Source organism: Massilibacillus massiliensis (assembly GCF_900086705.1).
Lineage (GTDB): Bacteria > Bacillota > Negativicutes > FLKF01 > FLKF01 > Massilibacillus > Massilibacillus massiliensis.
This window is the reverse complement of the sequence record NZ_LT575483.1, coordinates 693,224-750,894: the sequence shown is the minus strand read 5'-3', so window position 1 is coordinate 750,894 and position 57,671 is coordinate 693,224. Positions and strand designations below refer to the sequence as shown.

Genomic DNA, 57,671 nt, shown 5'->3' with positions numbered 1-57,671 from the left:
TGTGTACTAATCGGTATGATCATTTGGTTTTGTCCAATACCGGAAGGTGTGAAGCCAGAAGCTTGGCATTTGTTGGCAATATTCGTAGCGACGATTGCAGCTTTTATTTTACAACCTTTGTCGATTGGTGCAGTATCATTGATTTCATGTACAATGCTTGTATTTTTAAATGTATTAAAACCAAGTGAGGCATTGGCTGGTTTTAGTAACGGTACGATTTGGTTGATCGTTTCGGCATTTATGTTCGCGGAAGGTTTTATTAAAACTGGACTTGGAAAACGGATTGCTTTTGCTTTATTAAGTAAATTCGGTGGCAGCACATTAAGTGTCGCTTACGTACTTTCTGCAACAGATTTTATCGTTGCGCCTTTTACGCCATCCAATACAGCGCGTGGCGGCGGCATCGTTTATCCAATTGTTAGAAGCATTTGCTCTGCAATCGGTTCTGAACCTGGTTCAGCAAGAGAACGTACGGGTGCTTTTCTAATCTTTAGCTCTTACTGTGCAGTTATTACATCTGCTTGTATATTCTTAACAGGTGCGTCGAATAACGCGGTTGTTGTTACTTTAACTAAAGATATGTTTGGTTTAGAACTTACTTGGATGTCTTGGTTTATGGCTTGTATCGTTCCTGGAATTATTCTTTCAATCGCAACGCCTTGGTTGCTTTACAAATTGATCAATCCAGAGTTAAAAGAAACGCCAGAAACAAAAGAAATGGCAAATCGTGAATTAGCTGCAATGGGACCAATGAGTTTAGCAGAAAAAATCTTAAGTGTTATTTTCCTTGTTGCTTTAATTTTATGGGCAACAGGCAGTATTCATAAAATTGACTCGGCCTTTGTAGCATTGCTTGGTCTTTCTGCAATGCTCGTTACAAGAATTCTCGATTGGGAAGATGTTTTAAATCAAAAAGGTGCTTGGGATGTATTAGTATGGATGGGTGTTTTGGTCAATATGGCAGCATTTTTATCCAAACTTGAGTTGATGAGCTGGTTTGCGAAGCTGATTGGTGCGCAAATGGCTGGTTCTTCATGGTTGGTAATGCTCATTGTACTGTCTGTAGTGTATACTTATGTGCATTATGGATTGGCTAGTAATACAGCACATATTATGGCATTGTTCGCTGCTTTTGCATCAATTTTGGTTGCAGCAGGTGCACCTGCTTTAGGCGTGGCAATTCTTTATGGTACACTTGCTAACAGTTGTTCTATGTTGACACATTATGGCTGTGGTGTAACTCCAATCTTCTTTGGGGCAAATTATATGGCGCAAGGTGAATGGTGGAAAATTGGATTTATTGTTACAACGCTTCATCTAATTGTGTGGATGGTCGTTGGTCTTCCTTGGATGAGTGCACTTGGTTTCTTCTAAATTTGTAAATTTTCTAGTTGCATATGCGGGCAGTAATCTGATGCAGAAGATTGCTGCCTATAGAATCAAATGGTATTTAATAAAAATAACAAAGTTGTTTTATTGTAAATACAGTTATGAATGTATTGAGGAGGCGGGATATTTTGTTTAAAAGACAGATGATGATTGTTTTTACAGTTCTTTGTATGGTTTTACTTGGTGCACAAAGTGTGTTTGCGGCGGAAAAAAATAATTTACCGAACATCAAAATATTGGCTACTGGTGGGACGATTGCAGGGAGTGCAAGCTCTAACACACAAATGACTGGGTACAAAGCTGGTGCAATTGGAATTCAAACGTTAATTGATGCTGTGCCTCAGATGAAAGAGTATGCAAATGTTTCAGGGGAACAAGTTTGTAAGCTTGATAGTAAAGACATGTCAAATGATGTTTGGCTAACATTGAGCAAAAGAGTTAATGAAGTATTAGCTGATCGTGATGTTGATGGTATTGTTATTACACATGGTACAGACACTTTAGAAGAAACTGCATATTTTCTTAATTTAGTTGTAAAGAGTGATAAACCTGTTGTTCTTGTTGGTGCTATGCGCCCAGCGACAGCAATCAGTGCAGATGGTCCTTTGAATTTATTGAATGCTGTACGTGTAGCTAGCAGTAAAGAAGCAGTGGGTAAAGGTGTCCTAGTTACGATGAATGACGAAATCAATGGTGCGCGTGAGGTTACGAAAACAAATACGAACAATGTCGCTACATTTAAAGCGCCGGAACTTGGTTTCTTAGGCTATGTAAATGATGGAAAGCCTTATTTTTATCGTGAAAGTACACGGAAACATACTGCAAAAAGTGAATTTGATGTTACCAAGCTAAATGCATTGCCTTATGTAAAAGTAATTTATGGTCATGCGGATGATGATGGAATATTTGTTGATGCTGCAGTTGCTGCCGGAGCTAAAGGTATTATTTACGCAGGTACTGGGAATGGAAGCATACATAAAAATGCAGAAACAGCCTTAGCAAAAGCTGCGCAAAAAGGTGTTGTAATAGTGCGCAGTTCCCGTGTTGGTAATGGGACTGTGATTGATGCGGAACAATCTTATATTGATGCGCATTTTTTAAATGGTGATTCGTTAAATCCACAAAAAGCTAGAATTCTATTATCACTTGCGTTAACAAAAACAAATGATTTAAAAGAAATTCAAAGAATTTTCAACGAATACTAATAAATTTTTGATTTTGAAGCAAAATAAAATAGACAGATAAAAGAGGTAGCCAATTGGCTACCTCTTTTACAATCAAATATGATTTTTTTTAAGGTTTTTGATTTGCATCATAAGCTGCAGTCATGCTGTTAGGTTTTTTAGAAAAACTTTTGCTGCTAGTTTTATTCGATTTAGAATAATCTCCATTTGCATCTTGAAGAGCTGTCATAGAACCATACTGGTTCATACTATCCTGCGTCGAGCTCGTCGAGCTGCTCGATTGGGAATAGTCTCCGTTTGCATCTTGAAGAGCTGTCATAGAACCATATTGGTTCATGCTAGACTGTGTTGAGCTCGTTGCGCTGCTCGATTTAGAATAGTCTCCGTTTGCATCCTGAAGAGCTGTCATAGAACCGTATTGGTTCATACTGGACTGTGTTGAATTTGTTGAACTGCTTGATGTTGAAGCATAATCATTATTCGCATCTGCAGAAGCTGTTAATGAACCATATTTTCTTTTACTTTCTGCTGTTTTACTGTTTGTTGTTTTCATGAAGAAGCCTCCCTTTAATAATCTTTTTATTTGGGAACAGTAGTAGTATCTGATTTTTTTTCGACAAGAATACCTATTTTTTTATGGTAGGATTAGTTTTTCAAAGTTAAAAATAGAAAATAATAGTAATTTTATTTATTTTCAACTTGTATTTATCAATTTTCCATTCAAAATGAATACGGATTACAAAAAACAGTTGACAAAGTTAAAAAAAATTGCAATAATGTATACATATTTACAAGGTTACATATTGTGAATGTATACAGTATGTAGCGGAATATAAAAAAGGTTATGACTAGGTAAAGAGCTTTACATTTCCACTTCAGAGAGCCGATGGTTGCTGCAAATCGGTGTGGGGCTAATGCTTGACTTCGCCTACGAGCTTTTGTGTCGAGATGCATTGCATTTTAGGCATGAACGTCACGCTCAGCGTTAATGAGAAGCCTGTTTTAGGCGTATGAAGTATAATGTAGGGTGGTACCGCGGTAGTGATTGATCCGCCCCTACTGGCGAATTGAGTCAGTAGGGGCGGTTTTTATTTTATTCATTTATAGCAAGTAAGGAGATAAAAACCAATGAGACATGTTTTATCCGTTTTAGTGCAAAATCAACCTGGCGTATTGGTTCGGGTTGCCAGCATGTTTTCTCGCCGAGAGTTTAATATTGATAGTTTATCTGTTGGTGTTACAGAGTCACCGGAATATTCTCGAATGACGGTTGTTGTGCATGGCGATGAGGCGATTATTTCTCAGATGATAAAACAATTGGAAAAATTATTAGAAGTTGTTGCTGTGCAGCTATTAGATGCTGTTTCAGCTGTAAATAGAGGAATGACCTTGATTAAAGTAAAAGCAGAGGATGCCAATCGTTTAGAAATTTTAAAAGTTGCTGAAATTTTTAGAGCGAAGGTCATTGATGTGCAAGCGACGACTTTGATATTAGAGATTACCGGCGATGATGAAAAGGTAGATGCATTTACGCGTCTTTTATCACCGTATGGCATTCTTGAAACTATCCGTACAGGTTTAATTGGCTTGGAACGGGGAGATCATACAATTTATAAACAATGCGAGGAGAGAGAGTATTATGGCGAAAATTTATTATCAAGAAGATTGTAATTTATCCTTATTAGATGGAAAGACGATTGCGGTTATTGGCTACGGCAGTCAAGGGCATGCGCATGCACTCAATGCAAAAGAATCAGGTTGTAAGGTGATTGTTGGATTGTATGAAGGCAGCAAGTCTTGGGCAAAAGCAGAGGCGCAAGGGTTTGAAGTGTATACGGCAGCAGAGGCTACAAAACGTGCTGATATCATTATGATTCTTATTAATGATGAAAAGCAGGGCAATTTGTATAAAGAATCCATTGCACCGAATTTAAAATCTGGCAGCATGTTAATGTTTGCGCATGGTTTTGCAATTCATTTCGGACAAATCGTTCCACCAAAAGATGTCGATGTAACGATGATTGCACCGAAGGGGCCAGGTCATACAGTAAGAAGTGAATATCAGGAAGGAAAAGGCGTTCCATCTTTGGTTGCTGTTGAGCAAGATGCGACTGGCAATGCACTGGAACTTGCGCTTGCTTATTCTTTAGCAATTGGCGGTGCTAGAGCAGGTGTACTGGAAACTACATTTAAAACAGAAACAGAAACTGATTTATTTGGTGAGCAGGCAGTCCTCTGTGGTGGTGTTTGTGCACTTATGCAGGCTGGATTTGAAACTTTAGTTGAAGCTGGGTATGATCCAAGAAATGCATACTTTGAATGTATTCATGAAATGAAATTAATTGTAGATTTAATTTATCAAAGTGGTTTTGAAGGCATGCGATATTCTATCTCCAATACAGCTGAATATGGTGATTACATCACTGGTCCTAAGATTATAACAGAAGAAACAAAAAAAGCGATGAAAAAAGTTTTAACTGACATTCAAGATGGTACTTTTGCGAAAAACTGGATGCTTGAAAATCAAGTAGGTGCACCGCAATTTAATGCGATGAGAAAGAAAGCAATTACGCATCCTTCTGAAGAAATCGGGAAAGAACTTCGTAAATTGTATAGCTGGAGTGACGAAGATAAGCTGATTCATAACTAAGCATTTTTGCTATAGATGTGTTAGGAAAATGGGGGTGTTGCTGGGCAGCATCCTCATTTTTTTAAGAATAAAGTGTATTTAAAAGTTAGTGTATAGATGCAAAAATTGGGGAGGCTTTTGTATGGGAATGAATATGACTGAAAAAATCTTGGCGAAACATGCAGGCTTAGATTCTGTTGTGCCGGGACAATTGATTAATTGCAAATTAGATATGGTGCTTGCCAATGACATTACAGCTCCACCGGCAATTAAAGAATTTGAAAAAATCGGCAAGCCTGTCTTTGATCGCAGCAAAATTGCTTTGGTGCCGGATCATTTTACACCAAATAAAGATATAAAAACTGCTGCGATGACAAAAGCAGTGCGCGATTTTGCAAAACAATATGATATCGTAAATTATTTTGAAGTTGGACGCATGGGGATTGAACACGTAATTTTGCCGGAAAAGGGGCTGGTCGCACCTGGTTTGTTAACAATTGGTGCGGATTCACATACGTGTACGTATGGAGCACTTGGTGGATTTGCGACTGGTGTAGGGACAACTGATCTTGGGGTGGCCTTGGCAACCGGGGAATGCTGGTTTAAAGTGCCTGAAACGATAAAAGTAACGTTAACGGGTAAACTGCCTAAAGGCATCAATGGGAAAGATGTTATTTTAACTTTAATCGGTATGATTGGTGTGGATGGTGCAAGATATCAGGCTTTAGAATTTGCTGGTGAAGGCGTTGCATCTTTGACGATGACAGATCGTTTTACGATTGCCAATATGGCGATTGAAGCTGGTGGTAAAAATGGTATTTTTCCTGTAGATGAAAAAACAATCGAATATATCAAAGACCGTGTAACAACGGCGTATGAAATTGTGACACCGGACACAGATGCAAAGTACACAAGAGAAGTTGTTATCCATCTTTCAGATTTGAAACCGGTTGTTGCTTTTCCGCACCTGCCGGGAAATGTGAAACGTGTTTGTGATATTGAAGAAATAAAAATTGATCAAGTCGTTATTGGTTCTTGTACGAATGGTCGTTTAGAAGATTTAAAACATGCCGCGGAAATTTTAGCTGGTCATCAGGTGCATAAAGATGTGCGTTGCATTATTGTTCCGGGCAGTCAACAAGTATATTTGGATGCAATGAAAGCCGGATATATTGAAACACTGATCCATGCCGGAGCTGCGGTAAGTACACCTACTTGCGGGCCTTGCATGGGTGGGCATATGGGAATTTTGACGGCAGGCGAACGTTGTGTTTCCACGACGAACCGTAATTTTAGAGGCCGTATGGGGCATGTGGATAGTGAAGTCTATTTGGCTGGGCCTCATGTTGCGGCAGCAAGTGCGATTATGGGGAAAATTGCAGTTCCAGAGGAGGTAAAGTGATATGGCATTAGAAGGAAAAGTTTGGCGTTATGGTGATAATATTGATACCGATGTAATTATTCCGGCTCGTTATTTAAATTCTTTTGATCCAAAAGAATTGGCAGCTCATTGTATGGTAGACATTGATGAAACTTTTGCAGCAAATGTAGTGGAAGGCGATATCATGGTTGGCGGTAAAAATTTTGGTTGTGGTTCTTCGCGTGAACACGCACCGATAGCGATTAAAGCATCTGGTGTACCGGTGATCGTGGCGGCAAATTTTGCACGGATTTTTTATCGTAATGGAATTAATATTGGCTTGCCTCTTTTGGAAATTGGTGATGATGTAGAAAAAATTCAAGCTGGACATAAACTTCGCATAGATGTAAGTGCTGGAAAAATTGAAAACTTAACGACTGGTGATGTATTTTATGCACAACCTCTGCCAGGCTTTATACAAGATATTGCCAAAGCGGGTGGGTTGGTCAATTATGTGAAGGAGTCCAAGTGATATGGCAAAAAAAATTGTTGTAATTCCTGGTGATGGAATTGGCGAAGAAATAACGAATGCTGCAGTTGCTGTTATGAAAAAGGTTGCACAAAAACATCAGATAGAGCTGATGTTTGAAAAACATCATGCGGGTGGAACCGCTTACGATTTACACGGAACACCCTTGCCAGAGAGTACGATTCAGGCTGCAAAAAGTTCAGACGGCGTATTGTTCGGTGCCGTGGGCGGTGATAAATGGGACAGTGTTGACCCGGCGCTTCGTCCAGAAAAGGCAATTTTGGGTTTACGAAAAGCACTCGGGTTATATGCAAACTTGCGTCCGGTAAAAGTACCAGAAGCTTTGGCAGAATATTCACCGCTTAAAAAGGAAATTGTCAGTGGAATTGATATCGTAATTGTGCGTGAGTTAATCGGTGGTATTTATTTTGGGGAGAAGTGTGAATCAGAAATCATGGATGGTACGGAACGTGCATGGGATTTAGAAAATTACAGTGTTCCTGAAGTAGATCGTATTGTTCGCCTCGCTTGTGAAACTGCAAAGAATCGCAAAGGTAAAGTGGCATCTGTCGATAAGGCCAATGTATTAGCAACTTCTAGACTTTGGCGGAGAACTGCTGCAAAGGTAGCCGAGGAATACCAAGATGTAGAACTGTCTAATATGTATGTGGATAATTGTGCGATGCAGCTCGCGATTCATCCGAAAAATTTTGATGTTATTGTGACGGGAAATTTATTTGGTGATATTCTTAGTGATGAAGCAGCTGTGCTTGGCGGGTCTATTGGCATGATGCCATCTGCTAGTATCGGTGAATCGACGAGCCTTTATGAGCCGATTCATGGTTCCGCACCAGATATCACAGGTCTTGGTATTGCGAATCCGATCGGGACAATTTTATCAGCTGCGATGCTTTTCAGATATTCTTTACAGGAAGAAGAAGCCGCGGCAGATATTGAAAAAGCTGTAGAAAAAGCATTGCAAGATGGCTATCGTACGGCGGATTTATATCGAGCTGGTTTCAAAAAAGTGACAACAGAAGAAATGGCAGAGAAGATCGCCGAACGTATTTAAAAATATCGAAATGGAGGTAATCATCATGAAAATAACAGGTGCAAAGGCTGTCGTAAAATGTCTATTAGAACAGGGTGTTCATACCGTCTTTGGCTATCCTGGCGGAATGATATTACCCCTGTATAATGCTTTATACGATGAATCGAACATACAGCAGGTACTGACGTTTCATGAACAAGGTGCTGCACATGCCGCAGATGGTTATGCACGCGCGAGTGGAAAAGTTGGTGTTTGTATGGCTACTTCCGGGCCAGGTGCAACAAATTTGGTAACAGGTCTTGCAACTGCTTTTATGGATTCTGTGCCGGTTGTAGCAATCACAGGACAAGTGGAAACAGCTCTTTTGGGACGCGATGCATTTCAAGAGATTGATATTATGGGTGTGAGTATGCCAATCACAAAGCATAATTTTCAAGTCAAAGATGCGAGTAAGCTTTGCCAAACGATAAGATTGGCCTTTAAAGTAGCCACTTCCGGAAGACCTGGGCCGGTGCTTGTTGATATCCCGCGTGATATATTAAATGAAATCATAGAATTTGAAAGTAAAGTGACTGAAGTTTACCCCAAGATAAACCACAATGGAGAACTAGGAAATTTAATTCAAAAAGCTGCGAAGGTCATTCAGGATGCAAAAAAACCTGTTATTGTTGCAGGGGGCGGTGTAATTTCCGCCTGTGCAAGTGATGCGCTCATTTCTTTTGCAGAAAAATGTCATTTGCCAGTTGTAACGACCTTAATGGGAATTGGTGGCTTTCCCAGAACGCATAAGCAGTCCTTGGGGATGACTGGAATGCATGGCTTAAAAGTAGCCAATCATGCTGTCTTTGAAGCAGATGTTGTCATTGCTGTAGGCAGTCGTTTTGGTGATCGCTTAACAGGCAATCGTGATAAATATTCTAAAGATAAACATGTCATTCATATTGATATTGATCCAGCGGAAATCGATAAAAATGTGATGAGCAGTATCGGTCTTGCCGGAGATATGAAACTGATTTTACAGACCTTGATGCAGATGACCACAGCAGGGGAGATCACTGCATGGTGGAATACAATAGAAGCATGGGAAAAAACGTATGAACTAATATATAATGAAAGCTCTTTAAATGTGCCATGGGCAATGCAGTATGTTGCTGAGGTGATAAAAGAAGATGATATTGCTGTTGTTACAGATGTTGGGCAGCACCAGATGTGGGCTGCGCAGCACTTGAAGATGACAAAACCGCGTACCTGGATCACTTCAGGAGGACTTGGCACGATGGGGTTTGGTTTGCCGGCAGCAATGGGAGCACAGATTGCTGTTGCTGATCGCGGGAGAAGAATTCTTCACATTGCCGGTGATGGTGGTATTAAAATGACGGGAAATGAGTACTATACAATTGCAACACTTGGTTTACCGATTATTTCTATTATCGTTAACAACAATAGTTTAGGCATGATAAAACAATTGCAAAAGGTTTTCTATAAAGAACGCTATATTGCTTGTGAGTTACCAAAAAGTATGGATTTTGCGATGTATGCGATGAGTTTGGGCATTCATAGTGTGGCAGTCGATACACCAGAAACTTTTAAAAATGCTTTTCAGGCAGCACTTGCAAGTGATACACCACAAGTTATCGTGATGAATGTTGACGATGAATTTGTAAAACCTATGACAAAAGCTGGTGCAGAAATTAATGAATTTGTTGACTTATAGACGATAATAGAGTACAGTAGTGAATATTATTGTAGCAAATCGTGTGGTTGCTGCTTATGACGACTTGGAGCTGGGCGTAACGGTCTAGACCCTGGTCGAATAAAGTTTGTTCATCTATGGAGGTAGAAATTATGCAATTGTGGTGTACTGAAAATCAAACTGAACATTTGGGTTTAACAGCTCGCGTAAAGGAAACTTTATTTGCAGGCAAATCAGAATTTCAAGACATTGCGGTAGTGGATTCTTATCAATTTGGCAGAATGCTGGTATTAGACGGTGTATTTCAAACAAGCATCGCAGAAGAATTCGTTTATCATGAAATGATTAGTCATGTGCCGCTTTACATTCATCCAAATCCTAAGAAAGTTCTTGTTATTGGCGGCGGCGATGGTGGTGTTGTACGTGAAGTTGTTCGTCACGACAGTGTTGAAAAAGTAGAAATGGTTGAAATAGACGGGATGGTAGTAGAGGCCGCAAAAAAATATTTGCCGGAAATTAGTGTGGCAATGCGTGAAAATCATCCAAAACTTGATCTTAAAATTGGTGATGGTATCGCACATATGGCTGCAGCGGAAAATAAATATGACGTAATTATTGTAGATTGTTCTGACCCAATCGGTCCGGGAGAAGGTTTATTTACGCATGAGTTTTATAAAAATGTACATAAAGCTTTGAAAGAAGATGGTTTATTCGTTCAACAAACTGAATCACCATTTTATCATCAACCTTTAATCAAAAAGATTGCCAAAGATGTAAAGTCTATTTTCCCTATACATGATATGTATCTGGCATATATACCGATTTATCCGGGCGGTATGCATTGCTTTACGATTGGTTCTAAAAAATATAAACCAGAAGATGCAGATCTAACGAATCGTCAGAGATTAGAAATGCGATATCATACAGAAGCAGTGCAAAAAGCCTGTTTTGCATTACCTAATTTCGTAAAAGAACTAATTAAATAATCGTGAATATAAAAAGCCCTGCAATACATTCTGTAAAAATGTATTGCAGGGCTTTTATTGTATTTATTTTAAATTTTCAGGATTTAAACCTTGGAGTTCATCTAATACAAAACGACCGTCTTTTCGAATCAATACATCATCAAAATAAATTTCACCGCCGCCATAGTCTGGTCTTTGAATACAAACTAAATCCCAATGAATTGCGGAAACATTCCCGTTGTTTGCTTCTTTATAGGCCATACCTGGTGTGAAATGAAAACTTCCCTGAATCTTTTCATCAAATAAAGTATCTTTCATTGGGGTCGTGATATATGGATTTACACCAAGTGCAAATTCGCCAACATAGCGTGCTCCATCATCCGTATTAAAAACTTCATTAATTTTATCGGTGTGATTTGCTGTCGCATTAACGATTTTTCCATCTTCAAATGTTAAGCTGATATTCTCATAAGTGACACCTTGATATACGGCTGGGGTATTGTAAGAAAGTTTACCATGAATACTGGTTTTTACCGGAGATGTATAGACTTCTCCATCAGGAATATTGCGAAGTCCAGAACATTTTACTGCTGGAATATCTTTGATGGAAAAGTGTAAATCTGTACCTGGACCTATGATATGCACTTGATCTGTGCGATTCATGAGATCAACCAATGGAGTCATGGCCTGATCCATTTTAGCGTAATCTAAATTACATACATTGAAATAAAAATCTTCGAAAGCTTCTGTACTCATATTTGCAAGTTGTGCCATCGAACCATTTGGATACCGCATAACACACCATTTGGTCTTAGGTACGCGAATGTCACTATGCACAGGTTTTTGCCAATATTGTTGATAAAGCTTCATTTTTTCGGTTGGAACATCAGAGAGTTCACTCACATTTGCACTTGCGCGAATGCCTAAGTAAGCATCCATTTGTTTCATACGCGCTGCTTCATAATCGGCAATCAACGTTAATTGCTCTTGCGTCGCATTTTGAATTAAAGCACGTTGCAATTCATTGCTTTTTATGGTTATAAAAGGCTGTCCGCCGACTTTATATACTTCTTTAACAAGTGCTTTTGCAAGTGGATGTGCGTCATCAAATACTTCGATTAATATTTTTTCGCCTTTTTTTAAGCTTGTGGAATAGTGAATTAAATTTTTGGCAAGAGTTTCTATTCTTGAATCCATATCATGAACTCCTTTAGGATTTAAATTTAGCGTATATTGCTAGTATTAGGTAAAATTCGAAAAAAAAATCATAAAACCTGCAAAAATTTATAAAAATAAAAAAAATACTTGCTTTTTCATTTAACATAACATATAATAATAAATGTTCCTTCCTTGATAGCTCAGTTGGTAGAGCAATCGGCTGTTAACCGATCGGTCGTAGGTTCGAGTCCTACTCAAGGAGCCAAGTGGCCCGTTGGTCAAGCGGTTAAGACACCGCCCTTTCACGGCGGCTTCACGAGTTCGAATCTCGTACGGGTCACCAAAAAAAAGCAAAGAACCAAAATCAGAATTGATTTTATGTGATTCGCTTTGTTCCAAACGATAGTACGGAACTTCATTTTTCCCTATGTGGGCGATTAGCTCAGCTGGGAGAGCGCCTGCCTTACAAGCAGGATGTCGGCAGTTCGATCCTGTCATCGCCCACCATTAAGTAAATATTTGAATGTTTTAAGCGAGTATTTGGCTAGACCAAGTGCTCGCTTTGTTGTTTATATTGATGAATTTATAATAAAGAGGATTTGTGAATTTAATGGTAGAAAGCTATAAAAGAGTATAATGAAAATTATTTTTGTCATGGGGCAGCTGTTCAAAGCATCTGTAAATATATGATGTACATAATAGGATTATAAAATGAATGATTGAGTGGGGAGTTGTGTAAAATGAATACGAATGAACGGCGGGAAGTTTTACGAAAAAAACTTTCTGAAAGTAAAAGTCCGATCACAGGTACGGCTTTGGCACAGTTGCTAGGTGTAAGTCGCCAGGTGATTGTCGGAGATATTGGTATTTTAAGAGCTATGGGAACAGAAGTTTATGCAACACCGCAAGGTTACCTAATTCCAAATGAAAAAAGAACGAATCACGAAAGTGTGATTGCTACAATTGCTTGTTGTCATGAGAAAAAAGATACCGCGATGGAGTTAGAAATTGTGATTGATAATGGAGGAAAGATACGAGATATTATTGTTGAACATCCTCTATATGGTGAAATTAGAGCAGATTTGATGATTTCTTCAAGACGTGAGATCAGCAGTTTTTTAGAAAGACTAGAAAATTGCGGTGCAGGTTTGTTGTCGATCGTTACGGATGGTGTACATCTGCATACAATAGAAGTCCCCAATACGGAAATATTAAAAGAAATAGAAAAAGAGTTAATGAAAAAAAATATATTACATAAGTAGGCTGGTAAAAAAATCAGGCAACCTATCTTTGTACTGGTTTGTAAATGAAATAGATTTAGCTATTTTGATATATAGATATGATTTTTTTGTTTTGGCTACTGTTTGAAAGTTGATATAGCGCTATATCAACTTTATTTTTTTCTTGTCAATCTAAACGAACATAGGTATAATGAATAGGTGACAAAACTAGTGTAAAGACAGGTGTAAATATGGATATGATTCGTCGTTTAGAAAAAATTCCAGTATGTGCTTTTCATTATCGATTATTATGTATCACGGGGCTAGGTTGGATGTTTGATGCAATGGATACTGGTATTATTGCTTTTGTTTTACCGACATTAGCAAAAGCATGGGGATTGACTACAGCGCAGATGGGATATATCGGCAGTATTGGCTTAGTCGGTATGGCTCTTGGAGCAGTGTTGGCTGGTGAATTTGCAGACCGTTTTGGCAGAAAGAAAATGTTTGCTGCTACGTTAGTCATTTATAGTGTAGCAACAGGCCTTTGCAGTATTGCTTGGAATTTTGAAATGTTACTTATATTTCGATTTTTAGTTGGTTTTGGTTTGGGCGGCCAATTGCCCGTGGCAGTTACTTTAGTTACAGAGTTTTCACCACCGGCAAAGCGGGGGAAATTTATCGTGCTTTTGGAAAGTTTTTGGGGTGTTGGATGGTTAGTGGCGGCACTTATTTCTTATTTAGTGATTCCTAGATTTGGCTGGCATGTTGCCTTTATTATTGGAGCGCTTCCGGCGTTATATGTATTTTATATTTGGCGGGCTGTACCAGAATCTGTTCGTTACTTATTAAATAAAGGAAAAATAGAAGAAGCGGGCAAAATTATTTTAGAGATAGAAGCCTCTGCCGGATTAAAATCCGCTCCATTTACAAAAGAAAAACAGGAAGATAAAATAGTAGCAGCTAAAGTTTCTTTTCAAGAGATTTTGACTACTGCCTATAGAAAACGAACTTTGATGTTATGGTGTTTATGGTTTGGCATTGTATATTCGTATTATGGAATTTTTACTTGGCTGCCATCGTTGATGGTAACACAAGGGTTTACCGAAATTAAAACATTCGAGTATGTTTTGCTCATGACGCTTGCGCAATTACCGGGTTATTTTGCAGCTGCGTATTTAGTGGATCGGATTGGTAGAAAAGGAACCTTGGTAAGTTTTTTAAGTTGTTGTGCAATCTGTGCTTATTTCTTTGGTCGAGGAGAATCGACATCGGCTATATTGATTTGGGGAAGTTTAATGTCATTTTTCAATTTAGGTGCTTGGGGCGTTGTATACACCTATACGCCCGAAATGTATCCAACTCGCATACGAGCTTTGGGATCTGGATGGGCAGCGGCAATCGGGCGTATAGGTGGAATCTTAGCACCTACGATAGTTGGTGTTATGCTTGGTGTGCAGCAAGGATTCAAGGATATATTTTTAATGTTTACAAGTGTAATGTTAGCCGTCGCTGTAATTGTTGCGATTTTAGGTCCTGAAACAAAAGGCAAACCACTGGATGAGATCAGTGAGGAAGAGGATAAGCCAGAGTTTTCTATTCGTTAAAATTATGGTATACTTAGTAGAAATATTGTTGAGTTTTGCCTTTAGGAGGGTTTTATGGTTTCAATTATTCATATCATTGGTGCTTTGGTCGCAATCTGGGTATATAATGATGCTAAAAAATTTGGACATAGCATGGGGACGGCTTTGTTTTGGGCTGTTGGTAACATCGCTATGGTGGCAATATTTTTCCCTGCCTATTTAATTTTTGGACGAAAACAAGTTATGAAATCCAATAGAAATCAAAGTAATAAACTTGAAGAAGTTACGATTGAAGTAGATGCAGAATTTGTTGAAACAAAAATTGACTGCCCAATGTGCGGAAGAAAAGTAGAAGAAGATTATAAACTTTGTCCGTATTGTGGTTTTTCTTTAAAACCAACTTGCGCCGAATGTGGTATAGAGTTACAGCGTGATTGGAAATCTTGTCCTAATTGTCAAACGCCCACATCAGAGAAGTAAGATATAGCTTTATAGCCGTTTCAGGTGAAAATTTATCTGAAACGGCTTTTGTAGTTTTCTATGGTGTATTAAACTAGACAAGAGACACTTAATTATGATATAATATCCTTCGTAGCTGTTTAAAGCGCCTGTAGCCCAGTGGATAGAGCACTGGCCTCCGGAGCCAGGGGCGTAGGTTCGATTCCTACCAGGCGCACCATATGTATCGAAATAATTAATTTTAAATTCGATCACGATTTCTTCTTTATGAATTACAACTTTATTAATAAAATTACTAATTAGAGCGCGGATATTTTCCGCGCTTTTTGTTTTTATAGCGGAATGATAGCTGTCTATTACAGCTTCTAACTTGTTTAAAATTAGACTTTCTAGTTCGTTTAAATTAACGGCTTTATTTGCACAACCAGATTTACCTTTGCGGGACTGGGTGCCGCAAAGGTAATATTGATTCTCACGGTAATGTGGCGTATGACTTGTCGTTGTTTTGCCATGCATTGGTGCACCACATTCCCCACAATAAGCCAATCCGGATAATAAATATGCATGTCTGGCACGCAATTGTGCAGTTATACTTTCTCCACGTTGATTGTCGCTAGAATATCTAGCATATAAAACTGCGTTAATCATAAAAAATACAGTCCTTTTTATGTATACGAAAAGGACTGTATGGTATCATATAGTTGGATAAAGTTTTACAATCCTTTCGAGGGTAGCCGTTTGATACTGGTAACATCGAGCGGCTGTTTTTATTTTGAAAGTTTCAAAATGTCTGGTTTTACAAAAAGTTTAGTTTTTTGATATTCTTTGATAGGGGAGATGCGTCCTCGCTTAATACTCGCTTCGATATTTTGTCGTGAGCAAGAAAGAATTTCGGATGCTTCTTTAGTATTGACGACGTTATATTTAGTAAAACTAACAAAGTCGGAAAGGGAGAGGGGAATTTCAACGCCGTTTTCCCAAAGTTCACCTTCAGAACAATCTAAATCCTCATTCCATGAAACTCCATAACCACCAGTTTCGACGTTTACTAGATTAAACAAGTCAACATTCTTTAATGTTTCGAATTCCGGAAAGTCTTTTATGATAGGCTTTACATCGAATTTTTTAACAACACCATTCTCAAAGAAAACAAGAAGATACATATCCTTTAAAGGAACTACGCTCAATACTTTGATAGATAACATATATTTCACTCCTTTTGACAAGCCGCAAGCCAAAAACTTGCGGCTTATTTTTACATTAGTGGAGGTAACTTTTTAACTTGTTTAGTATCCCACATTTTTTGGAGTTCAATTTTATATTGCGCGCCCCATTCTTGAACGAGTTTAACGCCCTTGCTTGGCAAGTCGCCTTCAATCATTTCAAGAGTTGAGATATCGAAAACGCCATTATATTCGCCGTATACAGCGTGGATATGTGGGGGATTGTGTTCGTTGCGGAAAAAGATTTTAATAATGATTCCGTAGAATCTTGTTATTTCCGGCATTAGTATCACTTCCTATGTTTATATTATACTAATTTAATTGTCGTATGTCAACTGGATGTAGCTTAAAAGCAATAAAAGTAATATGTAATCTACCGTCCATGTTGGGCGGCTTTTTTTATGCCTTTTTTTGATTTTGAAAATTTTGTAAAGCTGATTGCCCTTTTTGTTCTGCAATAAGTTCGGCACGGTATGAAGCGAGTTCTTTGTCGTGGGTGATTTTTTACGTTTTGGGGCTTATTTTTGAAAAACAAATAGATTCTATCGTTAAAGCATATTCAAAAAGGAAGTTGCAAGGCAAAGCGTCTGCACGTTATTCTGAACGGATGATGTAAAAAGGGCATTCACGATTTTCAGCGTGAATGCCCTTTAAAAAAAATACTATCTTGCATGTCGCAAGATAGTAAAAATAGAAGAGTAATACCTTTGACTTCATAATAGCATGAAAATGTGCTGTAACAAATAGGTATAATGTCTTATTTGATAGATTTATTTATAAGAAAATAAAACTAATAAATTATAATTCTCTAAAAGAAAGTATTTCTCACATCCTCTTTGATTATTTTTCCTTTTTCCTAAACTGGATAGAAAAAAGAGGAAAAATATTTAATTGTCAAAAATTTTAATAATTTATATAATAGTTTTTAGTACAGGGATGATAAGATCAAATATAGTGCAAATCGTTAAAGGTCTCAGAGATCAGTGTTTATTTGGAAAGGTGATAGGGAGCATGCAAGGACAAAAATCTGTTCATATGTTAGCGAAACCAATTGGACCAAGGTGCAATCTGAATTGTACGTATTGTTTTTATACAGAAAAAACAGCGCTGTTTCCACAGACTGAGAATTATTGTATGTCGGATGAGGTTCTGGAGGTGTTTATTCGTAAATATATTCAGGCACAGCCAGCTATGGAGGTTGCATTTGTCTGGCAGGGCGGGGAACCAACGCTTTTAGGTTTAGAATTTTATCAAAGGGCGGTTGTTTTGCAGCAAAAATATGCCGGCGGAAAAAAGATCACGAATTCGCTGCAGACGAATGGGACGCTGTTGGATGATGCGTGGTGTGCTTTTTTAAAGGAGCATAATTTTTTGGTTGGGTTGAGTATGGATGGGCCGGATTTTATTCATGACCGCTATCGGCGCCAGAATGACGGCGCGCCATCCTTTCAACAGGTGATGAGAGGGCTGCGCTTGCTGCAAAAGCATCAGGTTGAGTACAATGTTTTATGCTGCATTACGAAGGAAGCGGCATATCGTCCGGATGATATCTATCGGTTCTTTAAGAATGCCGGTGTCAAATATATGCAATTTATTCCTATTGTGGAACGGAATCCGGATTGTGCGGCAGGGGAACTGGGCTTGCATTTGGCAGTACCGCCGGCAGTGCAGTCGGAAATCATGCAGGCTGATGTGACGGAGTGGACGGTTGAGCCGGAAGCATACGGAAATTTCCTGATTAAAGTTTTTGATCGATGGGTGCGTCAGGATGTAGGAAAGATTTATGTAATGAATTTTGAGTGGGCTTTGACTTCATGGATGGGATTGGCTTCCACGGTTTGCGTATTTGCTGAGCATTGCGGGGAATCTGTTGTTATGGAGCATGATGGTGGCGTGTATGCTTGTGATCATTATGTATATCCTGATTACTATTTGGGAAATATTTTGACTGCTGCGCCTGGGGAAATGGCTGTTGCAGATAAGCAACAGAAATTCGGATTGCAAAAAAGTGCAGGATTACCGGAGTATTGTCTGGAATGTGAGGCGAAATTCGCCTGTCAGGGTGAGTGCCCGAAACATAGATTTTTGACGACACCAACAGGGGAATCAGGCTTAAATTATCTGTGTGCGGGATATAAGAAGTATTTCCGTCATATTCATCCTTATATGAAAGTGATGCGGCAATTGATTGAAAACGGTCTTCCGGCATCCCGGGTAAAGGATGCGATAAAAGGGCCAATCGCGATAAAAAAAGCTGGGTATTAGGTCAAAATAGAATAAAAGAGCAGAATGATGCGATGGAATGTTTTATGGCATCATTCTGCTCTTTTTTTTTGATATTAGATGAGAAGCAGGATTTATATGTTTTGGCAGGTTTTTTTCAACAGTGGATTTTTTATGATACCGTAGGTTTTCCTAACCGGTGAGGAAATTTGTTGAATTGTTCGCATGATAGGGGGAGCGTACAATAAAAGAGTGAAAATTTAACGATGAGCTATCGTAGGATCATGGGGAGGAAAAGGTTTTGAATATTTTATTAGTTTGTGCGGCTGGCTTATCAACGAGCCTGCTGGTGAATAAGATGAAAGCGGCGTTAACAGAGGAGCAAAAGGACTGGCGGATTGAGGCGCATCCGATTTCGCAGACAGAGGATTTCATCAGGGAGTTTGATGTGGTGCTGCTTGGACCGCAGGTAGGACATAAACTGAATCATATAAAGCGGGATTTTGATTCGTATCATAAGCCGATTGCTGTGATTAATCCAATGGATTATGGTATGGGGCGAGGCAGGGAAGTCATTGATTATGCAGAGAAACTATATAAGGAGCAGGCGTAATCGATAAGGCGATTGACGGCAGAGGTGGAAAAAGATGAATGAAGAAACACTGATGATGATGATACTGGGAGCAGGCGAGGCAAATCGGTTGGCAATTTCTGCACTTGGGGAAGTAAGGAATAAGAATTTTGCTAAGGCGAGGGAACTGATCAAAGAGGCTTCGAAGAAATCTCTGGAAACGCATAAGATACAGACGGAATTGATCCAGAGGGAAGCAAGTAATGAAAAGATGGAATTGGGGTTGCTTACGGTACATGCCCAGGATCATTTGATGAATGCAATATTAGTGATTGATCTGGTAGAAGAGCTAATTGATGTATTTGAAGCGTATGCATAGCTGCGACATTGGTCTGATAAGGAGATGAAAGGGATGATAACCTCAGCAATGTTATTGTTGAGGTTATTGAATGAGGGCGATTTGAAGAAAATCTGCCAAATTTAAGTATGAGTAGGTTAGATTCATGGAAGTTAAAGAAAAAAAAGAGTGTTTTTTATTATGTATAGCGTTGTTTTGGAGTTTTTTTAAATTGTCACCGATTTCCTTTGGGGGCGGATTTGCGATGGTTCCTATACTGGAACGTGAGATTGTGGAAAAAAAGAAATGGATTGCAGGCGATAAAATCGTTGATATTTTTGCGTTGGCACAATCCGCACCGGGGGCGATTGCGACAAATTCTGCTATTTTCGTCGGTTATCAGGTTGCCGGTATTCCGGGCGCATTTGCAGCCATGCTGGGCATGGTCATTCCGACCTTTGCGATTGTGATTCTATTGGCAACTGCCTTTGTTTCTTTTCAGCATAATGTACATGTCCTGGCAGCGCTGGCGGGGATTCGTCCGGTTATTGTGGCATTGATTGCTTCGGCTGCTTATAAAATGTCGCATTCTGCTTTGATTGATAGAAGCAGCTGGCTGATTTGTCTGGTCAGTTTGGCCGTTTTGTTGTTTATTCCACAGATTAATATTATTTTTGTTATTCTGTCCGGCGCTTTTTTGGGCGTTTTTGTGTTTAACATGCAAGTGCTGAAAAACAAAAAGGAGCAGAAGATAAATGAAGAGAAAGCAGACTTGTGAATATGCATGAATATATGGAGATTTTTATTACTTTTTTTAAAATAGGGTTTATTGGTTTTGGCGGAGGCTATGCGATTATTCCGATCATTGAAAGCGAGGTAACGCGGCATCAATGGTTGGATGTGCGAGCACTTACCGATATTATTGCGGTAGCGGCTATGGCACCAGGGCCAATTGCTGCCAATAGCGGGTCTGTCATTGGGTTTAAGATGGCCGGCGTTATGGGCGCAGTGACTGCGTGTGTTGCTATTACGCTGCCGTCTTTATTTGTGATTTTAGTTCTGGGAAAATTATTTCTTAAATTTCAGCATCATCGGCTGCTCCAATCGGTATTTTATGGTTTACGGGCTACGATTATTGGCACAATTGTATATGCAGCGATTAAATTTGCCATTAGCAATGGAATTATCGGTGGTTCAGGAGGGATTGATATGAAAAGTACAATTCTTATGGTAATTAGTTTCTGGCTATTGATAAAAGGTTATGTGAATCCTATTCTCTTGTTGATTGGTGCAGGCATCATCGGTGAATTTATTTTTTGAGCAGTCTGCATAAACAGAAAATGATGTAAAGTTAAAATAAAACTGCGGTAAGGAGAGAAGGTTACATGAGATTTTTAAACAAAAAAGAATTTCCGGCAGAGTTTTTGTGGGGGGCATCGACTTCGGCTTATCAGGTTGAGGGCGGATGGGATGCCGAGGGTAAGGGTGTATCGGTCATGGATCGAGGTCATCATGCAGCGGATAAGAGTGATTTTAAAGTAGCAAGTGATCATTACCACCAGTATAAGGAAGATATTGCACTGATGGCTGAAATGGGATTGAAAGCGTATCGATTTTCTATTGCATGGACAAGGATTTTGCCGAATGGACGTGGTGTGGTAAATCCAGAGGGCATTGCGTTTTATCGGAATTTACTTGATGAATTGTGCAAGTATCATATTGAGCCTGTGGTTACGATGTATCATTTTGATCTGCCATATGCACTGCAGGAAAATGGCGGATGGGGTAATCGGGAAACAGTGGATGCATTTGTTGAGTACGCAAAAGTTCTGTTTGATCATTTTGGCGATAAAGTGAACTATTGGCTGACGATCAATGAGCAGAATATGATGATTCTTCATGGTGCAGCACTTGGATTATTTAAAGAGCAAGGGAAGAAAGACTTGTATCAGCAAAATCATCATATGCTGGTTGCGCAGGCAAAAGTAATGGAGCTTTGTCATACGATGTGTAAGCAGGCAAAGATTGGTCCGGCACCTAATATCAGTACCGTTTATCCGGCGACCTGCAAACCGGAAGATTATATAGCAGCACAGAATTGGTCGGCTATACGCAATTGGCTCTATTTGGATGCTGCCGTTTTTGGTCGTTATCATCGTCTGGTTTGGCGATATTTTGAAGAAAAAGGCTGTATGCCTGAGATTCTCGATGGCGACATGGAAATATTGCAAAAAGCAAAGCCTGATTTTATTGCATTTAATTACTATTCGACAGCAACGGTCGCAGGCAGCAGGAATAAGGCAAATACGAATGGCAAAGCAGATCAGCAGGTTGCAAAGGATGAAGACGGTGTGTATTATACCGAGGTTAATCCATATCTGGGTAAAACTAAGTTTGGCTGGACGATTGATCCTGTTGGCTTTAGGAATACAATGCGGGAATTGCAGGATCGATATCATTTACCTCTGTTGGTTACTGAAAATGGATTGGGGGCTTATGACAAAATTGAGGCCGATGGAACTGTTGATGATTCGTATCGAATTGATTTTTTGCGGCAGCACCTTGAACAGGCGCAACTGGCAATCACGGATGGGGTTGATTTGATGGGGTACTGTCCATGGTCTGCGATTGATTTGGTAAGTACGCACTCCGGATTTGGAAAACGGTATGGCTTTGTTTATGTAAATCGGGATGAATTTGATTTAAAAGATTTACGGAGAATCAAGAAAAAAAGTTTTTATTGGTATAAGAAATTGATTGCAAGTCGTGGATCAAGTATGCGTGAAGATTAAAAATAGAAAATTCTTAAAATTATTTTCGTACTGTATGGATTTTTATGAATTGTTTGCTTGGTTGTCATGTAGGATGAGAAACGATAAGAGGGGGAATTGGTATGCAACCAGTATTGAAAAAGGGACAGGTTAAGCGCTGGTCGGCTTTAGGCGTTGCTGTCGCTGTCAGTTTAAATGTAGTTGTGCCTTCGGTTCAGGCGGCTGTGATGAAGCAGGATATCTCGACACCGGTCTTTAACGGCGCTGGTAAAGAAAAAACAAATTTCATTTATATCGTTCTTGATGACATGGGATTTAGTGATTTTGGCGCGTATGGGTCTGAGATTAAAACGCCGAATATTGATAAACTGGCTGCGGATGGACTGGTTTATAATGATTTTAATGTTTGTCCGGTTTGTTCACCGACGCGTGCTTCGCTCCTGACCGGGCGGGATAATCATGCTGTTGGCATGGGATATATTACGAATTTGGATATGGGACCGAAATATCCGAACTTTCGTGCGCAGATTACAGATCGGGCTGCAACCGTAGCGCAAATTTTACAGGCGAATGGCTACAGTACCATGGGGGTAGGCAAATGGCATCTGACACCGATTGCGCAGGTAACACCGGCCGGTCCATTTAACAACTGGCCTTTGGCTAAAGGGTTTGAACGGTTTTATGGTTACCTGGGCGGAGAAACTGATCAGTATAGCCCGTTGCTGATTTACGATAATCATCAAATTAGTTCGTCTGATAGGACGAATACGCAGTTTACTGCGGATATAGCAAAGATGGCAAATCAATTTATTACGGATCAGGTATCGGTAACGCCGGATAAGCCGTTTTTCCTTTATACTGCTTTTAGTGCAGTACATACGCCTTTGCAAGCTCCAAAAGAGTATATTGAACTGTATAATGGTGTATATGATCAGGGGTATGATAAGATTCGCGAAGCGCGGTTTGAAAAGCAGAAAAACTTGGGGATTATACCCGCGGATGCAAAATTGACGCCGCGCGATGCAAAAGTGAAGGCATGGGAGTCGCTTACGGAGGATGAAAAAAAAGTTAGCGCCAGATTTATGCAAGTTTATGCGGGGTATTTGACCTATGCAGATACAAAAATTGGCGAAATTATAGCTAAGCTTAAAGAAACTGGTCAATATGACAATACAATGATTGCAATTATCTCTGATAATGGAGCGACAGCGCTTGGCGGAGAAAACGGCAACGATTTTGATATCAAAGCATATCATAGAGAGATACCATCGGTAGAATATTTGAAGAAGCATAGTAAAGATTTGGGCGGACCTGATTTTGGCGGTGCTGTGCCAAGAGGCTGGGCAAACGTTTCAAACACGCCGTTTCAAAACTTTAAAGAAACAGTATTTGCTGGAGGAACGAGAGCACCATTAATTATTCATTGGCCGAAAGGCATAAAAACAAAGGCAAATCATGTGCGGACGCAGTATGCGCATGTAACAGATCTTACGCCGACAGTGCTGGATATTGCCGGCGTGAAGGCACCGGATACCTTTCATGGTATTCAACAATTACCGATCGATGGGACTAGTTTAGTGCCTACGTTTCAGCGGCAAAATGCACCATCCACGCATGGAGCGCAGTATTATCTGCACCATAACAATCGGTCAATTTATAAAGATGGCTGGAAAGCGATTGCAATTCATCAGCAAGGGACCTCGTTTTCCCAGGATCAATGGAAGTTGTATCATCTGACGGAAGATTACGCAGAAACAGTGGATGTTGCTGCAAAATATCCGGAAAAACTAAAAGAATTGCAGGCACTGTGGCAATCGGAAGCCGACAGGCATGGTACGCCGCTGCAAGAAATTAATTCGATTTATGCCGGGTCCAAGCAGACTGTGTACAAATATTATCCAGGTGTAGGCTCTATCGGCATGGGGGCTGCGCCAAATACCCCGGGAAAATCTTATTCGATTACGGTTCCGATCGATCGGACAAGCAAAGCGGATGAAGGGGTACTTTTCTCCATGGGCAATCTTAACTATGGATATACGATGTTTATAAAAAATAACAAATTGATTTATGAATATCATTACTTTGGAACGGTAAATCGTATTGAGGTACCGATTGGACTTGGAAAATCATTGATCAGCTATAAATTCGAGAAGACGGATAAAAATTCCGGGATTGGATACCTGTACGTGAATGGAAATTTAGCAGGTAAAGCGCAGATTGCGAAACGTTTCAGACTGACTGGATCAGAAGCAATGGATATTGGCTGTGACCGATATTCTCCGGTAAGTGCGGATTATAAAGATAAAGGTGAATTCCCGTTTTCCGGGCAATACGAGTTTGTGTTGTTTGAATTGGAGCAGGATAAAAAATAAACAGCAGGAAAATTGGACAGGTCCATGGATCTGTCCAATTTATATAGAACGCATAAGCTCCGGCGGTGAATTGAAAAGTCAATTTTGGCCGCTGTAATCATCTGTTATGAAGAAGTTGTGTGTAGTAAAGTAGGGGGATTTTCCTCAATACATAGGAAATTTGTTTAATTGTACGCAGGCGCAGGAGCTTATACAATAAGACTAGCAGCGATGTCTGATAAGAATTTTATTTTCAACATAAAGACAGGGTGAACCTATAAACAAGCTAAAGACGTCATGTTTGTGATTGAGTAACAAATAACAGGAGGTAAAGAAATGGCATTATTTTCAGGATGGCAGGATACGATAAAGGAGAAATTGGTTCCTCTGGCAGCTCGTGTGGGAGAGGAAGCACATATTGATGCGATGAAAGCCGGATTAATGGCGGTTACACCATTGACAATTTTAGGCGGGGTTGCATTAATTGTGGCACAGCCGCCGGTAGATGCAAAAATGATGGAGGGAACGAATTGGTTTACGGCTCTGCTTGTAAGCTGGAAGACCTGGGCAGCTGCTCATGCAAATGTACTTATGCTGCCGTATCAGATGTCAATGGGAGTTTTGGGACTTTTTACTGTGATTGGTGTAGCTTATTTTATGAGCAGAAAATATAAGATGAATGAATTAAGTGGTGTGATTACGGCTTTGCTCACCTTCTTCTGTGTGACAGCTACAGTGGAAACCGTAAACAAGGCACCCTATATGAATATGAATTATCTTGATGCCAAGGGGATGTTTTTGGGCATTATTATCGCGATGGGAACGATTGAAATCACAAGGATGCTTGATAAAAAGGGACTGAAGATTACGATGCCGCCAAGTGTGCCGTCGATGGTAGCAGCACCGTTTGAAGCATTAATTTCCTTATTTATTAACGTGTTTTTCTTTATGTCTTTGAATGAAGTTTCTTTGAGTTTATGGAACCTCAATCTCGCACAGCTTACGATGAAAATATTTTCGCCGGTAGTCTCTGCATCCGATTCGGCCTGGGGAATTTTATTGATTATGTTTTTGTTAAATGGATTATGGTTTTTTGGAATTCATGGTGGAGCAACCATTGGTGGAGTAACGATGCCGTTTTTTATGGCGAATTTTGCAGAGAATGCGCAGGCATTGGCAAATGGCCAGGAATTACCACATATTTTAGCGGGCGGATATTGGATCTTTTTCGCAAATTTTGGCGGTTCAGGTGCAGCTTTAGCCTTGATTATCGCGGCGTATATCGTCGGTAAATCAGAACATATGAAATCGGTATTTAAAATAGGCATTATTCCTGTAATTTTTAATGTGAGTGAGCCAATCTTATTCTCTTTACCGATGATTTTAAATTTATTTTTGTTTATTCCTATGGTGTTTATCCCAATGCTCAATGGGTTAATTTCATATTATGCATTTGATTTAAATTTGGTGGGGCGTATTTATATCAATGCACCAATGACAACACCAGGACCTTTTGCGGCTTTTCTGTCGACGATGGATTGGCGGGCAGTTGTTCTTTGGTTTGGGTTGCTCGTGTTAAGCGTAGTTCTTTATATTCCATTTTTACGGGCATATGATAAGGTACTACTCAAACAAGAAGAGGGAGAAAATAGTAAATGCGATTAAGCTGATCCTTGCAGACTGTACCAGGACTTTGATCAATGACGGTAAGACGGTGTGGTCATGCGATTTGTTTATCGGTCTGATGCATGCCGTTTAAAAATTATGATATAAGGGAGAGGGAGAGCAAAATGAACAGTAACAAGGGAAGCAGGGTGTTTCTTGGTTTATCGGCAGTTAGCCTGAGTGTCGCAATGACGGCAAACCTGTATACAGCAACTGCCTTTGCCAGTGCAGCTGAGCAAAGCACAGCAGTGAATGTGAAGAACAAGGCGGAGAGCAGCAGGCCCAATGTCATTTTTATTGTACTGGACGATATGGGGTTTGCTGATTTTGGCAGTTATGGATCAGAAATTAAAACGCCGAATATTGACCAATTGGCGGCAGACGGGCTGCTCTATAATAATTTTAATACCTGTCCGGTTTGCTCGCCGACGCGTGCATCATTGTTGACTGGACGGGATAACCATGCGGTTGGCATGGGAAGTCTGGCGAGTGTGGATCTGGGACCGAAAAATCCGAATATGAGAGCAAGGATCAATCACAATGCAGCAACGGTGGCTCAGGTACTGCAGGCGAATGGTTATAGTACGATGGCGGTCGGTAAGTGGCATCTGGCACCGATTCCGCAGGCGACACCTGCCGGTCCATTTGAATATTGGCCTTTGGGAAAAGGCTTTGAACGTTTTTATGGTTATCTGGGCGGGGAGACAGATCAATTTGATCCGGTACTCATTTATGACAATCACGCCATAGAAACACCAAAAGAAGAAGGCTATCAATTTTCGGCAGATATGACAGATAAGGCACTGCAGTTTTTGACCGATCAGGTTTCTGTGAACCCGGACAAGCCGTTCTTCTTGTATTATGCACCAGGTGCAGTACATTCGCCGCATCAGGCACCGCAGCAATATATTGATATGTATCAAGGGGTTTATGATAAAGGCTGGGATGCAATACGGCAGGCACGTTTTGAAAAGCAGAAGGCAATGGGGATTATTCCAAAGGATGCAAAATTATCGCCTGCCGATCCAACGGTAAAAGCATGGGATCGTTTATCGAAGGACGAAAAACAATTATTTGCGCGGTTTGAACAAGCCTATGCAGGATTTCTTACTTATGCGGATGTGCAGATTGGACGGCTTGTTGATGCGTTAAAGAAGACTGGACAATATGACAATACGATGATTGTTGTCATTTCTGATAATGGTGCTACCGGTAATGGTGAGCAAAATGGTACGGATTATGATTTGAAAGCGTTTAGGGGGATTCAACCGTCGGTAAAAGAATTATTGCCGCTGAAAGATAAAATCGGCGGACCATCGGTTGCGGCAATTTATCCAAAAGGCTGGGCAATGGCAAGTAATACACCATTTCAAGGCTATAAGTTTGGATTACATAATGGTGGCGTACGTGAACCTTTAATCGTACACTGGCCGGCAGGAATTCAGGCGAAGAATGAAAAACGCAGCCAGTTTGTTCATGTGAGTGATATTACACCAACCGTTTATGATATTGCGGGGGTTGAAGCTCCGGCAACCTATCATGGCATAGCGCAGTTACCGCTGGATGGGAAGAGTATAAAAGCAACTTTTGCGGATGCGGATGCGCCTTCGCTCCATGGGGTTCAATATTATTTGTTTGCCGGAAATCGCGCAATTTTTAAAGATGGCTGGAAAGCAGTTGCTACGCATAAAAAAGGAACTCCGTTTACGCAGGATGTGTGGCAGCTATATGATCTAAATAAGGATTATGCAGAGACGCAGGATTTGGCAGCACAGTATCCGGAAAAATTAAAAGAATTGCAGGTATTGTGGAGTGCAGAAGCACAGAAGCATGGTGCAATACTTAAAGAAAATGAAAATACGCCAACGACTGTTCAACGTGATGCCTATATATATTATGCTGGTGTAAATCAAATGAGCTCAGGGGCGGGCCCGGCAATTTATAATACATCATATACAATTACAGTGCCAATTGAACGCAAAAACGAATCGCAGGATGGGGTACTCGTTTCCCTTGGCAATGCAAAAACCGGATATGCTTTATATGTGAAAAACAACCGTTTGGTATACCAGCATAACTACTTTGGAAAAGTCACGCGAATCGTATCTGATCTGCCCGTGCCTGAAGGTAAAGTGCAGGTTCAATATGTTTTCACCAAAACAGGTCCGTTTACAGGTCGGGGTGAATTGCGGATTAATGGCATCAGTGTTGGGGAGAAGCAGATAGAAAAAACATTTGGACAATCAAGTGATGAGACCTTCGATATTGGGTGTGACCGTCATGGCCTGGTCGGCAGTGATTATCAAAAGAGCAAAGATGATTTTCGCTTTAAAGGTACATACCAATATGTACGATTTGACATAAAAAGAGCTGCAAAATGATAGAAATCTACGGTTGAAAAGATGAATCGGGACCTGTAATTTCTATTGAGAAGAAAGATGGCGTGATTCGGGAAGAGCAAAAGGAAATGTTATAAAATATAGTCTACATAAAAATCTGCGTAAATTAAGCGGATTGAGAGGGTGATGACATGATGGATAAACGAACGCAAAAAGCATTGCTGCGGCTGTCTGTTTTAGGAGTTTCTGCTGCTCATCTGCTGTCTGTGGCTGCTCCTGTAGCCGCAGCGGCAATTCCGGTAAGAGATGATTTGTCACAATTACCGGCAGTGCAAAGCAATAAAATGCAAAAGACAAATATCATTTATATCGTACTGGATGATATGGGATTTTCCGATTTTGGTTCCTATGGTTCGGAAATTCAAACTCCAAATATTGATCAATTGGCTGCGAATGGTCTGCGATATAATAATTCGGAGGTATGTCCGATCTGTTCTCCCAGCCGGGCAGCTCTGCTTACCGGGCGGGATAGTCATACGGTCGGAATGGGAAATCTCGCCGATCTGGATTTTGGCATCAATACGCCTGATAGTCGGGGGCGTATTACCGATAAGGCTGCTACAGTGGCGCAAATTCTTAAATTGAATGGATTTTCGACGATGGCTGTAGGAAAATGGCATGTGGCACCTATGCATCAGCTGACACCTGCCGGTCCGTTTGACTATTGGCCTCTTGGGAAGGGCTTTGAGCGATATTATGGTTTTCTGGAGGGAGAAGCGGATCAATATGATCCGCCATTGGTGGAAGATAATCATATAATAGAAACGCCAAAGACGAAAGGGTATCATTTTTCTGAAGATGTAGTGAATAAGGCGGAAAAATATATTGCGGATCAGGTTTCAGTGTCCCCGGATAAACCATTTTTCTTGTATTTGGCATTTGGGGCGCCGCATTCACCGCATCAGGTTCCGAAAGAATACATTGACCGCTATAACGGCGTCTATGATCAGGGCTGGGACAAAATTCGGCAGGCGCGCTTTGAAAAGCAAAAGGCGCTGGGGATTATCCCTGCGGATGCCGAGCTTTCAGTACGGGATCCGGAAGTGAAGTTGTGGAATAGTTTATCCGCAGATGAAAAGAAAGTGGTTACACGGTTTGAAGAAACCTATGCCGGATTTTTAACGCATGCAGATGAACAGATTGGCAAATTGGTCAGCTACCTTAAACAAGTTGGACAATATGACAATACAATGATTGTTCTTTTATCAGATAATGGAGCAACTTGTTATGGCGGAGATGAAGGCGCAGCGTATTTTCCTGCCATTCGCGGCGAAGTGCGTGATGGTACGTCTAAGATACCGGCCTATTTAAAAGAGCTGCAGGAAATGGGCGGTCCGGATTTTCAGGGGCTTTATCCACGAGGCTGGTCTATGGTAAGCAATACACCGTTTAAGGCATATAAAGGCTCTGCATATAATGGAGGGACGAGGACGCCTCTGATTATTCAATGGCCGGAAGGCATCAAGCGCAGAGGAGAAATTTCTACAGCGAGGGTGGATGTAAGTGATCTTACGCCAACGGTTTTGGATGTATTACATCTGAAAGCACCTGAGGTTTATCAGGGAATAAAGCAATTGCCAATGACCGGCGTTAGTATTGCAAATACTTTTTCCTATGGAAAGCCTGCTGAAGCGCATCCGCCAATTGTTAAACTGCTGCAGGGCAATCGCTCGATTATTCAGGATGGATGGAAGGCTGTTGCAAGCTATACGGATGGATGGTCCACGCAAAAAAGAAAAGGACGCCCTTTTGAAGAGGATCGCTGGGAATTGTACAATTTAAATCAAGACTATACGGAAGCCCATGATCTGGCGGCGCAGTATCCGGAGAAGTTAGCGCAGTTAAAAGCGCTTTGGCAGACTGAGGCGAAAAAACGCGGGATGATCCTACAGAGAAAACCAGGACCTACAGATGCGCTGAATAATCGAAGTAGCTTTAAGTATTATGCGGGAATGGAGCGGATTGGCCAGTCGGCAGGTCCTAAAATATTGAAAGCATCCTCGTATACAATTACGGTACCAGTTACGAGAGATACGAAAAAAGCAGAAGGTGTTTTGGTTGCACAGGGAGACGCATTTTCCGGCTATACGCTTTATGTAAAAAATAATCGGTTGGTGTATGAACAAAATTATTTTGGTGAAGTTACGAAACTTGAGTCAAACCAAGTGGTGCCTACGGGCGCAACTACGTTGAAATATCAATTTGTAAGAACGGGCAAAACACAGGGCGTGGCTTCAATTTTTATTGATGATCATCTCGTTGGAGAGGTAGAACTTTCTAAAACTTTTGGTGGGAATATTTCGGCAGAAGGACTCAGTATAGGGGAAGACAGTAATTCACCGGTAAGTAAAAATTATGCGGATCACCGTGGTTTCCATTTTACTGGTGATTTGAAATACGTTTTATTTGAACTGCAGCATGAGGGAAGTCAAAAAAAATCAAAGTGATGAAACTGAGCTGAAATTTTTGCGAATTTCATCGGGTGGATGAACAAAAATCATTTGTCAGGCAATCGTTCTTGCCGGTAAAAATGTAATTGGGGTGAGTACAATGGAGAAAAGACCTAACATTGTGGTATTTGTTGCTGATCAAATGAGAGCAGATGCGTTAGGGCATTTGGGAAACCAGGCAGCGATAACGCCAAATTTAGATAAGGTAGTGCAACAGGATGGGGTTTCATTTCGCAATGCGTATTGTCAGAATAATGTTTGTGTTCCAAGTCGATGCAGCTTTTTAACAGGCTGGTATCCGCATACGCGTGGTCATCGCACGATGCATTATTTGCTGGAAAAAGATGATCCGATGCTGCTTAAAACGCTGAAAAATGAAGGTTATCACGTTTTATGGCTGGGCAGAAATGATGTCATCCCTGCAGATCGATCCTTAGATGCGTATTGCGATGAATATTATAGCGGCTATCCTAAGAATGCCGGATTTCAATCTTCTGTGAATAAGACGTGGGAAAATGGATATCGGGGTAAACCGGGAGACGATACCTATTATTCGTTTTTTGCAGGCAAGGGTGAGCGCGATAATCGATTTGTGCAGTATGATTGGAACTGTGTAAACAAAGCGCTGGAATTTATCGAGCAGTGGCCGGCTGAAAGTGAACAACCATTTTGCATCTATATTACTTTACTTTTTCCACATCCTCCGTATGTTTGTGAGGAGCCATGGTTCAGCTCGATTGACCGTACGCTGATTGAAGATATTCGTCCGATACCTGCAGACTGGGCTGCAAAGCCGAGTATGTTAAAAAGCATTTATGAAAAGCAGGGTCTGGGTTCATGGAGTGAAGAGCGGCTGAAAGAGCTGCGGGCGACGTATCATGCGATGGTTTCCCGTTTGGATCATCATTATGGATTGGTAATGGATGCACTGCGGGAAAAGGGGCTTTATGATGATACGGCCGTATTGATGTTCAGTGATCACGGTGATTATACAGGTGATTATGGGATCGTAGAGAAGACACAAAATACATTTGAAAATCCAGTTTGTAATGTGCCGTTTATTATCAAACCTCCGGCAGGCTTGCAGGTACAGGCAAGAATCAGTGATGCCTTCGTGGAACTTGTTGATCTGTGTGCAACGATTGCGGATATCGCTGGATTTACGTTGCCGTATACGCAATTTGGTCAATCGATCGTACCTGTATTAGCAGGCCGTGAAGAGCATAGAGATGCTGTGTTCGCAGAAGGCGGCAGAATTCATGGTGAAATTCAGGCGACGGAAGCAGGGCACGGACCGGAATCGCAGTATTGGCCTAAAATCAGCAGTCAATGCAGTGAGGGACCGGAGCATACGAAAGCGGTGATGGTCAGAGTCGGACAGCATAAATATGTAGAGCGACTTTATGAAAAAAGTGAGTTATATGATTTGATTGATGATCCAAACGAGTTGAACAATTTGATTGATGATCCTCGGTATCAGGCGCTTATTTTGAACATGCGGGAAAGAATCCTGAAATTCTATATGGAAACAACGGATGTTGTTCCGATGAAAAGAGATAAACGCTGATCAGTGAAAAAGATAAAAGGTGAAAATTAAAAAATTTGTGATTGGAGCAGATCTATCGTGGATCTGCTCTTTTTTATCGAGATGAAAATTTTCTTACACGCGTCTGATCATAAGAGTTTCCGCAAGGCATAGGAAATTTGCTTAATGGTACGAATGTGGCTGAGACGCTACAATGATATTGAAGATGAATCGAATCCACAAGAGCGCTTTAAGCAATGTACCGATTGCAGCACCAGATCCTATGGGGATTCGCATTCTCAAGGTAGTTGATGATAAATCATTTTTGCGTGTTTACGATAGTGTTTTATTCAGGCAGGAAAAGGAGGGGATGGATAATCTTTATATACTTTAATGAGGGGTGCTTGTTGATGAGATTTTATGAATTGGAGGCGTATCGTAGTGAGTAAGAAATTAATTTTAAGCTTTTTGGTGGTGTCGGCTTGTTTAAACGGAATCGTACAAGCTTCGGCGGTGATTCCTGCGGAGGATAATGCATCGCAGGAAATGAAGATCAAAGAATTAACTGAAAGATTGGAATTATTAGAAAAGAAATTAGTGCAGCAAGAAGTCAAAGAAAAGGAGAAAGAAGTACAAGAGGTAAAGGAAAAGAAACAACAGCAGAAGAATGCAGAAAAGTTTAAAATTAGTGGGTATTTGCGTACACGTATAGATCAGGAAAAGACGGATAAAACAGATCGAAAGTGGGCGGAGCATAATAGTCACATGCTATCCTTTATTAAAATGGATGCAAAAATCGATGACAACATGACTGCAACACTTTATACGGAGGGAAAAGCATCGTTGGATACAGGCGATGCAGACAACAGTAATCCGGAGTATGCAAATGTAACAGGACTTTATTTTTCGTTTCCTTACTTAAACTCAAATGTCGATTTGGGAAGGTTTAAGGAAATCAGTCCGGGAGCAAATATGCTAAATACCAGTATTAGTGGTATGCGGTTGAAGTTTGGTGAAAAGGTTAAGACAAAAGTAATTGCGGGGAGATTGAAAAGCAATATTTTTGTTTCAAAGTATAGTAAATATAGTGTCTTTCCAGCAGATAAATCCCCGTTTATTTATTCGATACAAACGCAATATAAGGTAAATCCATCTCTATCGACAAATTTGTCTTATTATAATGTTTCTTATGGAAATAACGACTACAATCTTGGCGAGCTGGGTTTAGGTATTAAATTAAATGATTACTATAGTATTAATGGACAAGTTGTAAAATCTGACCTTGAATTGCCCAAAGATGATGATACTGAATATAAAGTGTTCTTGAAATATAGAGGTATGGAACGGCTGAAACCAGGTTCATGGGGGATTTATGCAGGGAAATTGAACATACCATACAGTGCTTCCATTGATGCAACCAACAACTGGATTATGGGGAAAAAAGCCTGGAGACTTGGCTTTGAATATGTTCCTGTGAAAAATATGACAATGTCATTGCAGTTGGATGATCGGGAAGTTATTGCTACCGGGGAGAAACAAAAAGCTGTACGCTTGGAGATATACCAATATTTTTAAAATGATAAAATGATATCATCGTGTAATGGTTTCGATTGTTGCGTTGGCGGCTGTAAAATAAAGGGGGCAATACAGTGGAGATAAATAAAAGTAAAAATTTATTGTGGGGTATGTCGGTTCTTGGTCTATCGTTGGTGAGTATGGCGAATGATCCTTCGTTAACATTTGCTGCAACACCGAATCACAATGGGCTGGTAAAGGGAAGCAGTGAGGGATTGCCTGCAGCGAAAACTGAAAAAACGAATATTGTATATATTGTTTTGGATGATATGGGCTTTTCTGATTTTGGCAGTTATGGATCGGAGATTAAAACACCGAATATTGATAAACTGGCAGAAGATGGACTTCGTTATAATAATTTTACCGTATGTCCGGTTTGTTCACCGACACGGGCATCGCTGCTCACAGGCCGTGATAATCATACGGTCGGGATGGCGCAGGTTTCAAGGGTTGACTTTGGGATAACTGTACCGGACAGCCGCGGGCGGGTTACGAATCGGGCCGCTACGATTGCACAGATCCTAAAGGATAATGGATATACAACGTTGGCAGTTGGAAAATGGCATCTGGCACCTTTGCATCATGTATCACCGGTTGGTCCATATGATTATTGGCCGTTGGCAAAGGGGTTTGATCGTTATTATGGATTCCTTGATGGGGAAACAGATCAGTATGATCCGCAGCTTACGTACGATAACCAGCAGTTTGAATTGCCGAAGAAAAAGGGCTATCACCTTTCAGAAGATTTGGTGGATAAAGCAAATCTGTTTTTAACGGATGCTGCATCTGTTGCGCCGGAAAAACCATTTTTCTTATATCTGGGGTTTGGTGCAGTACATGCGCCAATTCAGGTGCCAAAAGAATATATTGATATGTATAAGGGTGTGTATGATCAAGGCTGGGATAAGATACGTGAGGCCCGTTTTGCCAGACAGAAGCAACTGGGTCTTATTCCGGCAGATGCTGAGCTGACGCCGCGAGATAAGACGGTGCAGCAATGGGACAGCTTGTCTGTAGAGGAGAAAAAAGTATTTACCCAGTTCATGCAGACGTATGCAGGATTTCTTACCCATGCTGATGCACAAATTGGACGCTTTGTTGAGCATTTAAAAGCGATCGGACAATATGATAATACGATGATTGTCGTTATATCAGATAATGGTGCTGTCGGTGCCGGTGGGGAAGAAGGCAGTGATTATCTTGCGGCAGGAAATGGATTAAAGGGAGAAAATAGTCCGTCTATTGTCAAGAAATATGCAAAACGCTTGGAAACTATTGGCGGTCCGGAGGTCGAAGGTTTATATCAGAAAGGCTGGGGAATGGTCAGCAATACGCCGTTTAAGGGCTATAAGGGATCTGTCTATGCAGGGGGGACCAGAGTACCGCTGATCGTGCATTGGCCTGGTAAAATTGCAGCAGAAGGACAAGTGCGCAATCAGCCGGTTTATGTAACCGATGTGACGCCAATGGTACTGGATGTACTAAAGCTTGATGCGCCAACGACGTATCATGGAATAGATCAATTGCCTATGGATGGTAAGAGTTTTGCACAGACGTTTGATCAGCCAAATGCAAAATCAGAACATCAGGTATATTACAATCTCCTGCATACAAGAGCCAGCCTGCAAAAAGGCACGGGTAATCGTTCGATAACCGAAGGAAGCTGGAAAGCGGTGATCAATCAAAAAGAAGTAAAGGGTGAAAAACCTGCATGGGAACTTTATAATCTGGCAGAAGATTATGCGGAAGTACATGATTTATCCGCACAATATCCTGAGAAATTGAAGCATTTACAAGCATTGTGGAAAACAGAGGCTGAGCGGCATGGTGCGGTGATTCAAGGGGTGCCAGGGCCTACGGATGCAGCAAATCGGGCTAATGTAATGAAATTTTTACCAGGGACAGGCTTTTTAGGAAAATCGGCTGCACCTAATTTATACAATAAGTCTTATACAATTACAGTACCAATCACCAGAGATAAAAAATCAGAGGAAGGTGTTTTGGTCGCACATGGGGATCATTTTGCCGGATATACCTTGTATGTCATGAACAATCATCTGGTGTATGAATTTAATGATTTTGGCGAAGTAACACGAATTGTTTCAAAAGAGCAACTGCCAATCGGTTCGGCCGTTGTAAAATTCAAATTTGATAAAGCAGAAAAAGGCGATGGTGGAACAGCAACCTTATTTGTTAACGATAAGCTGGTCGGTGAAAAAGAGGTTCCACGTGTAGCTCGCATTATTTCAATGGAAGGAATTAGCTTTGGCGTGGATATGTATTCGCCTGTCAGTCCGGCATATAAAAATAAAGATGGTTTTAAATTTACAGGAAAATACGATTATGTACGATATGAGATGCAGAAAAAAGGTACTGAATTCCAAGGCTTATAAAGTTCTTTGCTGTGCACATGAAACGCATGCAATGTTTGTGCGCAGTCTTGGATACAAGCGATAAGAATGCATAAGGGAGAAGTTGAAATGAAAAAATCAGGAAAAATGAAACTGATGTGGAAGCTTTCTATACTGGGGGTAGCGGTTACGCAAACAGCTGGTATGGTTTCACCGGTTTTTGCGGCTTCTGTTTACAATGATCTGACGTCAATACCGCCAACCTGGGAGCAGCAGAGTCCTGTGCCGAAAACAAATATCATTTATATTGTGGTGGATGATATGGGCTTTTCTGATTTTGGTTGTTATGGGGCTGAAATTAAGACCCCAAATATCGACAAGCTTGCCGCAAATGGTTTGCGTTATAACAATTCCAGTGTAAATCCGGTTTGTTCGCCTACACGGGCCTCGCTTTTGACTGGCCGGGATAGTCATGCAGTCGGGATGGGAAATCTTGCGGATTTTGATATGGGAGAAGGAACGCCGGATATTCGCGGACGTATTACAGATAAAGCCGCGACAGTTGCGCAGGTTTTGAAAGATCATGGCTATGCAACAATGGCGGTCGGTAAATGGCATGCAGCACCTACGCATCAAATTAAGCCCGCGGGATCATTTGATTATTGGCCGGTAGCGAAAGGGTTTGAGCACTTCTATGGATTTTTAGAAGGCGAGGCGGATCAGTATGATCCGCCGCTTGTGCAGGATAATCATATCATTGAGACGCCAAAGCAAAAGGGCTATCATTTTTCTGAGGACACGATTGATAAAGCCATGGGTTTTATCAGTAATCAGGTATCTGTATCGCCGGATAAGCCGTTCTTTTTGTATGTGGCACTTGGAGCACCGCATTCTCCGCATCAGGTGCCACAAAAGTACATTGAACAGTATAAAGGGGTATATGATCAGGGCTGGGATAAGATTCGACAAGCGCGATTTGAGAAGCAAAAAGCGATCGGCATAATTCCGGCGGATGCAAAGTTGACGGCAGGAGATCTCAAAGCACAGGTGTGGGACAAGTTGTCTCCGGAAGAAAAGAAGGTGTTCGCGCGTTTTGAAGAAACCTATGCCGGCTTTCTTACGCATGCGGATGAACAAATTGGCCGGCTGGTTGATTATTTAAAAGTAGTTGGACAATATGATAATACGATGATTGTATTGCTTTCTGACAATGGTGCTACCTGTTATGGAGGAGAGGTTGGCAGCGACTATTTCTCCAGTATAAAAGGTCGGCTCGGCGGAGACAGTAAAGCCGATATCAAAGATTATCTTAAGCGCATCAATACGATGGGAAGTGAAGAGTTTCAGGGGTTGTACCCGCGTGGCTGGGCTATGGTGAGTAATACGCCATTTAAAGGATACAAAGGGTCAACTTATCATGGCGGAACGCGAACACCGCTGATTATTCAATGGCCACAGGGGCTGAAACGCAAAGGGCAGATTTCTGGGCAATCTGTGGATGTGAGTGATATTACACCAACGGTATTTGATGTTTTGGGCGTTACGGCACCAGAAACGTATCATGGTATCAAACAAATTCCGGTTACGGGTGTAAGTTTTGCCAATACGTTTTCTTCGGGAATAGAAAAAAACCGTCCGCCGCTTTATAAATTACTGCAGGGAAATCGTTCTATTGTGCAAAATGGCTGGAAAGCAATTTCAAGTGAAATGGATGGATGGTCGACAGCAAATCGTAAAGGGCGTCCTTTTGAACAGGATACATGGGAACTCTATAATTTGGACCAGGATTATACAGAGACACAGGATCTGGCGGCAGTATATCCTGAAAAATTAAAGCAATTGCAGCAGCTTTGGCAGGAAGAAGCAAAGAAAAATGGTGCTGTTTTGGCAGCTAAATTTACGCCGAATGATGCCTGGAACAATAGAAACCATTATAAATTTTATCCGGGTACGGAAAAAGTGTCACAAGGTGCTTCACCAAAAATTGCAAATAAGTCTTATACAATTACGGTGCCGATTGAACGCACGAGTCAGCAGCAACAAGGGGTGTTGGTTGCTTTTGGTGATCGATTTGCAGGATATACGCTTTATATTAAAAATAATAAGTTGATTTTTGAGCATAATTATTTTGGCAGTGTTACAAAAATACAGTCTAAAAAATCAATTCCGACAGGGCGGCTTGTTGTGAAATATGTATTTGAAAAAAATACGACAGGCGGCGGCACGGGGAGCTTGTATTTTGATGATGAACTCGTTGCCATGTCTCCAATTGAACGCAGCTTTGTAAAACCGTCTATTTCTGAAGAAGGGATGAGCTTTGGGATGGATACGAATACGCCTGTAAGCAGGAATTACGGAGATAAAGCAGGGTTTGCCTTTAACGGGAAATATGCATATGTTCAACTTGATTTAAAATCGTAAGAAAAAAGAAATGTGTCGTTGTTTGCCGGTGTTTTGTCCGGTACAATGTGGATTACACTGCCGGACGGCAGTTTGCTGCATCGGAAATATAGGGATTGGGGCTATGGAGAGTTTCCTCCATAGCCGGTTTTTTTTATACGGATAGGATAAGTTTTCCTAACCGGTGAGGAAATTTGTTTAATTGTCCGTACGATAGGGGAAGCGTACAATAAAAGAGTGAAAATTTAACGATGAACTATCGTAGGATTATGGGGAGGAAAAGGTTTTGAATATTTTATTAGTTTGTGCGGCTGGCTTATCAACGAGCCTGCTGGTGAATAAGATGAAAGCGGCGTTAACAGAGGAGCAAAAGGACTGGCGGATTGAAGCGCATCCGATTGCGGAGACAGAGGATTTCATCAAGGATTTTGATGTGGTTTTGCTTGGACCGCAGGTAGGGCATAAACTAAATAATTTAAAGAAGGATTTTGGTTCCTATGGCAAGCCGATTGCTGTGATCAATCCAATGGATTACGGTATGGGGCGAGGCAAAGAAGTGATCGCTTATGCAGAAAAACTTTATAAGGAGCAGGCGTAATCGATAAGGCGATTGACGGCAGAGGTGGAAAAAGATGAATGAAGAAACACTGATGATGATGATACTGGGAGCAGGCGAGGCAAATCGGTTGGCAATTTCTGCACTTGGGGAAGTAAGGAATAAGAATTTTGCTAAGGCGAGGGAACTGCTCAAAGAGGCTTCGAAGAAATCTCTGGAAACGCATAAGATACAGACGGAATTGATCCAGAGGGAAGCAAGTAATGAAAAGATGGAATTGGGGCTGCTTACGGTACATGCCCAGGATCATTTGATGAATGCAATATTAGTGATTGATCTGGTAGAAGAGCTAATTGACGTATTTGAAGCGTATGTATAACGCGCTGTTATGATAAAAAACAAAGAAAAACATGTAACCTCAGCAGTCGATATTGTTGAGGTTATTGGATTAAGCAATTGGATATTTTCAACGATAGACAGGTAGGATTTTACTTTGGCTAAATGCAGAAAATTTGATAATATAAAGTCGAATATGACAGCGTTGGCAGGCTTCATATAGCAAATAATGGAGGCACAAGTGTATGCCATCTTTGGTACTTATGGTGAAACCTGCATCAGGTGATTGTAATCTTAGCTGTACATATTGTTTTTATCATGCGCTTGCACAAAAAAGAAAAATTTCTTCTTATGGAAGCATGGATGAGTCTTGTATGGAGATTCTTGTGAAGAAAGCTTTTGGGTATGCGGAGGAAGCTTGTACGTTTGCTTTTCAGGGCGGAGAGCCGACACTTATCGGTCTGGCATTTTATCAGCAATTCGTTTTGCTGGTTGAAAAATATAATGTGCGGAAGATTAAGGTGTATTATGCGTTGCAGACAAATGGAACGTTGCTGAATGAAGCATGGGTACAGTTTTTGGCCAGACATGATTTTATGGTCGGTCTTTCTCTGGATGGAAGTATTGAGCTTCACAATGCGTATCGGATGGATCAGGCGGGGAAGGGATCGTATCATCAGGTGATGCAGGCACTGGGACTTTTGCAGGCATATCAGGTAAACTACAATGTATTGGCTGTGATTACACGAGCAATGGCGAGGAAGGGGCGCAAAGTTTATCAGTTTTTCAAGAATAAGCATATTCAATATCTTCAGTTTATTCCTTATATAGAGACCGGCGATGGCAGAGCTGCGGAGATTGCTCCAAGAGCAAATGAATTTGCCTTGTTTTTAATGGAATTATTTGATGTTTGGTATAGTGATCTAAAGAAGGGGGAGGCAATTAGTATTCAGTATTTTGATAACCTGCTTGGAATTGTAGCGGGTTTGGGGCCGGAGGTATGCGGAATGTCCGGCAGTTGTGCGTGCAATCTGGTCATAGAAGCCGATGGCAGTGTATATCCATGTGATTTTTATGCAAAGGATGCCTGGCTTTTGGGAAATATTCATGATATAGATATAGAAGATTTTATTCATACCCGACAAGCGCAAAGATTTATTGAGAGTTCTCTTGATATACATGATCTGTGTAAAAACTGTGGATGGTATAGCGTTTGTCGCGGCGGCTGCAGGCGATTCAGAGAGACGGCTGTGGAGGGAAAATTGGCTTTACATACATTGTGCAGGGGATATAAAAAATTTTTTCCCTATGTATTGCCTCGCCTAAAAATGCTTGCAAAAAATTTCCCGGCAATCAAATAGGAATGAACGTCGGGAGAGTAGGGAGAGGAGCGTTATAAATTGTTGCAGAAAAGACAAAAGTTGATTCTTCAGTTGCTGTATGATTCAAATAAGCCTCTTTTAGGTAAGCAATTGGCTGAGCGAATTGATGTTACTTCCCGGACCATCAGAACGGATATTAAGATATTGAATGAAGTTCTACGGCAGTTTCGTATGGAGATTGCTTCTTCTAAGCGCGATGGATACTATGTTTCGGAGGAACAGCGCGATATACTTGCAAAGGTGATCGTGAGCATGGTTGGCAAGAGGGAAAATTTGATCAAGGTACCGAATACGCCATCGGAACGCGTTGTTTTTATTATTTTTAAGCTGGCATTTTCTGTAGATTATATTAGTATGGAAAATTTAGCGAATATGATTTTTGTATCTAAGACAACGATTAATTATGATGTGAAAAAAATTATTGAGTTTTTAAAGCCATGCAGAGAAGTCAATCTGATTGTTTCTCCATTAAAAGGACTATTGCTGACCGGGTCGGAAAAGGGAAAGAGAATGCTGCTTTCTGATTTACTTAACAGGGGTGGTAATATTAAAGAATTTCTTCTTCTGTCGCAGCGATATCCGTATATTTATTTGGGGGAACAGTTGGACAAGGAAGGTTTGTTTTTATTTGAAACGATTGTCAATGTATTGAATCGTTTCGGGTATTCTTTGACGGATAGAGATGTAGGCGTACTGGTGACAGATATTTTAATCAGTGTAAAAAGAATACAAATGGGATGTCATATTGAACCATGTGAAGAGTGCGTTGACATTAGAATTGTCAGCTCATTTGTTGATGATATTAAGAATTTTTTTCATGTGGAGATCGATGCGCAGGAAATGACCTATTTTCAGCAGCGGTTTAATGCGAAACGGTTGCTGGGTGTATCAAATAGTGAATATAAATATGCAGAAGAAACCGAAAAAATTATCGATTTGTTTCTGGCGGAAATTAAGACGCGGTTTGCTTTGGATTTTTCCCGTAATTTACGGTTCAAAAATAATCTGATTCTTCATATAAATCCAATGATCAATCGACTGGCGGAGCATCGTTTTGAGGAAAATGCATTGCTGGGAGAAATCAAAAAGGTTTATTCTTTTGCTTTTGAGATTGCTACGTTGATTATTGAAATCATCAAAGAAAGGCTCCATGTTGTGATCAATGAATCAGAGGTTGCCTATATTGCGTTGCATGTGGCAGTCGCACTGGAAGAGTCTTATGAGAGAATTCAGGTCGCGATTATTTGTGGTTCCGGGCTGAGTATGGCGGAACTCTTAAAAAGAAAATTGCTGTCTTATTTTAATAGTCAGGTAAATATTGTTGGGCAGTTTTCGTTATATCAGTTGAATAATATTGTTCGGGGTGATTTTGGCAAGGTGGACCTGATCGTCACCGTTTTACCGATTAAAGTGGAGCATATTCCTGTGGTACAGGTAAATCCACTCATTATGGAAGAAGATTTGACTAAAATCAGACAGTATTTGAACAATCCCTTTGTGTTAAATCATCGGCTATATCGAAAAAAATCAGATTACAGCTTTTTTAAGAAAAATTTATTTGAATATTTTGATAAGGAAACAGGGTATCTTGACTGTTTGAAAATACTGACAAAGCGCTTAAGTAAGGAAAATGTGATTTCTGACGAACAGGGTTTTTTTGAGTCAGTTGTACAGCGTGAAAATTTATATTCGACAATTCTGGATGGAATGATTGCGATTCCCCATCCGCTGGAATCCTATTCGAAGACGACTTTAGTCGCTGTAGGGGTGTTAAAAGAGGCAGTCAGGTATTGCGGTAAAAAAGTAAAACTTGTTTTACTTTTTGCTGTGAATACAAAAGAGAGTGAGAAGTTGCAATTATTGTTTGCTATGCTGGAAGATTTATTGGATTCTAAGGAAAAGTTAAATGAACTGATGCGATGCACGAGTTACGAAGATTTCATCGAAAAACTGGAACAAGCATGATTGATTGAACGTATAATTGCATTTTAAGTAGAATTTGAAAAACATTAGGAGGCGAGTGTCAATGAAATGGTTTAAAAATCTCACGGTAACAATCCAAATTATTGTTTTAATCATGTTGACGGCAGCCTTTATTGCAATGATCAGCTGCACAGGTTTTTATTTTAATCAAAAGGCTACGAATGCATTAAATGAAGTTTATAATAATGAAATTTTGCCGATTACCATGGTTGGAAACTTTAGGACGAAGATACGGGCTGAGCAGGCTGATGTATTAACTGTGATGTTTGGGAAAAAACCGCTCAATGAGAATCAAAAACAGCGTACGGAGATGGTATTGAAAGATTTTGAGACATATGAACAGTCTGTACTTCTTCCAGAAGAGAAGGAAAAAATTTCAAATTTGAAAGAGCAATGGAAAGCGCATGTAAAGTTAAAAGAAAAAATTCTTGCACTAGCTTTAAGCGGAAAGACTCAGGAAGCTTTCTCCATGTATAGCACTCAGATGCAGCCGATCATTGCGAATATGGGGGGAGAACTGGCAAATATAGAAAAAAAACATCTCGCTGCAGCCAAATTGGCAGATGAAGAAAATGAAAGAAATGCGATGATATCGAATCGTATGATCATTGGGATAGCACTTCTTTCTTTGTTTGTATCCATTTTTGTTGGGCTGCGCATTGCCAGGATGATTGGACTGCCTATACAGCGGGTAACCGCAGCTTTAGCTGAGGTGGCAGATGGTAAGATCCATATTGCAGATTTGCCTGTTGAATCAAAAAATGAAATTGGCCGGCTGTCAGGTGCACTGAATAAAATGAAAAATGATCTTGGCGCAATTGTTCAGCAAATTGGAACGCACGCGGAACAAGTGGCGGCTTCGTCAGAGGAGCTTACTGCAAGTGCAGAAGAGTCTTCGAAAGCCGCGGCTCTCGTTGCTGAAACGATTGAAGAGGTCGCAGGCGGAGCCGAGCAGCAATTAAAAGCTGCAAGTACCGCACAAGCGGTCGTTGGAAATATGTCAACAGGGTTGACGGAAGTTGCCGGGGTTGTTTGCAAAATTACTGAAATGGCGGAGCAAACTACAGGTGTCACAAAGGATGGGGTTAAGGCGATTGATGAGGTGACAAAGCAGATGCAGCATATTGCTGCAGGAAGTGCATTGGTGCAGCAATCGATTGATCAATTGTCAGATGGTTCTAAAGAAATTGGTGAGTTTGTTGGTGTGATTGGCAATCTGGCCAGTCAGACGAATTTACTGGCGCTTAATGCAGCGATTGAAGCCGCAAGAGCAGGGGAACAGGGAAAAGGATTCGCGGTGGTTGCCGAAGAGGTGCGAAAGCTTGCCGAGCAGTCTCAGTCTGCAGCGCAAAAAATTTCTGTGCTGATTCATGAGAATGAAGTTAATATGGATAATGCTGTGGCTTCTATGGGTGAAGGAGCCGCCGCAGTCAATGTTGGTACAGCAGTGGTAGCAAATACCGGAGAGACTTTTCTAAAAATTGATACTGCAATAAAGGCAATGACCGGGCAGGTGGAGCGTATTGCGGCGTTAACTTCGCAAATGTCAGCAAACAGCACACAGGTTGTGGGTGCTGTTCAATCTATGGACGCGTTTAGCAAGCAGCTTGCAGGACAGACGCAGACGGTATCAGCCGCGACAGAAGAGCAGTCTGCATCTATGCAGGAAATTGCGGCCTCCAGTGAGGTGCTTGCTAAAATGGCTGAGCAGTTAAGGCAGATATTGCAAAAGTTTTCTCTGTAATAAAATGATGAGCCTTTGTAAATAAGGAACATCAAATTTAATCTATTGGTCATACTTCTATGCAAAATTAAAAATGCATAAAAAATAGACCACGCAGTTGGTGGTCTTAAATGGAGTAGAGAAACCTATAGAGTTTACCACTTTTGTGGCAGATCTATAGAAACAGTATACCCCTTTAGTTTTTTTCTATACATATGCATAGAAAAGTATTCGTTTAGCTGCAATTGAATTATAACCTGCGTGTAGAATTTTGATATTAAGTTTTATGTAAGTTGGTGGATACGGTATTATGAATACTGGAAGGATTTGTTTTTATTTCGTCGAAAGAATAATGTAAAACAATTAAAAATGGAGATGAATGTAGTATGTGTGAAGTTCAACAACTTTCAAAGTATGACGTTATGAGATTTGTTTTGAAGTTTCTGCAAGAGTATCGGGATACTCAGATTGGCAATATTGACAGCGCATATGCAAAAGAATTAGGTCTTCCGCGAATACAACATTTAGATTATTCTGAAAACGATGATGAAAAAAAAGAGAAGCATGCAATGTTTAAGAGTTTCCTTCTTACCGTAATTTGGGATTTGATTGTTGAAAGAGTTATCACTCCGGGTACTTTAAAGGGAAATACCTATATTGAAGATATTCCATTCATACATGTCAGCGATCAAGAAAATTTTAATCGTAAATTAGAAGAGTATGATATAAACTAGTATCAAGATAGGCTGCAGGCTGATGAGCGTTGCTATGTGTAGTAGATGATGGGATAAAAGATACCGACTTGCGTTAAAAAATCTGTTTGATTCTAAAACGAAGGAATCTTACAGGTTTTTGCGAGTCGGTATTTTTTTTACTTTTGCAAATACGAAACTTGTTCGTCCTTTTGTAGTACGGAAAACGATGTCGGCATTTTTATGAAGTCTATGGATTGTTTTTAGGATTGCATAATTTTATAAGATATAACGCATTTATAATGTAAAGGGAATCGTTCCGTTTAGGCGGATAATCTTGATAAATATATTGACAATGCGGATAGATTGTTTTACTCTGTTCATTATGCAATAAATTTATTTTATCTTACTAAAGTGTGTGAATATGTTAAGATGAATGTAGTAATTTTGCTAGGAGGACATTTTATATTATGGGACAAGTACGAGTAAAAGTGAATTTTTTTGATACCGATGCCATGGCAGTTGTGCATCATGCAAATTATTTGCGGTGGTTTGAAATAGGAAGAGTGGAATTTTTGCGCGAAGCAGGTATTACGTTAAACGAACTTATGGAAGATCAGATTGTATTTCCTATTATAGATGTAACCTGTAAATACCGTTCATCTGCACGTTTTGATGATCTTGTGATGATTGAAACAATCCCAACAACGCTTACGCAATTGAAGATGATTTTTGAGTATAAGGTTTTGCGGGAGGCGGATGGCGAGCTTTTAGCGGAAGGTCGCACACAAAGTGTATTTACAAGTAAAGAAACAGGTAAAATCATAAGGTTACCTAAAAAATATTTTGATCGTTTAAAAAGTTTGGTGTAATTGAGGTAGGAAGTACGATCACCATACAAAGAAATAGCTTTAGAGGAGGTGGTGCAGTGAATGTTGATGCACCCATTGGTATTTTTGATTCAGGAATCGGAGGACTTACAGTCGTCAAAGAGGTGAGAAGGCTTTTACCTAATGAAAATATTATGTATATTGGGGATACGGCACGTGTTCCTTATGGATCGCGTGATCCAGTAGAAATCATAAAATTTATGCATCAGATATTACATTTTTTTCTTAAGCAAGAAGTGAAAATGGCGGTATTTGCATGCAATACAATGACTACATATGGTTTTAAAGAGGCAGAGAAACAGTATCCATACTTAGTTACGGCGATGAATAGTGGCATTTGTGAAGCGATTAATGGAAGTGAAAATAAAAGAATTGGCGTAATTGCAACAAAAGGAACTGTGAATAATCAGATGCATAGTAAAGCTGCAGCAGAATTTGATTCAAGTGTAAAAGTCTATGCAAAAGCATGTCCTGATTTTGTTCCATTTATTGAGGATGGAGTTATTGCAGGACGAGAAATTGAAAATTTGGCAAGAAAATATTTAGCGTTTTTTAGTAAGATAGAAATTGATTCTTTGATTTTAGGCTGTACGCATTATCCTTTAATATCGAGTATTATTCAAAATATTATAGGGGATCGAGTGCGATTGATAAATCCGGCAAATGCGACTGCAAAAGATGCGGTTGCGTTGTTGAAGAAATCAGGAAACTTAAATAAGAGCAAAGAAAATGGCTCTTTGAAAATGTATTTTTCTGCCGAAGTTGATAAGGCTCGAAAAATGACGAATTTAGTATTAAATACAAACAAAGCAGAATTTAAGCTAATAGATTTGGCAGAGTATTGCTAATTTATAGTAATTTATTCGTTTTTTTGATATACTAACACTATTGTCAATTTGAAAATTTGATTTTATGTGATGATAAATGGAGGCGTAGTCGTGGGAATTTTATACGGTTTAGTGGGTTTGGTGATCGTAATTAGTCTGGTTTGCTGGGCATATATTGTGAACAAGGGAAATGCCGAATTTGAATTAAAAGTGGCGGAAAGAACGCCTTTTGAATTAGTGAATATAACTGATGATAGCATTACCTTGAGCTGCCAGGTTGCAATGGTGAACAAGGGAAAACAACTCGGTACAATTATGGATTGTTATTCACGGCATCTTTTGCCATATGAACAATTTGACGGGGTACAGGTTCTATCAAAAGTAGAATTAGAGAATGCACCGCGGGAAGATGATTATTTTGAATCAATTCTGATCGAAAGAAATACAAGAATCAATTTAAAAGTAATTGTAAAATTGATTGCACGTAAAAATCAAGATATTAGAGAGACGCTTAAGAATATGGTAGATATGCCAATTGATGTTGTATATCAGATGGTGACACGTGCGGATTGGCATATTGAAAAGGCGCGTATAGAGATGAAAGCTAGCGAAGTTGCGAAAGTTGCAAATGTGACTTTGGTTGATTAGGGAGGAGTGATAAGATGTCTGAATTTGAAATTATACCGGTTCCAACTCGTATCTTAACGGATAAAGATGATATTGTAGATATTATGGAAAAATATGCAAAGGATAAAATTGGTCCAAATGATGTAATCTCTGTGGCTGAAAGTGTTGTTGCAATTACACAGGGAAGGATTACAAGACCGGAGGAATTAGAACTTTGTTTTCTTGCTCGGGTTTTGTGTCGGTTTATTCCGGAAGAAGGTAGTTTGGCGAGTCCTTATGGAATGCAGGCTTTAATGGATGTAGAAGGAAAATGGCGTGTGTTTTTTGCATTCATTATAGGCATAATTGCCAAAGTTTTTGGTAAAAGTGGCGTTTTTTATAAACTTGGTGGTGAGCAGACTGCTTTGATTGATGATGTAACAGGGACAATGCCTCCGTTTGACAAACATATTGTATACGGACCGGAGAATCCTTCTGAGGTTGTGAAAACAATAAAAGAACGGCTAGGCTGTTTTGGTGCTGTCATTGCGGATGTGAATGATTTGAAACGTTCTAGAATTGTTGGAGTTACCGAAGGTACTGACGGAGAACAAGTTGCTAGATTGTTAATTGATAATCCATTTGGCAATGCGTCACAAAAAACACCGATTGTTATCATAAAAGATTTTGCAAAGTATCAAGCAGAATTGTAAGAGTATTTTAAAATGGAAGAGGATAGACTATATGCTATCCTCTTTTATTATGAAAACATGGAAATCAGAGTGAAAATTTTCTAAATCAATGTTGCTAGTTTTATAGAGGCGTAATAAAATAAGAATATGGAAAGGTTTGTTTTTAGGAGGATTTATGGTTAGAGTAGATGGACGTAGTAGTGTTGATGAAATGCGAAAGGTTAAAATTACAAGGCACTATTTGAAACATCCTGCAGGATCTGTTTTGGTTGAATTTGGAAATACAAAAGTCATTTGTGCGGCGACCATTGAGGAGCGGGTACCGAACTTTTTAAAGGGAAGTGGCGAAGGGTGGATTACTGCTGAATATGCATTACTCCCGAGTTCTACACAGACGCGGAATTCGCGTGAATCTATGCGTGGCAAAGTAAGTGGACGTACGCATGAAATTCAACGTTTAATTGGACGTGCTTTACGTAGTGTGATTGATTTAAAGGCACTTGGAGAACGAACCGTTATGATTGATTGTGATGTCATTCAGGCGGATGGCGGAACGCGTACGGCTTCAATTACAGGCGCTTTTATCGCTTTGGTTGAAGCTTTAGATACAATTTATAATCATGAGAAGCCGTTTCCGATTAAAGATTTTTTGGCAGCTGTGAGTGTTGGAATCTTAGAAGATGGTACACCGGTCCTTGATTTATGTTATGAAGAAGATTCTAAAGCTGTTGTTGATATGAATGTAGTTATGACTGGTAATGGGAATTTTATCGAGGTACAGGGAACTGGCGAGCAACGTCCTTTTAGTAGAACGGAACTGAATGTTTTGTTAGAAAAAGCTGAAAAAGGAATTTTTGCTTTGATAGATTACCAAAAAGATGTTCTAGGGAATCAATTGGTATGGAAAGTAGGACGTGAACCATGAAAGAACTTGTAATTGCTACAAAGAATAAAGGGAAAATAAAAGAAATTCAAGCTGCTTTTCAACATATTGGAGTGCGCGTTGTTTCTCTTTTAGAGTTTCAGGAGATTCCTGATGCAATCGAAGATGGTGAAACATTTGAAGAAAATGCATTAATTAAAGCAAAGTTTTATGCAAAATTGACGGGAAAGGCTTGTTTAGCTGATGATTCAGGACTGGAGGTCAATGCATTAAACGGTGCGCCTGGTGTATATTCCGCTCGATACGCAGGGATCAATGCGACGGATCAAGACAATAACCTCAAATTGCTTGACCAGCTACATAAAGTAGATGGAATTGGTAGTAAGGCTCGTTTTCGTTGTGTTTTAGCTTTTGTGGACACCAATGGGAAAACGATTCTTTGTGATGGCAGCTGTGAAGGTGTAATTCTGGATAAAGAGCGTGGTCATGGAGGGTTTGGGTATGATCCGCTCTTCTTGACAGAAAAACTAAATAAATCAATGGCTGAAATTACATTAGAAGAGAAAAATCAAATCAGTCATCGTGGCGCAGCATTAAAACTGATGGCAAAAGAATTGGCGGATTATATAAAATGATGATAGGTGTAATGAGTGATAGTCACGGAGATACTAGTGCAATTGAAAAAGCTGTAAAGGTAATAGGAGAAGTAGATTTCTGGCTGCATGCGGGAGACTTTTGTACGGATGCTGACTTTTTAGCAAAGCATACAGGTAAGCAAGTTTATGCTGTGGCAGGAAATTGTGACAGCGCATCGTTACCATTTAAGGTGGATGAATTTTTAGAGATAGAAGGCAGAAAAATCTGGCTTACACATGGGCATAAATATAATGTGAAACTGGGAACCGAGGATCTTATTTGGAATGCAAAGAATTATGAAGTGGATATTGTGATTTATGGGCACACGCATATAAGCGAAAACTCTTCTTATGAAGGCTTACATGTGATCAACCCAGGAAGCGTGGCCAGACCGTATTATACAGCACCTACTTGTTTGCGTTTGGCGCTTACAAAAGAGCGTATACTACCAGAATTAATAGAAGTATGCTGAATTTTAACAAAATTGAAAGATATATTAAAATTTTATTAAAAATATCTGCAATTTAGCAGGAATGTATGTGATCTATAGCAAATACTTATTAATATAATTAATTGAAAATGCGAAAAACATAAATAGTTATCATATGATAACATATGGTTATTATAATTCTATATGGGTGGATACTTCTCATAGAAATTTTACGAAGAACACATTAAAACACCTTTTGGGCAGTTCTTGTCTGGACTGAGAATTTTGTTGAAAAGGCGTATTAAATGTGCTATTATGGTGCCTATGAGTGTATTATATATTATATTTTGGGAGGGTTTACATTGCGTACAATTCACGTAGAAAAGGTTACTGAAGCCATTACTAAAATGTGTAAAGACGCTGCTTACTATTTGCCAGAAGATGTATACGAGGCTTTGAAAAAAGGCAGAGAAACTGAAGAGTCACCGGTAGGTAGAGATGTACTTGATCAGATCATTAAAAATGCCGAAATTGCAAAAGCTGAAGATAGACCGATCTGTCAAGATACTGGTATGGCAGTTATTTTTATGGAAATTGGACAAGATGTTCATTTTGAAGGCGGTAATTTAGTCGATGCTGTGAACGCTGGTGTTGCTGCAGGTTATACGGAAGGCTATCTTCGTAAATCTGTAGTTGGCGAACCTTTGTTTAATCGTAAAAATACGACAAACAATACTCCAGCAATACTACATACAAGTATTGTCGATGGTGACAAAGTCAAAATGACAATTGCCCCTAAAGGTTTTGGTAGTGAAAATAAATCAGGTGTTAAAATGCTAGTGCCAGCTGATGGTGTTGAAGGTGTAAAAAACGCTGTTCTTGACATCGTAAAACATGCTGGTCCTAATCCATGCCCTCCAATGGTAGTAGGTGTAGGTATTGGTGGTACTATGGAAAAATCCGCGCTCTTATCTAAAAAAGCGCTAGCACGTCCAATTAGTGTGCGTAATCCACATCCTGAGTATCAAAAACTAGAAGCTGAATTGCTTGAATTACTCAACAAGACTGGTATCGGTCCACAACTTGGCGGTACAACTACAGCACTTGCTGTGAATGTTGAATGGTTTGCAACGCATATTGCTGGTTTACCTGTATCCGTAAATATTTGCTGTCATGCAATGCGTCATGCAGAAGTTATCTTATAGGAGGGGAATGTAAAAATGGCTGAAAAAATTCGTATTACAACACCTTTAACTGAAGAGGTATCCCGTACATTAAAAGCTGGTGACAGTGTGTTAATTACCGGAACAATTATCAGTGCACGTGATGCGGCTCATAAAGTAATGACAGAAGCTTTGGCACGTGGTGAAAAATTACCTGTTGACTGGCAAAATCAAATTGTTTATTATCTTGGCCCAACGCCGGCAAAACCTGGTGATCCAATTGGTTCAGCTGGTCCTACAACTTCCGGTCGTATGGATGCATATACACCAACAATGCTTGCACAAGGGATCAAAGGTATGATTGGTAAAGGATCTCGCAGCAAAGAAGTGTTGGATGCAATGAAAAAAAATGGTACTACTTATTTTGCTGCAGTAGGCGGAGCAGCTGCCTTAATTGCAAAATCAGTTAAAAAATACGAGGTATTGGCGTATCCTGAACTTGGTCCAGAAGCAGTTGCCGCTTTAACAGTTGAAGATTTCCCAGCTATCGTAGTAATTGACTGTGAAGGTAATAACTTCTACGAACAAGGTCAAGCACCTTATCGTAAGTTATAATATTTTCCCCCTAGGGGGGATGAAAAAATACAGGAGGTTTAAGCATGAGTCACACAACTTTTTATGTTCGTCGTTTACATTCCTTATGCGGAATAGTGCCAGTTGGGTTCTTCTTAATAGAACACATTTTTACAATTTCATCAGTATTGGGGGGCGCAAGCAGTTTTGATGCTGCGGTAGCAAGATTAGCTCTGATCCCTCATGACATCATGATATTTATGGAAATTTTCTTTATTGCAATTCCGTTCTTGTTTCATGGTATTTATGGCGCAATTATTGCTATGCAGGCGAAAAATAACCCACAACAATACGGTTATGTTCGCAATTGGCAATTCTATTTCCAAAGAATCACTGCTTGGTATACGATTGTATTCTTGCTCTGGCATGTAGGGTACTTACGTATCATGATGAAAGGTTCCGGCGTGGAAATTAATTATGCTCTTATGAATAATTATCTTAGCAACCCAATTGTATTCGTATTGTATACTGTCGGTATGGTTGCTGCTGTTTATCATTTCACTAATGGATTATTTACTTTCACAATGACTTGGGGGATTGCAAAAGGTCCTCGTGCCCAAGCTATGTTCAATAAAGCTGCATTGGCTTTGTGTGTATTGTTATCTGTTATTGGTGTAGTTTCACTAACTCGCTTTATTGCGTAATCAATCAGGTCTAGTAAACGTACTACTAGATAATCTTAGATTAAGGAGAGAACCTGCGTGAAAAAGAAAATTATAATTGTAGGTGGCGGATTATCCGGCTTAATGGCTGCAATGAAGGTTTGCGAAGCTGGCGGTGAAGTAGAATTATTCTCTTATTGCCCAGTAAAACGCTCTCATTCACTTTGTGCTCAAGGCGGTATTAACGCTTGTATGAATACAAAAGGTCAAAACGATAGTATTTGGGAACATTTTGATGATACAGTTTATGGAGGCGACTTCTTAGGCGATCAAACAGCGATCAAGGGCATGATTGATGCTGCTCCAAAATTAATCAAAATGTTTGACCGTATGGGTGTTCCTTTCACTCGTACTGCTGAGGGTGTACTTGACCTTCGTAACTTTGGTGGGCAAAAAAATAAACGTACTTGTTTTGCAGGTGCTACTACTGGTCAGCAATTGCTTTATGCTTTAGACGAACAAGTTCGTATGTGGGAAACAAAAGGTTTAGTTAAAAAATATGAATTCTGGGAATTCGTTAGAATTGTTAAAAATAAAGAAGGCGTATGCCGTGGTATCGTAGCACAAAGCATGAATTCAATGGAAATTGAAGTATTTGCTGGTGATGCAGTTATCTTAGCAACTGGCGGACCTGGTATGATCTTCGGTAAAAGCACGAACTCTACAATTTGTAATGGTTCTGCAGTATCTGCTGTTTATCAACAAGGTGCTCATCTTGGTAACAGTGAATTCGTACAAATTCATCCAACCGCTATTCCTGGCGAAGACAAAAACCGTCTTATGTCAGAAGCAGCTCGTGGTGAAGGTGGCCGTGTTTGGACTTATAAAGATGGTAAACCTTGGTATTTCTTGGAAGAAATGTACCCTGCATATGGTAACCTTGTTCCTCGTGATATTGCAGCTCGTGCAATTCACAAAGTGTGCGTAGAAATGGGTCTTGGTATCAATGGTGAAAACAGAGTATATCTTGATCTTTCCCATATCGATACAGATTACTTAAACCGTAAACTTGCTGGCATCATGGAAATTTATGAAGAATTTGTTGGTGATGATCCTCGTAAAGTTCCAATGCAAATTTTCCCATCCGTTCACTATTCTATGGGTGGTATTTGGGTAGACCAAAAGCATAATACAAACATTCCGGGGCTTTTAGCATCTGGTGAGTGCGATTATCAATATCATGGTGCAAACCGTCTTGGTGCGAACTCACTTCTTTCCGCTGCTTATTCTGGTACAGTATCTGGCCCAGAAGCTATGCGTTGGGCTAAAGAAGGAGAAAAAGGCTCTGACTTAACACAAGAAGAAATTGACCAAGCAAAAAAAGAAACTGTAGATGAATTTGAAAAAATTCTTACAATGAATGGTTCTGAAAATGCGTATAAATTACATCATGAACTTGGTGAAGTGATGATGAAATACGTTACAATCGTTCGTGTAAATAAAGAGTTAGACATTTGTTATGAAGAGTTACAAAAACTTCTGAAACGTTGGGATGATATTGGAGTTGCTGATAAAGGCCATTGGGCTAACCAAGAAGCTATGTTTGTAAGACAACTTCGTAATATGATGATTTATGCACTTGTTGTATGTAAAGCAGCTCGTCTTCGTGATGAAAGCCGTGGTGCACATTATAAAGCTGAATTCCCAGATCGTAATGACGAAAAATTCCTTAAAACTACGATTGCGGAATTTGATGAAACTACTTGCTGTCCAAAAATCAGCTATATTGATTTCGATCATTCCATTATTAAACCGCGTCCTCGTAACTATGCTGTCGCTAAGGGAGGTAAATAATCATGGCAGAACAGAAAAAAGTTCATCTTATTATTGAAAGACAAGCATCTCCAACAAGCGCGCCTTATACGGAAGAATTTGAAGTTGATTATCGTCCGGCACTTAATATCGTTGCAGTATTAATGGAAATTCAAAAAAATCCTGTAACGAAAGATGGTAAAAAGACTACGCCTGTAACTTGGGAATGTAACTGTTTAGAAAAAGTATGTGGTGCTTGTATGATGGTCATTAACGGCAAAGCTCGCCAAGCGTGCTCTGCACTTATTGATCAATTAGAGCAACCAATTCGTCTATCACCAGCTCGTACTTTTCCTGTAATTCGCGACCTTTTAATTGATCGTGCTGTTATGTTTGAAAGCTTAAAAAGAATTCAAGGCTGGGTTCGTGTAGATGGTTCATGGGAAGTAAAAGATGCGCCAATTCAAAACCCTTACACAGCTGCTACTGCATATGAGATTTCTCACTGCATGACTTGTGGTTGTTGTATGGAAGCTTGTCCTAATGTTGGACCTCAATCCGATTTCATTGGACCTGCTCCGACTGTACAGGCTCATCTATTTAACTTGCATCCATTTGGTTCTTTTGATAAAGAAACTCGTTTAAATGCTCTAATGGAAAAAGGCGGAATCACAAGTTGCGGTAATAGCCAAAACTGTGTACAAGCTTGTCCTAAGCATATTAAACTTACAGAACATCTTGCACAACTTAATAGAGATGTAAATAAACAAGCAATTAAAAACTTGTTCAATAAATAAAAGACAGCATATAAAAACTGCCCTGTTATCTTTGATAACAGGGCAGTTTTTTGATGATAAGTAAGGAAAATATAGACAAAATATTACATGATAGAATATACTAAGATTAATCTCAACAGATTATAGGTAAATAGTCCTTGGTATAAAATTTAAAATATAATGTATATCGATGAGGTTGGAGATGAATAGTTCATTTTAAGTGGAAGAAAAGAGGCGTAGTTGATGATTGAAAATAAGAAAATTGGGATTCCGGATAAAAATACGATTGGTGACATCATTGAAAATTATATTCAGCAGGAGAAAGCACTTGTTGATCAATTGTATTTTAGAGTAGAACATGGACCGACAATTGGTAGTTTTCGTGAGGATTTATGGGAAGAGATGTTTAGACAAATTATTCCTAAAAAGTTTGTTATTGAAAAATCGGTATTTATTATTGATTCTAATGGAAAGGTATCCAATGAAGTTGATTTAGTAATTTTTGACGAAACTTATACGCCTTATATCTTCCGTTACGGTAGATTGAAATTTATACCCATTGAGGCTGTAGCCGTTGTTATTGAATGTAAGAGTACTTCAGTCAAAAAGAGCCGATTAAAGAGTTGGATTGATAGCATTGAGCAATTACAGACATCAGGTATTTCCTGCGCGAGGATGTTCACAGATATTGTTACGGGTGTGAATACTCGTCCGTCTACTCAAACGGCAACGCGACCATTGAAAATTTTATGCTGTCTAGAAGAAGATTATGGAAAAAGGAAAGCGAAGGTTAGAGATATACCATTTGATTTTATTATTCAGGCACAATCTGATAAGCAAAGATTAGAGATAGAAATTGCTGATGATAAGAAAAATTTGAATGAATGGTATATTTCTTTAAACCATGTAAATAAATCACCAAATCTTGAAATAAAGCAGAATGATGCGTTAGTAAATATGGAATTAGATCATTATCAAGTAGAAAAAAATGGAGTCAACATAGCTTTATTAAGCTTAAACTTACAGCTAAACCAGCTACTTATGTTGATTAATAATCCTCTCTTATTTCCGCATATTGCGTATGCTAAAATGTTCAATAAATTTGCGGAGGAGGCAAAAGATAAGCAATGAATAAGTACATCGTTGCACTTTCTATTGATAAAGTACAGACTTTTCTGACGGAAGCCATTCACGCCCACACCCAGGAGAAACAAGCGGAGGAAAACACTTTAAAAAGTGTTATGCAGGCCTCACATGAAATATCGGATTGTTTTTTCGCCGATATTCAGAACTGTTTTCCAGATCGTAATTTAAAAGAGGTGGAGTTGCTTGCCTGTTCCGGTGTCTATATTTTTCATTGCGATTTGCCGGAGTTATGCATAAAAGAGAGGATAAATGGTTTATTTTTACGGTATTATCGTAATTCCGGAGGTCAAAAGCTGTTGCGTTATAATGTTTTTCTCGAAGCAGAGTTTCATTTACAAAATCATGCAGAGACAGAAAGCTTGGAAAAGATTGCAGTGATTCAGGAAGCAAAAAGACGGTTAAAAGGAACTGAAATTTTCAATGAAATTATTGAGAAAAATCGAAGTGTACTGTTTAATTTTCAATCTCTAAAGAAGGCAAGCTTCGATAAAAACGGCAAAATAGCAGATGAATTTCCTCTTTTTGTAACAGAATTAGACAAGCTAAAACATGAAGATAAAGATAAATATGATCCTCAAAAACGCTTTAAAATTGCCGTAATTAAAGCTGATTTGGATGGCATGGGCGATATGTTTAAAAGCTTGTCGGATTATGATGAATATCAAAAAATAAGCAAGCTCCTTTATGACGAGGTTTCTTTAAAAGGGTTACATAAAGCGGTTACGAATGTATCAAAAAATATGGTAAAAGATGACGCAAATGCTCAACAGGGATGGATTTTTCCATTTTATGTTGCGGGAGATGATATTTTCTTTGCGGTGAAAATTGGAAATTTGCTC

At 39.8% G+C, this 57,671-nt stretch carries 51 protein-coding genes, 4 tRNA genes, 1 pseudogene and 1 other annotated feature (2 of these 57 running past the window's edge); of the genes and pseudogenes, 51 read left to right on the top strand and 5 right to left on the bottom strand.

The annotated features are described in order from the left end of the window. Positions 1 to 1,374, top strand: the 3' portion of a protein-coding gene (locus tag BN6559_RS03965; protein ID WP_110956264.1) for a DASS family sodium-coupled anion symporter. The gene continues 30 nt to the left of window position 1, outside the view; the window shows 1,374 of its 1,404 coding nt (coding positions 31–1,404); its start codon lies off the left edge, out of view; it ends in the stop codon at positions 1,372 to 1,374. Positions 1,375 to 1,559: 185 nt separating this feature from the next. Continuing rightward, entirely contained in the window at positions 1,560 to 2,594 is a 1,035-nt protein-coding gene (locus tag BN6559_RS03960; RefSeq protein ID WP_456060950.1) for a type II asparaginase, read from the top strand. A gap of 88 nt (positions 2,595 to 2,682) precedes the next feature. Here the strand turns inward: BN6559_RS03960 and BN6559_RS03955 are convergent, their stop codons facing one another. After that, positions 2,683 to 3,126: a hypothetical protein gene (locus tag BN6559_RS03955; protein WP_110953530.1), complete on the bottom strand. Its 444-nt coding sequence runs from the start codon at positions 3,124 to 3,126 to the stop codon at positions 2,683 to 2,685. 282 nt (positions 3,127 to 3,408) lie between these two features. Further along, positions 3,409 to 3,634, top strand: a binding site (T-box leader). A gap of 67 nt (positions 3,635 to 3,701) precedes the next feature. Between BN6559_RS03955 and ilvN the strand changes: the two genes are divergently transcribed. From ilvN to speE, 7 genes are all read left to right on the top strand, one after another. Next, positions 3,702 to 4,244: an acetolactate synthase small subunit gene (gene ilvN / locus BN6559_RS03950; protein ID WP_110953529.1), complete on the top strand. Its 543-nt coding sequence runs from the start codon at positions 3,702 to 3,704 to the stop codon at positions 4,242 to 4,244. Continuing rightward, positions 4,213 to 5,223, top strand: coding sequence for a ketol-acid reductoisomerase (gene ilvC, locus BN6559_RS03945; protein WP_110953528.1), 1,011 nt, complete (start codon positions 4,213 to 4,215; stop codon positions 5,221 to 5,223). The genes ilvN and ilvC overlap by 32 nt, the downstream gene beginning before the upstream one ends. A gap of 121 nt (positions 5,224 to 5,344) precedes the next feature. Beyond that, the gene (leuC, locus tag BN6559_RS03940) at positions 5,345 to 6,604 is read left to right on the top strand and encodes a 3-isopropylmalate dehydratase large subunit (protein WP_110953527.1); all 1,260 of its coding nucleotides are present in this window, start codon (positions 5,345 to 5,347) and stop codon (positions 6,602 to 6,604) included. Between the two features lies 1 nt (position 6,605). Beyond that, positions 6,606 to 7,094, top strand: coding sequence for a 3-isopropylmalate dehydratase small subunit (locus tag BN6559_RS03935; RefSeq protein WP_110953526.1), 489 nt, complete (start codon positions 6,606 to 6,608; stop codon positions 7,092 to 7,094). 1 nt (position 7,095) lies between these two features. Continuing rightward, positions 7,096 to 8,163, top strand: coding sequence for a 3-isopropylmalate dehydrogenase (gene leuB, locus BN6559_RS03930; RefSeq protein ID WP_110953525.1), 1,068 nt, complete (start codon positions 7,096 to 7,098; stop codon positions 8,161 to 8,163). A 31-nt stretch (positions 8,164 to 8,194) separates the two neighbouring features. Next, a complete protein-coding gene (gene ilvB / locus BN6559_RS03925; RefSeq protein WP_110956262.1) occupies positions 8,195 to 9,856 on the top strand; it encodes a biosynthetic-type acetolactate synthase large subunit in 1,662 nt (553 codons plus the stop codon). A gap of 131 nt (positions 9,857 to 9,987) precedes the next feature. Beyond that, positions 9,988 to 10,821 (top strand): polyamine aminopropyltransferase, encoded by an 834-nt coding sequence (speE, locus tag BN6559_RS03920; RefSeq protein WP_110953524.1) that lies wholly within the window; start codon positions 9,988 to 9,990, stop codon positions 10,819 to 10,821. 63 nt (positions 10,822 to 10,884) lie between these two features. On the opposite strand, the gene BN6559_RS03915 is transcribed toward speE, so the two are convergent. Next, a complete protein-coding gene (locus tag BN6559_RS03915) occupies positions 10,885 to 11,997 on the bottom strand; it encodes an aminopeptidase (protein ID WP_110953523.1) in 1,113 nt (370 codons plus the stop codon). A 150-nt stretch (positions 11,998 to 12,147) separates the two neighbouring features. Here BN6559_RS03915 and BN6559_RS03910 point away from each other — a divergent pair. The 7 genes from BN6559_RS03910 (at position 12,148) to BN6559_RS03880 (ending at position 15,443) form a co-directional block, all read left to right on the top strand. Beyond that, positions 12,148 to 12,223 (top strand) — tRNA-Asn (locus tag BN6559_RS03910). Between the two features lie 3 nt (positions 12,224 to 12,226). Continuing rightward, positions 12,227 to 12,301, top strand: a tRNA-Glu gene (locus BN6559_RS03905). An 88-nt stretch (positions 12,302 to 12,389) separates the two neighbouring features. Next, positions 12,390 to 12,465, top strand: a tRNA-Val gene (locus BN6559_RS03900). A gap of 233 nt (positions 12,466 to 12,698) precedes the next feature. Beyond that, a complete protein-coding gene (locus tag BN6559_RS03895) occupies positions 12,699 to 13,220 on the top strand; it encodes a transcription repressor NadR (protein ID WP_110953522.1) in 522 nt (173 codons plus the stop codon). A 209-nt stretch (positions 13,221 to 13,429) separates the two neighbouring features. Then, positions 13,430 to 14,785: an MFS transporter gene (locus tag BN6559_RS03890; RefSeq protein WP_110953521.1), complete on the top strand. Its 1,356-nt coding sequence runs from the start codon at positions 13,430 to 13,432 to the stop codon at positions 14,783 to 14,785. A gap of 54 nt (positions 14,786 to 14,839) precedes the next feature. Then, positions 14,840 to 15,244 (top strand): zinc ribbon domain-containing protein, encoded by a 405-nt coding sequence (locus BN6559_RS03885; RefSeq protein WP_110953520.1) that lies wholly within the window; start codon positions 14,840 to 14,842, stop codon positions 15,242 to 15,244. A gap of 124 nt (positions 15,245 to 15,368) precedes the next feature. After that, positions 15,369 to 15,443 (top strand) — tRNA-Arg (locus tag BN6559_RS03880). A gap of 158 nt (positions 15,444 to 15,601) precedes the next feature. On the opposite strand, the pseudogene BN6559_RS19775 reads toward BN6559_RS03880, so the two are convergent. The 3 genes and pseudogenes from BN6559_RS19775 to BN6559_RS03865 form a co-directional block, all read right to left on the bottom strand. After that, a pseudogene (locus tag BN6559_RS19775) lies at positions 15,602 to 15,871 on the bottom strand (recombinase zinc beta ribbon domain-containing protein); the annotation flags it as partial. A 119-nt stretch (positions 15,872 to 15,990) separates the two neighbouring features. Next, positions 15,991 to 16,428: a DUF2442 domain-containing protein gene (locus tag BN6559_RS03870; RefSeq protein ID WP_110953519.1), complete on the bottom strand. Its 438-nt coding sequence runs from the start codon at positions 16,426 to 16,428 to the stop codon at positions 15,991 to 15,993. A gap of 50 nt (positions 16,429 to 16,478) precedes the next feature. After that, positions 16,479 to 16,730, bottom strand: a complete 252-nt coding sequence (locus BN6559_RS03865; protein WP_110953518.1) for a DUF4160 domain-containing protein — start codon at positions 16,728 to 16,730, stop codon at positions 16,479 to 16,481. 727 nt (positions 16,731 to 17,457) lie between these two features. On the opposite strand from BN6559_RS03865, the gene BN6559_RS03860 reads away from it, so the two are divergent. The 35 genes from BN6559_RS03860 to BN6559_RS03690 form a co-directional block, all read left to right on the top strand. Continuing rightward, a complete protein-coding gene (locus tag BN6559_RS03860) occupies positions 17,458 to 18,711 on the top strand; it encodes an anaerobic sulfatase maturase (protein ID WP_110953517.1) in 1,254 nt (417 codons plus the stop codon). A gap of 259 nt (positions 18,712 to 18,970) precedes the next feature. Then, positions 18,971 to 19,282, top strand: a complete 312-nt coding sequence (locus BN6559_RS03855) for a PTS sugar transporter subunit IIB (RefSeq protein ID WP_110953516.1) — start codon at positions 18,971 to 18,973, stop codon at positions 19,280 to 19,282. Positions 19,283 to 19,316: 34 nt separating this feature from the next. Next, positions 19,317 to 19,619: a PTS lactose/cellobiose transporter subunit IIA gene (locus BN6559_RS03850; RefSeq protein WP_110953515.1), complete on the top strand. Its 303-nt coding sequence runs from the start codon at positions 19,317 to 19,319 to the stop codon at positions 19,617 to 19,619. 124 nt (positions 19,620 to 19,743) lie between these two features. Beyond that, positions 19,744 to 20,355: a chromate transporter gene (locus tag BN6559_RS03845; RefSeq protein WP_110953514.1), complete on the top strand. Its 612-nt coding sequence runs from the start codon at positions 19,744 to 19,746 to the stop codon at positions 20,353 to 20,355. 2 nt (positions 20,356 to 20,357) lie between these two features. Continuing rightward, positions 20,358 to 20,897 (top strand): chromate transporter, encoded by a 540-nt coding sequence (locus BN6559_RS03840; RefSeq protein WP_110953513.1) that lies wholly within the window; start codon positions 20,358 to 20,360, stop codon positions 20,895 to 20,897. A 65-nt stretch (positions 20,898 to 20,962) separates the two neighbouring features. Beyond that, positions 20,963 to 22,369 carry a glycoside hydrolase family 1 protein gene (locus BN6559_RS03835; RefSeq protein WP_110953512.1) on the top strand — a complete coding sequence of 469 codons (1,407 nt, stop codon included), beginning with the start codon at positions 20,963 to 20,965 and terminating at the stop codon, positions 22,367 to 22,369. A gap of 101 nt (positions 22,370 to 22,470) precedes the next feature. Then, positions 22,471 to 24,720, top strand: a complete 2,250-nt coding sequence (locus tag BN6559_RS03830) for an arylsulfatase (RefSeq protein WP_110953511.1) — start codon at positions 22,471 to 22,473, stop codon at positions 24,718 to 24,720. 315 nt (positions 24,721 to 25,035) lie between these two features. Further along, positions 25,036 to 26,364, top strand: a complete 1,329-nt coding sequence (locus BN6559_RS03825; protein ID WP_110953510.1) for a PTS sugar transporter subunit IIC — start codon at positions 25,036 to 25,038, stop codon at positions 26,362 to 26,364. A 125-nt stretch (positions 26,365 to 26,489) separates the two neighbouring features. Then, complete coding sequence (locus tag BN6559_RS03820; RefSeq protein WP_199883726.1) at positions 26,490 to 28,745, top strand: arylsulfatase; 2,256 nt, start codon at positions 26,490 to 26,492, stop codon at positions 28,743 to 28,745. Positions 28,746 to 28,894: 149 nt separating this feature from the next. Further along, positions 28,895 to 31,210 (top strand): arylsulfatase, encoded by a 2,316-nt coding sequence (locus BN6559_RS03815; protein ID WP_110953508.1) that lies wholly within the window; start codon positions 28,895 to 28,897, stop codon positions 31,208 to 31,210. A gap of 103 nt (positions 31,211 to 31,313) precedes the next feature. Then, entirely contained in the window at positions 31,314 to 32,780 is a 1,467-nt protein-coding gene (locus tag BN6559_RS03810) for a sulfatase-like hydrolase/transferase (RefSeq protein WP_110953507.1), read from the top strand. Positions 32,781 to 32,952: 172 nt separating this feature from the next. Further along, entirely contained in the window at positions 32,953 to 33,132 is a 180-nt protein-coding gene (locus BN6559_RS03805) for a hypothetical protein (protein WP_110953506.1), read from the top strand. Positions 33,133 to 33,179: 47 nt separating this feature from the next. Further along, entirely contained in the window at positions 33,180 to 34,313 is a 1,134-nt protein-coding gene (locus BN6559_RS03800) for a hypothetical protein (RefSeq protein ID WP_199883725.1), read from the top strand. 74 nt (positions 34,314 to 34,387) lie between these two features. Then, on the top strand, positions 34,388 to 36,706 hold the full coding sequence (locus BN6559_RS03795; RefSeq protein ID WP_110953504.1) for an arylsulfatase: 2,319 nt from the start codon (positions 34,388 to 34,390) through the stop codon (positions 36,704 to 36,706). Positions 36,707 to 36,793: 87 nt separating this feature from the next. Next, complete coding sequence (locus BN6559_RS03790; protein ID WP_199883724.1) at positions 36,794 to 39,085, top strand: arylsulfatase; 2,292 nt, start codon at positions 36,794 to 36,796, stop codon at positions 39,083 to 39,085. A 265-nt stretch (positions 39,086 to 39,350) separates the two neighbouring features. Next, positions 39,351 to 39,662 (top strand): PTS sugar transporter subunit IIB, encoded by a 312-nt coding sequence (locus tag BN6559_RS03785; RefSeq protein ID WP_110953502.1) that lies wholly within the window; start codon positions 39,351 to 39,353, stop codon positions 39,660 to 39,662. Positions 39,663 to 39,696: 34 nt separating this feature from the next. After that, positions 39,697 to 39,999, top strand: a complete 303-nt coding sequence (locus tag BN6559_RS03780; protein ID WP_110953501.1) for a PTS lactose/cellobiose transporter subunit IIA — start codon at positions 39,697 to 39,699, stop codon at positions 39,997 to 39,999. 202 nt (positions 40,000 to 40,201) lie between these two features. Continuing rightward, positions 40,202 to 41,317, top strand: coding sequence for an anaerobic sulfatase maturase (locus tag BN6559_RS03775; RefSeq protein ID WP_110953500.1), 1,116 nt, complete (start codon positions 40,202 to 40,204; stop codon positions 41,315 to 41,317). 39 nt (positions 41,318 to 41,356) lie between these two features. Continuing rightward, complete coding sequence (locus tag BN6559_RS03770) at positions 41,357 to 43,303, top strand: BglG family transcription antiterminator (protein ID WP_110953499.1); 1,947 nt, start codon at positions 41,357 to 41,359, stop codon at positions 43,301 to 43,303. 61 nt (positions 43,304 to 43,364) lie between these two features. Further along, positions 43,365 to 45,065 carry a methyl-accepting chemotaxis protein gene (locus BN6559_RS03765; protein WP_110953498.1) on the top strand — a complete coding sequence of 567 codons (1,701 nt, stop codon included), beginning with the start codon at positions 43,365 to 43,367 and terminating at the stop codon, positions 45,063 to 45,065. Positions 45,066 to 45,430: 365 nt separating this feature from the next. Then, positions 45,431 to 45,778, top strand: a complete 348-nt coding sequence (locus BN6559_RS03760; RefSeq protein WP_110953497.1) for a hypothetical protein — start codon at positions 45,431 to 45,433, stop codon at positions 45,776 to 45,778. A gap of 428 nt (positions 45,779 to 46,206) precedes the next feature. Beyond that, the gene (locus tag BN6559_RS03755) at positions 46,207 to 46,608 is read left to right on the top strand and encodes an acyl-CoA thioesterase (protein ID WP_110953496.1); all 402 of its coding nucleotides are present in this window, start codon (positions 46,207 to 46,209) and stop codon (positions 46,606 to 46,608) included. 56 nt (positions 46,609 to 46,664) lie between these two features. Continuing rightward, positions 46,665 to 47,474, top strand: coding sequence for a glutamate racemase (gene murI, locus BN6559_RS03750; protein WP_199883723.1), 810 nt, complete (start codon positions 46,665 to 46,667; stop codon positions 47,472 to 47,474). 90 nt (positions 47,475 to 47,564) lie between these two features. After that, on the top strand, positions 47,565 to 48,101 hold the full coding sequence (locus BN6559_RS03745; protein ID WP_110953494.1) for a hypothetical protein: 537 nt from the start codon (positions 47,565 to 47,567) through the stop codon (positions 48,099 to 48,101). 14 nt (positions 48,102 to 48,115) lie between these two features. Further along, on the top strand, positions 48,116 to 48,772 hold the full coding sequence (locus BN6559_RS03740; protein WP_110953493.1) for a coenzyme F420-0:L-glutamate ligase: 657 nt from the start codon (positions 48,116 to 48,118) through the stop codon (positions 48,770 to 48,772). Positions 48,773 to 48,926: 154 nt separating this feature from the next. After that, complete coding sequence (gene rph / locus BN6559_RS03735; RefSeq protein ID WP_110953492.1) at positions 48,927 to 49,676, top strand: ribonuclease PH; 750 nt, start codon at positions 48,927 to 48,929, stop codon at positions 49,674 to 49,676. Then, on the top strand, positions 49,673 to 50,269 hold the full coding sequence (locus tag BN6559_RS03730) for an XTP/dITP diphosphatase (protein ID WP_110953491.1): 597 nt from the start codon (positions 49,673 to 49,675) through the stop codon (positions 50,267 to 50,269). The genes rph and BN6559_RS03730 overlap by 4 nt, the downstream gene beginning before the upstream one ends. Continuing rightward, a complete protein-coding gene (locus tag BN6559_RS03725; RefSeq protein WP_110953490.1) occupies positions 50,266 to 50,742 on the top strand; it encodes a metallophosphoesterase in 477 nt (158 codons plus the stop codon). Before BN6559_RS03730 ends, BN6559_RS03725 begins: the two co-directional genes overlap by 4 nt. A 320-nt stretch (positions 50,743 to 51,062) precedes the next feature. Beyond that, on the top strand, positions 51,063 to 51,905 hold the full coding sequence (locus BN6559_RS03720; RefSeq protein WP_110953489.1) for a fumarate hydratase: 843 nt from the start codon (positions 51,063 to 51,065) through the stop codon (positions 51,903 to 51,905). Between the two features lie 15 nt (positions 51,906 to 51,920). Then, complete coding sequence (locus BN6559_RS03715; RefSeq protein WP_110953488.1) at positions 51,921 to 52,478, top strand: Fe-S-containing hydro-lyase; 558 nt, start codon at positions 51,921 to 51,923, stop codon at positions 52,476 to 52,478. 44 nt (positions 52,479 to 52,522) lie between these two features. Beyond that, positions 52,523 to 53,140: a succinate dehydrogenase gene (locus tag BN6559_RS03710; protein ID WP_110953487.1), complete on the top strand. Its 618-nt coding sequence runs from the start codon at positions 52,523 to 52,525 to the stop codon at positions 53,138 to 53,140. Positions 53,141 to 53,197: 57 nt separating this feature from the next. Continuing rightward, a complete protein-coding gene (gene sdhA, locus BN6559_RS03705; protein WP_110953486.1) occupies positions 53,198 to 54,952 on the top strand; it encodes a succinate dehydrogenase flavoprotein subunit in 1,755 nt (584 codons plus the stop codon). 2 nt (positions 54,953 to 54,954) lie between these two features. Further along, on the top strand, positions 54,955 to 55,707 hold the full coding sequence (gene sdhB, locus BN6559_RS03700) for a succinate dehydrogenase iron-sulfur subunit (RefSeq protein WP_110953485.1): 753 nt from the start codon (positions 54,955 to 54,957) through the stop codon (positions 55,705 to 55,707). A 222-nt stretch (positions 55,708 to 55,929) separates the two neighbouring features. After that, positions 55,930 to 56,817, top strand: coding sequence for a DUF6602 domain-containing protein (locus BN6559_RS03695; RefSeq protein ID WP_110953484.1), 888 nt, complete (start codon positions 55,930 to 55,932; stop codon positions 56,815 to 56,817). Continuing rightward, positions 56,814 to 57,671 carry the 5' portion of a Cas10/Cmr2 second palm domain-containing protein gene (locus tag BN6559_RS03690; RefSeq protein WP_110953483.1) on the top strand. Its footprint extends 1,296 nt past the window's final position, so the window shows 858 of its 2,154 coding nt (coding positions 1–858); its start codon is at positions 56,814 to 56,816; its stop codon lies beyond the right edge, outside the window. Before BN6559_RS03695 ends, BN6559_RS03690 begins: the two co-directional genes overlap by 4 nt.

Excerpts from the sequence above, each read along its gene's own strand:
- BN6559_RS03820 (WP_199883726.1), top strand. The coding sequence starts at position 26,490 with ATGAACAGTAACAAGGGAAGCAGGGTGTTTCTTGGTTTATCGGCAGTT.
- BN6559_RS03865 (WP_110953518.1), bottom strand. The coding sequence starts at position 16,730 with ATGCCGGAAATAACAAGATTCTACGGAATCATTATTAAAATCTTTTTC.
- BN6559_RS03885 (WP_110953520.1), top strand. The coding sequence starts at position 14,840 with ATGGTTTCAATTATTCATATCATTGGTGCTTTGGTCGCAATCTGGGTA.
- rph (WP_110953492.1), top strand. The coding sequence starts at position 48,927 with ATGGTTAGAGTAGATGGACGTAGTAGTGTTGATGAAATGCGAAAGGTT.
- BN6559_RS03860 (WP_110953517.1), top strand. The coding sequence starts at position 17,458 with ATGCAAGGACAAAAATCTGTTCATATGTTAGCGAAACCAATTGGACCA.
- BN6559_RS03695 (WP_110953484.1), top strand. The coding sequence starts at position 55,930 with ATGATTGAAAATAAGAAAATTGGGATTCCGGATAAAAATACGATTGGT.
- BN6559_RS03725 (WP_110953490.1), top strand. The coding sequence starts at position 50,266 with ATGATGATAGGTGTAATGAGTGATAGTCACGGAGATACTAGTGCAATT.
- ilvC (WP_110953528.1), top strand. The coding sequence starts at position 4,213 with ATGGCGAAAATTTATTATCAAGAAGATTGTAATTTATCCTTATTAGAT.
- BN6559_RS03840 (WP_110953513.1), top strand. The coding sequence starts at position 20,358 with ATGCATGAATATATGGAGATTTTTATTACTTTTTTTAAAATAGGGTTT.
- BN6559_RS03790 (WP_199883724.1), top strand. The coding sequence starts at position 36,794 with ATGAAAAAATCAGGAAAAATGAAACTGATGTGGAAGCTTTCTATACTG.
- BN6559_RS03760 (WP_110953497.1), top strand. The coding sequence starts at position 45,431 with ATGTGTGAAGTTCAACAACTTTCAAAGTATGACGTTATGAGATTTGTT.
- BN6559_RS03955 (WP_110953530.1), bottom strand. The coding sequence starts at position 3,126 with ATGAAAACAACAAACAGTAAAACAGCAGAAAGTAAAAGAAAATATGGT.
- BN6559_RS03715 (WP_110953488.1), top strand. The coding sequence starts at position 51,921 with ATGGCTGAAAAAATTCGTATTACAACACCTTTAACTGAAGAGGTATCC.
- leuC (WP_110953527.1), top strand. The coding sequence starts at position 5,345 with ATGGGAATGAATATGACTGAAAAAATCTTGGCGAAACATGCAGGCTTA.
- speE (WP_110953524.1), top strand. The coding sequence starts at position 9,988 with ATGCAATTGTGGTGTACTGAAAATCAAACTGAACATTTGGGTTTAACA.
- BN6559_RS03835 (WP_110953512.1), top strand. The coding sequence starts at position 20,963 with ATGAGATTTTTAAACAAAAAAGAATTTCCGGCAGAGTTTTTGTGGGGG.
- BN6559_RS03915 (WP_110953523.1), bottom strand. The coding sequence starts at position 11,997 with ATGGATTCAAGAATAGAAACTCTTGCCAAAAATTTAATTCACTATTCC.
- BN6559_RS03960 (WP_456060950.1), top strand. The coding sequence starts at position 1,560 with ATGGTTTTACTTGGTGCACAAAGTGTGTTTGCGGCGGAAAAAAATAAT.
- sdhB (WP_110953485.1), top strand. The coding sequence starts at position 54,955 with ATGGCAGAACAGAAAAAAGTTCATCTTATTATTGAAAGACAAGCATCT.
- BN6559_RS03870 (WP_110953519.1), bottom strand. The coding sequence starts at position 16,428 with ATGTTATCTATCAAAGTATTGAGCGTAGTTCCTTTAAAGGATATGTAT.
- BN6559_RS03710 (WP_110953487.1), top strand. The coding sequence starts at position 52,523 with ATGAGTCACACAACTTTTTATGTTCGTCGTTTACATTCCTTATGCGGA.
- BN6559_RS03810 (WP_110953507.1), top strand. The coding sequence starts at position 31,314 with ATGGAGAAAAGACCTAACATTGTGGTATTTGTTGCTGATCAAATGAGA.
- BN6559_RS03765 (WP_110953498.1), top strand. The coding sequence starts at position 43,365 with ATGAAATGGTTTAAAAATCTCACGGTAACAATCCAAATTATTGTTTTA.
- ilvN (WP_110953529.1), top strand. The coding sequence starts at position 3,702 with ATGAGACATGTTTTATCCGTTTTAGTGCAAAATCAACCTGGCGTATTG.
- BN6559_RS03755 (WP_110953496.1), top strand. The coding sequence starts at position 46,207 with ATGGGACAAGTACGAGTAAAAGTGAATTTTTTTGATACCGATGCCATG.
- BN6559_RS03850 (WP_110953515.1), top strand. The coding sequence starts at position 19,317 with ATGAATGAAGAAACACTGATGATGATGATACTGGGAGCAGGCGAGGCA.
- BN6559_RS03775 (WP_110953500.1), top strand. The coding sequence starts at position 40,202 with ATGCCATCTTTGGTACTTATGGTGAAACCTGCATCAGGTGATTGTAAT.
- BN6559_RS03825 (WP_110953510.1), top strand. The coding sequence starts at position 25,036 with ATGGCATTATTTTCAGGATGGCAGGATACGATAAAGGAGAAATTGGTT.
- BN6559_RS03890 (WP_110953521.1), top strand. The coding sequence starts at position 13,430 with ATGGATATGATTCGTCGTTTAGAAAAAATTCCAGTATGTGCTTTTCAT.
- BN6559_RS03895 (WP_110953522.1), top strand. The coding sequence starts at position 12,699 with ATGAATACGAATGAACGGCGGGAAGTTTTACGAAAAAAACTTTCTGAA.
- BN6559_RS03845 (WP_110953514.1), top strand. The coding sequence starts at position 19,744 with ATGGAAGTTAAAGAAAAAAAAGAGTGTTTTTTATTATGTATAGCGTTG.
- leuB (WP_110953525.1), top strand. The coding sequence starts at position 7,096 with ATGGCAAAAAAAATTGTTGTAATTCCTGGTGATGGAATTGGCGAAGAA.
- BN6559_RS03830 (WP_110953511.1), top strand. The coding sequence starts at position 22,471 with ATGCAACCAGTATTGAAAAAGGGACAGGTTAAGCGCTGGTCGGCTTTA.
- BN6559_RS03815 (WP_110953508.1), top strand. The coding sequence starts at position 28,895 with ATGATGGATAAACGAACGCAAAAAGCATTGCTGCGGCTGTCTGTTTTA.
- BN6559_RS03730 (WP_110953491.1), top strand. The coding sequence starts at position 49,673 with ATGAAAGAACTTGTAATTGCTACAAAGAATAAAGGGAAAATAAAAGAA.
- BN6559_RS03740 (WP_110953493.1), top strand. The coding sequence starts at position 48,116 with ATGTCTGAATTTGAAATTATACCGGTTCCAACTCGTATCTTAACGGAT.
- BN6559_RS03935 (WP_110953526.1), top strand. The coding sequence starts at position 6,606 with ATGGCATTAGAAGGAAAAGTTTGGCGTTATGGTGATAATATTGATACC.
- BN6559_RS03805 (WP_110953506.1), top strand. The coding sequence starts at position 32,953 with ATGATATTGAAGATGAATCGAATCCACAAGAGCGCTTTAAGCAATGTA.
- BN6559_RS03780 (WP_110953501.1), top strand. The coding sequence starts at position 39,697 with ATGAATGAAGAAACACTGATGATGATGATACTGGGAGCAGGCGAGGCA.